The sequence below is a fragment of the Amycolatopsis sp. NPDC114484 genome (genome assembly GCF_055633755.1).
In genome coordinates this window covers 56,845-111,994 of sequence record NZ_JBVKDQ010000012.1, presented here as the reverse complement: position 1 = coordinate 111,994, position 55,150 = coordinate 56,845, and the positions used below count along the sequence as shown (strand labels likewise).

General features: G+C 70.5%; 56 protein-coding genes (2 of these 56 running past the window's edge). 23 read left to right on the top strand and 33 right to left on the bottom strand.

The window, feature by feature from the left end:
• Positions 1-115, top strand: the 3' end of a protein-coding gene (locus ACZ7SW_RS27450) for an FAD-dependent monooxygenase (RefSeq protein ID WP_470233235.1). It extends 1,301 nt beyond the left edge of the window; only the last 115 of its 1,416 coding nucleotides appear in the window; its start codon lies beyond the left edge, outside the window; it ends in the stop codon at positions 113-115.
• Here the strand turns inward: ACZ7SW_RS27450 and ACZ7SW_RS27445 are convergent.
• Genes ACZ7SW_RS27445 through ACZ7SW_RS27435 form a run of 3 tightly spaced genes read right to left on the bottom strand, consistent with a single transcriptional unit; the run spans position 112 to position 4,079 of the window.
• Positions 112-2,205, bottom strand: a complete 2,094-nt coding sequence (locus ACZ7SW_RS27445; protein WP_470233234.1) for an iron ABC transporter permease — start codon at positions 2,203-2,205, stop codon at positions 112-114. The two genes, ACZ7SW_RS27450 and ACZ7SW_RS27445, sit on opposite strands and share 4 nt — an antisense overlap.
• A 4-nt stretch (positions 2,206-2,209) precedes the next feature.
• Positions 2,210-3,220, bottom strand: a complete 1,011-nt coding sequence (locus ACZ7SW_RS27440) for an ABC transporter substrate-binding protein (protein WP_470233233.1) — start codon at positions 3,218-3,220, stop codon at positions 2,210-2,212.
• A gap of 28 nt (positions 3,221-3,248) precedes the next feature.
• On the bottom strand, positions 3,249-4,079 hold the full coding sequence (locus ACZ7SW_RS27435; RefSeq protein ID WP_470233232.1) for an ABC transporter ATP-binding protein: 831 nt from the start codon (positions 4,077-4,079) through the stop codon (positions 3,249-3,251).
• Positions 4,080-4,267: 188 nt separating this feature from the next.
• Between ACZ7SW_RS27435 and ACZ7SW_RS27430 the strand changes: the two genes are divergently transcribed.
• Together ACZ7SW_RS27430 and ACZ7SW_RS27425 are read left to right on the top strand one after the other, a co-directional pair.
• Positions 4,268-5,617 carry an aminotransferase class I/II-fold pyridoxal phosphate-dependent enzyme gene (locus ACZ7SW_RS27430; protein ID WP_470233231.1) on the top strand — a complete coding sequence of 450 codons (1,350 nt, stop codon included), beginning with the start codon at positions 4,268-4,270 and terminating at the stop codon, positions 5,615-5,617.
• Positions 5,614-6,309 (top strand): GNAT family N-acetyltransferase, encoded by a 696-nt coding sequence (locus tag ACZ7SW_RS27425; protein WP_470233230.1) that lies wholly within the window; start codon positions 5,614-5,616, stop codon positions 6,307-6,309. The genes ACZ7SW_RS27430 and ACZ7SW_RS27425 overlap by 4 nt, the downstream gene beginning before the upstream one ends.
• 1 nt (position 6,310) lies before the next feature.
• On the opposite strand, the gene ACZ7SW_RS27420 is transcribed toward ACZ7SW_RS27425, so the two are convergent.
• The 5 genes from ACZ7SW_RS27420 to ACZ7SW_RS27400 form a co-directional block, all read right to left on the bottom strand.
• Positions 6,311-6,703 carry a VOC family protein gene (locus ACZ7SW_RS27420; protein ID WP_470233229.1) on the bottom strand — a complete coding sequence of 131 codons (393 nt, stop codon included), beginning with the start codon at positions 6,701-6,703 and terminating at the stop codon, positions 6,311-6,313.
• Between the two features lie 47 nt (positions 6,704-6,750).
• Complete coding sequence (locus ACZ7SW_RS27415; protein WP_470233228.1) at positions 6,751-7,740, bottom strand: transporter substrate-binding domain-containing protein; 990 nt, start codon at positions 7,738-7,740, stop codon at positions 6,751-6,753.
• The gene (locus ACZ7SW_RS27410) at positions 7,737-8,522 is read right to left on the bottom strand and encodes an amino acid ABC transporter ATP-binding protein (RefSeq protein WP_470233227.1); all 786 of its coding nucleotides are present in this window, start codon (positions 8,520-8,522) and stop codon (positions 7,737-7,739) included. The genes ACZ7SW_RS27415 and ACZ7SW_RS27410 overlap by 4 nt, the downstream gene beginning before the upstream one ends.
• Positions 8,519-9,493 carry an amino acid ABC transporter permease gene (locus tag ACZ7SW_RS27405; RefSeq protein WP_470233226.1) on the bottom strand — a complete coding sequence of 325 codons (975 nt, stop codon included), beginning with the start codon at positions 9,491-9,493 and terminating at the stop codon, positions 8,519-8,521. The genes ACZ7SW_RS27410 and ACZ7SW_RS27405 overlap by 4 nt, the downstream gene beginning before the upstream one ends.
• A 151-nt stretch (positions 9,494-9,644) precedes the next feature.
• Positions 9,645-10,880, bottom strand: a complete 1,236-nt coding sequence (locus ACZ7SW_RS27400) for an FAD-binding protein (protein WP_470233225.1) — start codon at positions 10,878-10,880, stop codon at positions 9,645-9,647.
• Positions 10,881-10,945: 65 nt separating this feature from the next.
• Here ACZ7SW_RS27400 and ACZ7SW_RS27395 point away from each other — a divergent pair, with 65 nt between their 5' ends.
• Entirely contained in the window at positions 10,946-11,803 is an 858-nt protein-coding gene (locus ACZ7SW_RS27395) for an NAD(+)/NADH kinase (protein ID WP_470233224.1), read from the top strand.
• A 68-nt stretch (positions 11,804-11,871) separates the two neighbouring features.
• Here the strand turns inward: ACZ7SW_RS27395 and ACZ7SW_RS27390 are convergent, their stop codons facing one another.
• Positions 11,872-12,303: a hypothetical protein gene (locus ACZ7SW_RS27390; protein WP_470233223.1), complete on the bottom strand. Its 432-nt coding sequence runs from the start codon at positions 12,301-12,303 to the stop codon at positions 11,872-11,874.
• Here ACZ7SW_RS27390 and ACZ7SW_RS27385 point away from each other — a divergent pair.
• The 5 genes from ACZ7SW_RS27385 (at position 12,287) to ACZ7SW_RS27365 (ending at position 16,596) form a co-directional block, all read left to right on the top strand.
• Positions 12,287-12,607 (top strand): VldE C-terminal domain-containing protein, encoded by a 321-nt coding sequence (locus ACZ7SW_RS27385; protein ID WP_470233222.1) that lies wholly within the window; start codon positions 12,287-12,289, stop codon positions 12,605-12,607. The two genes, ACZ7SW_RS27390 and ACZ7SW_RS27385, sit on opposite strands and share 17 nt — an antisense overlap.
• 109 nt (positions 12,608-12,716) lie before the next feature.
• Positions 12,717-14,030: a M14 family zinc carboxypeptidase gene (locus tag ACZ7SW_RS27380; protein ID WP_470233221.1), complete on the top strand. Its 1,314-nt coding sequence runs from the start codon at positions 12,717-12,719 to the stop codon at positions 14,028-14,030.
• A gap of 56 nt (positions 14,031-14,086) precedes the next feature.
• A complete protein-coding gene (locus tag ACZ7SW_RS27375) occupies positions 14,087-14,641 on the top strand; it encodes an SMI1/KNR4 family protein (RefSeq protein ID WP_470233220.1) in 555 nt (184 codons plus the stop codon).
• A gap of 141 nt (positions 14,642-14,782) precedes the next feature.
• A complete protein-coding gene (locus tag ACZ7SW_RS27370) occupies positions 14,783-16,141 on the top strand; it encodes an MFS transporter (protein ID WP_470233219.1) in 1,359 nt (452 codons plus the stop codon).
• Positions 16,138-16,596, top strand: a complete 459-nt coding sequence (locus tag ACZ7SW_RS27365; protein WP_009076720.1) for a MarR family winged helix-turn-helix transcriptional regulator — start codon at positions 16,138-16,140, stop codon at positions 16,594-16,596. The genes ACZ7SW_RS27370 and ACZ7SW_RS27365 overlap by 4 nt, the downstream gene beginning before the upstream one ends.
• Before the next feature lie 206 nt (positions 16,597-16,802).
• On the opposite strand, the gene ACZ7SW_RS27360 is transcribed toward ACZ7SW_RS27365, so the two are convergent.
• The 4 genes from ACZ7SW_RS27360 to ACZ7SW_RS27345 are packed head-to-tail and all read right to left on the bottom strand — an operon-like array spanning position 16,803 to position 21,802.
• Positions 16,803-17,660: an LLM class flavin-dependent oxidoreductase gene (locus ACZ7SW_RS27360; RefSeq protein WP_470233218.1), complete on the bottom strand. Its 858-nt coding sequence runs from the start codon at positions 17,658-17,660 to the stop codon at positions 16,803-16,805.
• A gap of 31 nt (positions 17,661-17,691) precedes the next feature.
• A complete protein-coding gene (locus tag ACZ7SW_RS27355) occupies positions 17,692-19,284 on the bottom strand; it encodes an amidohydrolase (RefSeq protein WP_470233217.1) in 1,593 nt (530 codons plus the stop codon).
• Entirely contained in the window at positions 19,281-20,345 is a 1,065-nt protein-coding gene (locus tag ACZ7SW_RS27350) for a C45 family autoproteolytic acyltransferase/hydolase (RefSeq protein ID WP_470233216.1), read from the bottom strand. Before ACZ7SW_RS27350 ends, ACZ7SW_RS27355 begins: the two co-directional genes overlap by 4 nt.
• A 20-nt stretch (positions 20,346-20,365) precedes the next feature.
• Positions 20,366-21,802, bottom strand: a complete 1,437-nt coding sequence (locus ACZ7SW_RS27345; RefSeq protein WP_470233215.1) for a purine-cytosine permease family protein — start codon at positions 21,800-21,802, stop codon at positions 20,366-20,368.
• 118 nt (positions 21,803-21,920) lie between these two features.
• On the opposite strand from ACZ7SW_RS27345, the gene ACZ7SW_RS27340 reads away from it, so the two are divergent.
• Positions 21,921-22,943 carry a LacI family DNA-binding transcriptional regulator gene (locus ACZ7SW_RS27340; protein ID WP_470233214.1) on the top strand — a complete coding sequence of 341 codons (1,023 nt, stop codon included), beginning with the start codon at positions 21,921-21,923 and terminating at the stop codon, positions 22,941-22,943.
• 20 nt (positions 22,944-22,963) lie between these two features.
• On the opposite strand, the gene ACZ7SW_RS27335 is transcribed toward ACZ7SW_RS27340, so the two are convergent.
• Positions 22,964-23,392, bottom strand: coding sequence for a DoxX family protein (locus tag ACZ7SW_RS27335; protein ID WP_470233213.1), 429 nt, complete (start codon positions 23,390-23,392; stop codon positions 22,964-22,966).
• Between the two features lie 389 nt (positions 23,393-23,781).
• The gene (locus ACZ7SW_RS27330; RefSeq protein WP_470233212.1) at positions 23,782-24,699 is read right to left on the bottom strand and encodes an NADP-dependent oxidoreductase; all 918 of its coding nucleotides are present in this window, start codon (positions 24,697-24,699) and stop codon (positions 23,782-23,784) included.
• 84 nt (positions 24,700-24,783) lie between these two features.
• Here ACZ7SW_RS27330 and ACZ7SW_RS27325 point away from each other — a divergent pair, with 84 nt between their 5' ends.
• A complete protein-coding gene (locus ACZ7SW_RS27325) occupies positions 24,784-25,353 on the top strand; it encodes a TetR/AcrR family transcriptional regulator (protein ID WP_470233211.1) in 570 nt (189 codons plus the stop codon).
• A gap of 29 nt (positions 25,354-25,382) precedes the next feature.
• Here the strand turns inward: ACZ7SW_RS27325 and ACZ7SW_RS27320 are convergent, their stop codons facing one another.
• On the bottom strand, positions 25,383-25,955 hold the full coding sequence (locus tag ACZ7SW_RS27320) for a TetR/AcrR family transcriptional regulator (RefSeq protein ID WP_470233210.1): 573 nt from the start codon (positions 25,953-25,955) through the stop codon (positions 25,383-25,385).
• Positions 25,956-26,022: 67 nt separating this feature from the next.
• Here ACZ7SW_RS27320 and ACZ7SW_RS27315 point away from each other — a divergent pair, with 67 nt between their 5' ends.
• On the top strand, positions 26,023-26,883 hold the full coding sequence (locus tag ACZ7SW_RS27315) for an SDR family NAD(P)-dependent oxidoreductase (RefSeq protein ID WP_470233209.1): 861 nt from the start codon (positions 26,023-26,025) through the stop codon (positions 26,881-26,883).
• Here the strand turns inward: ACZ7SW_RS27315 and ACZ7SW_RS27310 are convergent.
• From ACZ7SW_RS27310 to ACZ7SW_RS27290, 5 genes are all read right to left on the bottom strand, one after another.
• Positions 26,876-27,898: an NADPH:quinone reductase gene (locus ACZ7SW_RS27310; protein ID WP_470233208.1), complete on the bottom strand. Its 1,023-nt coding sequence runs from the start codon at positions 27,896-27,898 to the stop codon at positions 26,876-26,878. The two genes, ACZ7SW_RS27315 and ACZ7SW_RS27310, sit on opposite strands and share 8 nt — an antisense overlap.
• 46 nt (positions 27,899-27,944) lie before the next feature.
• Complete coding sequence (locus ACZ7SW_RS27305) at positions 27,945-28,763, bottom strand: LLM class flavin-dependent oxidoreductase (RefSeq protein WP_470233207.1); 819 nt, start codon at positions 28,761-28,763, stop codon at positions 27,945-27,947.
• A gap of 57 nt (positions 28,764-28,820) precedes the next feature.
• Positions 28,821-29,648 (bottom strand): peptidoglycan-binding protein, encoded by an 828-nt coding sequence (locus ACZ7SW_RS27300; protein WP_470233206.1) that lies wholly within the window; start codon positions 29,646-29,648, stop codon positions 28,821-28,823.
• 79 nt (positions 29,649-29,727) lie between these two features.
• Positions 29,728-30,036 (bottom strand): cupin domain-containing protein, encoded by a 309-nt coding sequence (locus tag ACZ7SW_RS27295; protein ID WP_470233205.1) that lies wholly within the window; start codon positions 30,034-30,036, stop codon positions 29,728-29,730.
• Between the two features lie 31 nt (positions 30,037-30,067).
• Positions 30,068-30,406 carry a HEAT repeat domain-containing protein gene (locus ACZ7SW_RS27290; RefSeq protein WP_470233204.1) on the bottom strand — a complete coding sequence of 113 codons (339 nt, stop codon included), beginning with the start codon at positions 30,404-30,406 and terminating at the stop codon, positions 30,068-30,070.
• Positions 30,407-30,538: 132 nt separating this feature from the next.
• Here ACZ7SW_RS27290 and ACZ7SW_RS27285 point away from each other — a divergent pair, with 132 nt between their 5' ends.
• Positions 30,539-33,685 carry a GH92 family glycosyl hydrolase gene (locus ACZ7SW_RS27285; RefSeq protein ID WP_470233203.1) on the top strand — a complete coding sequence of 1,049 codons (3,147 nt, stop codon included), beginning with the start codon at positions 30,539-30,541 and terminating at the stop codon, positions 33,683-33,685.
• A 104-nt stretch (positions 33,686-33,789) separates the two neighbouring features.
• On the top strand, positions 33,790-35,049 hold the full coding sequence (locus ACZ7SW_RS27280) for a Bcr/CflA family multidrug efflux MFS transporter (RefSeq protein WP_470233202.1): 1,260 nt from the start codon (positions 33,790-33,792) through the stop codon (positions 35,047-35,049).
• 63 nt (positions 35,050-35,112) lie between these two features.
• Here ACZ7SW_RS27280 and lexA read toward each other — a convergent pair whose 3' ends face one another.
• The 8 genes from lexA to bla form a co-directional block, all read right to left on the bottom strand.
• The gene (lexA, locus tag ACZ7SW_RS27275; RefSeq protein ID WP_470233201.1) at positions 35,113-35,766 is read right to left on the bottom strand and encodes a transcriptional repressor LexA; all 654 of its coding nucleotides are present in this window, start codon (positions 35,764-35,766) and stop codon (positions 35,113-35,115) included.
• A 771-nt stretch (positions 35,767-36,537) separates the two neighbouring features.
• Positions 36,538-36,993 (bottom strand): MarR family winged helix-turn-helix transcriptional regulator, encoded by a 456-nt coding sequence (locus ACZ7SW_RS27270; RefSeq protein ID WP_470233200.1) that lies wholly within the window; start codon positions 36,991-36,993, stop codon positions 36,538-36,540.
• 32 nt (positions 36,994-37,025) lie between these two features.
• Positions 37,026-37,388: a VOC family protein gene (locus ACZ7SW_RS27265; protein ID WP_470233199.1), complete on the bottom strand. Its 363-nt coding sequence runs from the start codon at positions 37,386-37,388 to the stop codon at positions 37,026-37,028.
• 63 nt (positions 37,389-37,451) lie between these two features.
• Entirely contained in the window at positions 37,452-38,177 is a 726-nt protein-coding gene (locus ACZ7SW_RS27260) for a maleate cis-trans isomerase family protein (RefSeq protein WP_470233198.1), read from the bottom strand.
• 40 nt (positions 38,178-38,217) lie between these two features.
• Positions 38,218-38,940 carry a hypothetical protein gene (locus ACZ7SW_RS27255; protein ID WP_470233197.1) on the bottom strand — a complete coding sequence of 241 codons (723 nt, stop codon included), beginning with the start codon at positions 38,938-38,940 and terminating at the stop codon, positions 38,218-38,220.
• A 138-nt stretch (positions 38,941-39,078) separates the two neighbouring features.
• Positions 39,079-39,831 (bottom strand): hypothetical protein, encoded by a 753-nt coding sequence (locus ACZ7SW_RS27250; RefSeq protein ID WP_470233196.1) that lies wholly within the window; start codon positions 39,829-39,831, stop codon positions 39,079-39,081.
• Between the two features lie 136 nt (positions 39,832-39,967).
• The gene (locus ACZ7SW_RS27245; RefSeq protein ID WP_470233195.1) at positions 39,968-40,489 is read right to left on the bottom strand and encodes a D-alanyl-D-alanine carboxypeptidase family protein; all 522 of its coding nucleotides are present in this window, start codon (positions 40,487-40,489) and stop codon (positions 39,968-39,970) included.
• Positions 40,486-41,373, bottom strand: coding sequence for a class A beta-lactamase (bla, locus tag ACZ7SW_RS27240; protein ID WP_470233194.1), 888 nt, complete (start codon positions 41,371-41,373; stop codon positions 40,486-40,488). The genes ACZ7SW_RS27245 and bla overlap by 4 nt, the downstream gene beginning before the upstream one ends.
• A 104-nt stretch (positions 41,374-41,477) precedes the next feature.
• On the opposite strand from bla, the gene ACZ7SW_RS27235 reads away from it, so the two are divergent.
• Both ACZ7SW_RS27235 and ACZ7SW_RS27230 read left to right on the top strand, forming a co-directional pair.
• Positions 41,478-42,362, top strand: coding sequence for a LysR family transcriptional regulator (locus tag ACZ7SW_RS27235; protein WP_470233388.1), 885 nt, complete (start codon positions 41,478-41,480; stop codon positions 42,360-42,362).
• A gap of 4 nt (positions 42,363-42,366) precedes the next feature.
• A complete protein-coding gene (locus ACZ7SW_RS27230) occupies positions 42,367-43,272 on the top strand; it encodes a serine hydrolase (RefSeq protein ID WP_470233193.1) in 906 nt (301 codons plus the stop codon).
• Positions 43,273-43,632: 360 nt separating this feature from the next.
• Here the strand turns inward: ACZ7SW_RS27230 and ACZ7SW_RS27225 are convergent, their stop codons facing one another.
• The gene (locus ACZ7SW_RS27225) at positions 43,633-44,601 is read right to left on the bottom strand and encodes an SEFIR domain-containing protein (protein WP_470233192.1); all 969 of its coding nucleotides are present in this window, start codon (positions 44,599-44,601) and stop codon (positions 43,633-43,635) included.
• Positions 44,602-44,791: 190 nt separating this feature from the next.
• On the opposite strand from ACZ7SW_RS27225, the gene ACZ7SW_RS27220 reads away from it, so the two are divergent.
• The 4 genes from ACZ7SW_RS27220 (at position 44,792) to ACZ7SW_RS27205 (ending at position 50,891) form a co-directional block, all read left to right on the top strand.
• Positions 44,792-45,367 (top strand): TIR domain-containing protein, encoded by a 576-nt coding sequence (locus ACZ7SW_RS27220; protein ID WP_470233191.1) that lies wholly within the window; start codon positions 44,792-44,794, stop codon positions 45,365-45,367.
• A gap of 4 nt (positions 45,368-45,371) precedes the next feature.
• On the top strand, positions 45,372-46,979 hold the full coding sequence (locus ACZ7SW_RS27215) for a KGGVGR-motif variant AAA ATPase (RefSeq protein ID WP_470233190.1): 1,608 nt from the start codon (positions 45,372-45,374) through the stop codon (positions 46,977-46,979).
• A gap of 64 nt (positions 46,980-47,043) precedes the next feature.
• Positions 47,044-47,670, top strand: a complete 627-nt coding sequence (locus ACZ7SW_RS27210) for a hypothetical protein (RefSeq protein WP_470233189.1) — start codon at positions 47,044-47,046, stop codon at positions 47,668-47,670.
• Positions 47,667-50,891: an ATP-binding protein gene (locus tag ACZ7SW_RS27205; RefSeq protein WP_470233188.1), complete on the top strand. Its 3,225-nt coding sequence runs from the start codon at positions 47,667-47,669 to the stop codon at positions 50,889-50,891. The genes ACZ7SW_RS27210 and ACZ7SW_RS27205 overlap by 4 nt, the downstream gene beginning before the upstream one ends.
• Before the next feature lie 47 nt (positions 50,892-50,938).
• Here ACZ7SW_RS27205 and ACZ7SW_RS27200 read toward each other — a convergent pair whose 3' ends face one another.
• Positions 50,939-51,646 (bottom strand): S1 family peptidase, encoded by a 708-nt coding sequence (locus ACZ7SW_RS27200; protein ID WP_470233187.1) that lies wholly within the window; start codon positions 51,644-51,646, stop codon positions 50,939-50,941.
• A 261-nt stretch (positions 51,647-51,907) separates the two neighbouring features.
• Here ACZ7SW_RS27200 and ACZ7SW_RS27195 point away from each other — a divergent pair, with 261 nt between their 5' ends.
• The gene (locus ACZ7SW_RS27195) at positions 51,908-52,324 is read left to right on the top strand and encodes an STAS domain-containing protein (protein ID WP_470233186.1); all 417 of its coding nucleotides are present in this window, start codon (positions 51,908-51,910) and stop codon (positions 52,322-52,324) included.
• Positions 52,325-52,439: 115 nt separating this feature from the next.
• Here the strand turns inward: ACZ7SW_RS27195 and ACZ7SW_RS27190 are convergent, their stop codons facing one another.
• Positions 52,440-53,090: a sigma-70 family RNA polymerase sigma factor gene (locus tag ACZ7SW_RS27190; protein WP_470233185.1), complete on the bottom strand. Its 651-nt coding sequence runs from the start codon at positions 53,088-53,090 to the stop codon at positions 52,440-52,442.
• Between the two features lie 290 nt (positions 53,091-53,380).
• Positions 53,381-54,340, bottom strand: coding sequence for a hypothetical protein (locus ACZ7SW_RS27185; protein WP_470233184.1), 960 nt, complete (start codon positions 54,338-54,340; stop codon positions 53,381-53,383).
• Positions 54,341-54,838: 498 nt separating this feature from the next.
• On the opposite strand from ACZ7SW_RS27185, the gene ACZ7SW_RS27180 reads away from it, so the two are divergent.
• The gene (locus tag ACZ7SW_RS27180) at positions 54,839-54,985 is read left to right on the top strand and encodes a hypothetical protein (protein WP_470233183.1); all 147 of its coding nucleotides are present in this window, start codon (positions 54,839-54,841) and stop codon (positions 54,983-54,985) included.
• 62 nt (positions 54,986-55,047) lie between these two features.
• A protein-coding gene (locus tag ACZ7SW_RS27175) for an ATP-binding protein (protein WP_470233182.1) crosses the window boundary here: on the top strand, positions 55,048-55,150 show its beginning. 2,075 nt of this gene lie beyond the right edge of the window; only the first 103 of its 2,178 coding nucleotides appear in the window; its start codon is at positions 55,048-55,050; the stop codon falls past the right edge of the window.

Below are 55,150 nucleotides of genomic sequence, written 5' to 3'. Positions count from 1 at the left end.
CGAGGTGGTGCCGGTGACGAACACCGAATCGTTCCTGGTGCGCCCGGACGGGGTCATCGCCTGGGCCGGGGGAGAAGCCGAGTTGAAGATCGCGCTGGACACCTGGTTCGGCTAGGCGTTCGCGCGGCTCCGCCACAGCAGCCAGCCGAAATACGGTGCCCCGATCAGCGCGGTCACCAGGCCTGCCGCGATCTGGGTCGGTGCGAGGACCGTGCGTCCCACCGTGTCCGCGACGCACACCAGCACCGCGCCGAGCGCGGCAGCCACCGGCAGGGATCGCGAGTGCTGGGAACCCACCAACGCCCGCGCGGCGTGCGGGGCGACGAGGCCCACGAAACCCAGCGCGCCCACAGCGCACGCGGCTGCGGCGGTGAGCACCGCGGCGAGCGCGGCGAACGCGAGGCGAGACCGGTCCAGCGGGACGCCGAGCACGCGCGGCACGTCCTCGCCGAGCGAGACCAGGTCGAGCGTGCGCGCGCTGGACAGGGCGATCGGCAGTGCGACGACCAGGCACAACAGCACCGGCAGGACCTGGCTGAACTCCCGGCCGTAGGTCGACCCGGCGAGCCAAGTGAGCGCGAGGTGCGCGTTCCACGGCGAGGTGAGCACCACGACGAGCGTCGTGATCGCCTGCGCGCCCGCGCTGACGCCGATGCCGACCAGCACCAGCCGGTCCGACGACAGCCCCCGCCCGGTCGAACCGCGGCCGGTGGCGAGCCAGTGCACGAGGGCGAACGTCGCGAACGCGGCGACGGTCGCCGCGCCCATCGTCGGCCAGATTCCGATGCCGGGCACCAAAAGCACGACGCTGATCGCGCCGACGCTCGCGCCGGGCGTCACGCCGAGCAGGCTCGGTTCGGCCAGCGGGTTGCGGCAGATCGCCTGCACCAGCGAGCCCGCGACGGCCAGCGCCGCCCCGCCGAGCAGTGCGGCGAGCATCCGCGGCCAGCGCAGGTCGAGCGCGAAGGACACCTCGGTGCCGGACACCCCGCGCAGCCAGTTCAGAACGTCGCCGAGCAGCACGATCCGGTCGCCCAGCAGGAGCGCGGCGATTACCGCGCCGACGAGCGCGACCGCCAGCACGACGCCGGTCCCGGCTACCCAGCGGCGGGAGCGGACGGTGCCGTGCGTCCCGCGCGCGGACGGTGTTCCGGAGGGTTGCCGTCGTGCCAGCCAGACGAGCACGGTCGCGCCGGCGAGGGTCGTCACGACACCGGTCGGCACCGAAACCGCTTTGTCCGCCGGGACGAGTGCCCGCAGCAGGACGTCGGCGGCCACGACGACCAGCGCCCCGGTCAGCCCGGCGAGCGGCAGCAACAGCGGATGTTTGCCGAGCCCGGGCACCCGGTTCGCCAGCAGCCGGGCGATCACCGGCGCGCACAGGCCGACGAACCCGATCGGCCCGGCGACGGTCACCGCGACCGCCGAAAGCAGCACCGCCACGACGACGGCGAAAGTGCGGGTACGGCGCACGTCGATGCCCAGCACGCGCGCGTGGTCGTCGCCGAGGCCGAGCACGTCGAGCCGGTGCGCGAGCAGGAGCGTGGCCAGGACGCCGATCGCGATCACCGGCGCGGCGAGGGAAACCTGCCGCAGTCCGGATTGGACAGTCGTGCCGCTGCCCCAGCCGTACAGGCCCGCGGTCCGCTCCTGGAACAACATCAGCAGCACCGACGTGAGCGCGGTCAGCGCCAGTGCGATCGCGGACCCGGCGAGCACGAGCCGGGCCGCTCCGCCGCTGCTGCTGCGAGCGACGAGCAGTACCAGCCCGGCAGCCGCGAGGCCGCCGATGAAAGCGACGATTCCGTTGACATAGAAGGGAAGCGAGATCCCGAAAGCCGCGACGCCGACCACCGAAACATAAGCACCGGCGTTGACCGCGAGCGTGTCCGGCGAGGTGAGCGGGTTCCGCGCCACCGATTGCAGTACGCAGCCCGCGAATCCGAGCGCCAGCCCCACCAGCAGCGCCGCGGCCAGCCGGGGGAGCCGGCTGGCCACGAGCACTGCCACCGCCTGGCTGCGCGCGTCGTCGTCCGTGCCAGGGAAAACTGCGCGCAGAAGTTCGCCGAGCCCGACGTGCGACGTGCCTTGCAGCAGGTGCACGGCGGACAGGACGAGCAGCGCGACGATTCCGCTGAGGAAGACGACGGACGCCGTGAGCCTCGGTACGCGCGGCCGGGCGGGTGCGGGGGCTGGTGCGGTCATCGGATCAGCGCGTCAGAGCGCCGGTGAGCGCGTCCACGTAGGCGATCGCCGACTTGGGGCCGCCGAACATCCAGATGCCGTCCGGGATCCGGTGCAGCTTCCCGGCCTTGACGAACGGTAGCTGCTTCCACACCGCGTTGCCCGCGAGGTCCTGGGTGAAGACGTCGGATTCGGCGGCGTTGGCGGCGTAGACGAAGGACGTGGCCGGATCGGTGATCTTGGTCAGGCCCTCGACGTCGGTGGGGGCGAGGCCGTAGACCTTGTCGCCCTCGCCGGTCCATTGGTTCGAGGCGCCGAGCTGGTCGGCGACGCTGCCGAGGAACGAGCCCTTCGTGTACATCCGGACGGTGACCGTGCCGGAGGTCGAGTAGCCGTCGGTCATGACGAACTTGGCCCCGGACTTGCCCGCGTCGGCCAGCTTCTTCTTGCCCTCGGAGACCTTGGTGTCGAATTCGGCGAGCAGCTTGCGGCCCTGCTCCTGCGTCCCGGTGGCCTCGGACAGCGTGGTCACGGTCTTGCGCAGATAGCCGATCGGGTCGGCCGAATCGGAACCGCGCAGCGTGAGCACCTTCGCCTGCTTCGAGAGCTGCGCGATGACGTTCTCCGGCAGGTCCGTGGTGGTGACCACGAGATCCGGGTGCAGCGCGGCGATCGCGTCGAGGCTCGGCTCGCCGCGGGTGCCGACGTCCGGAGTGGACGCCGCGAGCGGCATCACCTTGTCGTAAGTGTTGTAGCCCTTGACGTCCGCCGCGCCGATCGGCTTCACGCCCAGCGCCAGCAGGTTCTCGGTGAGGCCCCATTCCAGCGACACGATCTTGGCGGCGGGCGCGGGCAGGTCGACCTTGCCGCGCTCGTCGGTCAGGTGGACCGGACCGGACGGCTTCGCGGCGGCGGGCGCGTCCCCGGCGGCGGGGGCCTCGGTGGTGCCGCACGCGGCGAGCGCGACCGTGGCGAGCACGGCCGCCGCGGTCGTCAGGACCGTCCTGCGGGCAGGACGGGAGAACACACTGGACACGGGGTTTTCCTTTGAACTCGGGGACGGGTCAAGCTGAGCGGACCGGGCGCGGCCGGGAGGTGTGCCGTCCGACCGGGCGCGTGCGGACGTGCCCCTCGTCGTCGACGTGGACGTCGATGCGCAGGCCGTAGACGTCGCTGAGCAGTTCGGCGCTCAGCACGTCGGCCGGGCGGCCGGTCGCGCGGACGGAGCCGCGGCACAGCAGCACCACCTCGTCGGCGACGGCGGCGGCCTGGTCGAGGTCGTGCAGCACGACGCCGACCGCGACGCCGTGCTCGTCGGCGAGGTCGCGGACGAGGTCCAGCGTTTCGATCTGGTAGCGCAGGTCGAGGAAGGTGGTCGGCTCGTCGAGCAGGACGACGCCGGTGTCCTGGGCGAAGCAGGTGGCCAGCCAGACACGCTGCAGTTCGCCGCCGGACAGCTCGTCCACCGGGCGCTCGGCCATCCCGTCGACGCCGGTGTGCCGCATGGCGCGCTCGACCAGCTCCGGTCCCTCGGGGTCGCCGGAGCCGAAGCGGCCGCGGTAGGGGTGACGGCCGTAGGAGACGACGTCGCGCACGCGCACGCCGCCGGGCGTGGGCCGCGACTGGGTCAGCAGCGTGACGTGGCGGGCGAATTCCTTGGGGGACAAGGCGAGCGCGTCCTGTCCGGCCAGGGTGACGTCGCCCGCGGTCAGCGGGTGCAGCCGGGCGAGCGAGCGCAGGAGCGTCGACTTGCCGGAGCCGTTGGGCCCGACCAGGACGGTGACCGCGCCCGCGCGCAGGACGATCTCGGCGTCCTGGACCACCGGCTCGGCGCCGTAGCCGAGCGCGAGCCCGGTGCCGGCGAGCGCCGGTGCTTCCGGCCAGGAGTGACTCATGAAGGTTAGCCTAACCTGATCGAGTGAAATTCCGAAAGCGGGCACAGCGGCGGTGTCGGACGTCACGGGCGTTTTGTACCGGGCGGGCCCGCCAGGATGTGAAACGCCTTTGCCGCGTGCCGTCGCCGCTCTAGCTTCTGATCGGGTCAGAGGTTTTCGGATTTCCGGGTGACGAGGGGAGCCGGTGCGTGGCCACGGGCGAACTCGCGACGACGACGCTGCCGGTCGGGGCAGGCTGGCTCGGGTCCCGCATCGGCGAGCGCACGGCGCGGGGCGTGGCCGGCACGGTGTCCGGCCTGATCCGCGAAGGGGAGGTGCCGCCCGGCACGAGGCTGCCCACCGTGCGGGCGCTGGCCGCCGAGCTTTCGGTGAGCCCCACGACGATCGCCGAGGCGTGGTCGCAGCTGCGCGCGGCCGGGTTGATCGGCACGGGCAGGCGGCGCGGCACGATAGTGCTGGAACCGCCGTCGAGCCCGCCGCCGGAGCGGGCGTTTTCCGGCTGGCAGACGGTCGATCTGGAACACGGCCTGCCGGATCCGGGACTGCTGCCGCCGCTGGAGGACGCCGTCGCGGCGGGTGTCCACACGGAACGGTTCGGCGGTCCGGTCAAGAACTCGATCACGCCGCAGTTGCGCGCCGCGGTGAAGCCGACGTGGCCGTTCGCCGCCGAATCGTGGACGGTCGCGGCCGGCGGGCAGGACGGGATGGCGCTCGCCTGCCAGGCGGTCGCGCGGCCGGGCGACGTGCTCGCGCTGGAAGCGCCGACCACGCCGTGGCTGCGCGAATTGCTGCGCCGGTCGCGGATTCACGTGGTGCCGGTGCGGTGCGACGAGAACGGGCCGCTGCCGTCCTCGCTGGCGGCGGCGCTGGAGCACCGCCCGGTCGCGTTCGTCTACCAGCCGCGCGCGCAGTCGCCGCTCGGGCATTCCGTTCCGGCGGACCGGCTCGCGGAACTCGCCGCCGTACTGTCCGAAGAGGACACCACGGTGATCGAGGACGACGATTTCGGGCCGTTGGCTTCGGCCCCGTCGTTGAGCCTCGGCACGCACCTGCCCGGCCGGGTATTGCTGGTGCGGTCGTATTGCACGGCGTTCGGGCTTGAATTGCGCAGTTGCGTGATCGGTGGTTCGGCGGTGCTGGTGGAGCGGGTGCGGCAGCAGCGCGGGCCGGGTTCGGTGTGGTCGAGCCGGATCCTTCAGGACGCGCAGGCTTTTCTGCTGACCGACCCCGGCAGCGCGGAACTGCTGAACCGGGCCCGGCACCGGTACGCGCAGCGGCGGTCGGCGCTGACGGAAGCGTTGCGGGAGCACGGGATTGCGGTGCGGGCTCGGGACGGGCTGACGTTGTGGGTGCCGGTGCCGGAGGAGTCGCGGACGTTGATGACGCTGGCGGCTAACGGGGTTTCCGCCGGGTCGGGTACTCGCGCGGGCAATCCGGGGACCCCGCATATCCGGATAGCGACCGGGCAGTTGCCGGATGATCCGGCGTTGGTGGCCGACCTGGCGCGGATGATCGCCCGGGCCGCTCGGCGGCCTTGATGTCTGTTTTGGACAACGCCGCTTGGGCGTCGCTGACTGGTCCGCACGCTGGGTTCGCGGAGCGGGTCGGGCAAGCCGTGCGCTACCCGGTCGATGTTTCGGTCTTTCTGGCAGTGCCCGACGAGCCGTCCGAAGGGGTGTGGGACGACATCGCCGCGCTCGCCGGTCCGGGTGCGGTGGTGCCGGTTCTCGCCCAGGCGGGGCCGCCCCCGCCGGATTGGGAGCCGCTGGAGAAGATGGCCGGGGTCCAGCTGGTGGACGCCGGGGTCGATGCCGCGCCCGATCCGGAGGCGGTCCGGCTGACGATCGCGGACGTGCCGGAGATGCTCGATCTGGTCGCCCGCACGAAGCCCGGCCCGTTCTTGCCGCGCACTGTTCTGCTCGGGACGTATCTCGGCATCCGGCACCATGGCGCGCTCGTCGCGATGGCGGGGGAGCGGCTGCACCCGCCGGGGTGGACGGAGATCAGCGCGGTGTGCACGGATCCGGCTTATCGCGATCGGGGTCTCGCCGGGCGGTTGGTGCGTGCGGTGGCCGCCGGGATCCGGGACCGGGGCGAGACGCCGTTCATGCACGCGGCGGCGGCGAATGCGAACGCGATCCGGCGGTACGAGGGGATGGGGTTTCGGCTGCGGCGGAGGAATTCGTTCGGCCGGGTGCGCATTCCGGAGGACTGGCGGGCGGCGGCTTGACTCAGCTTCCGGTCCCGGTCCGGTAGTGCTCTCCTTGCTGGGGCAGGGCAAGACAGAACGGGTGCCCGGCGGGGTCCGCGTAGACGCGGAACAACGGCGCGCGGTCCACTGGCCGCGCGCCCAGCGCCATGATCTGGCGCTCCGCCTCGTCGAGGTCGGCCACCTCGACATCGAGGCGCATCTGCTGCGGGTTGCGCGGGTTCGGCCAGGCCGGAGGGAGATAGCCGGCGACCTGCTGGAAACCGATGCGCGGTTCGCGGCCGGACGCCGCGCCGATCGACACCCAGCCCTCCTCGTCTTCGACCCGGTGCGTGTCCAGCAAGGCCTCGTAGAACGCAGCGAGGTTCCGCGGCTCCGGGCAATCGACGACCAGGGCGAGCCAGTGTCCGATCATCTGCCCAGTCTGGCAGGTCTCCGGCGGGCCGGAGACCTGCCACGCGTTCAGGAATCGCTCAACGGCAGGCCCGGCGGATTGACGTCCGCCTTCTTCACCGCTTCGTTCTCCAACCCGTACGCGGCGAGCCATTTGGCGTACTGGCCGTGCTGGATCAGGTAGTCGATCGCGGCGGCCACCGGCTTCACGAGACCACTGTCCTTTTTGGTCGTCGCGGCGATCAGCCCCTGCAAACTGGCCCCGGCCCCGGAATACTTGCCCGCGCCGCGGGTCGGGTTCGGAGTCTTCGCGGTCTGCGCGGCGTGGTAGGCGATGCCCGGGTTCGGCGCGAAGTACGCGTCGATCCGGCCGGACGCCAGCGCCAGATAAGTACTGTTCTTGTCCGCGAAATTGCGTACGTCGAGTTTCTTGCCCTCGGCGGTCAGCTTCCGCTGCCATTCCCGGAGGATTTTCTCCTGGTTGGTCCCGCTGTCGACGGCGACGGTCTTCCCTGCCAGGCTCTCGTAATTCCCGTCGAAGGCCCACGTGTTCGCGCGGTTCGTCTCGAAACCGAGGTTGTCCTCGCGGTAGGCGGCGAAGTCGAAGCCTTGCTGTTTGCGCTGTTCGGTCACCGTGATGTTCGAGAACCCGGCGTCGAACTGGCCGCTTTGCAGGCGTACGAACAGGTTCTGCCACGACGCGTTCTGCACGTCCGGCTCCAGCCCGAGCACCGCGGCGACGAGACGGCCGAGGTCGGGTTCGGCTCCGGTGAGGGTGCGCTGGTCGGTGCCGACGTAGGCCAGCGGCGGGAATCCCGACGGCAGCGCGCCGACGCCGATCGTCAGCTTGCCCCGGTCGAGAAACTTCTTCGGCAGTTGCGCGCGGATCTCGGCGACGACGGGCACGGTCAGCGAAACCGGGTGCGCGTCCGCGGTGTTCGCGGCGACGGAAACGGTGTGCGGGCCGTTCGCGCTGGTCGACGCCTGGGTGCTGCCGCCGCACGCGCCGGCGAGCAGCGCGATCGCGGCGAGGACGGGCAGGATCGTGCGGGTTTTCATGCGTGCTCCGGGGTTTCGAGGCGGGCGACCTTCCCGAGGAAGGCTCGGGTCCGGTCGTGGCTGGGGCGGTCGAGGACAGCCGACGGCGGTCCTTCTTCGATGACGCGGCCTTCGTCGAGGAAGACGACGTGGTCGGCGATCTCGCGGGCGAAGCCGATCTCGTGCGTCACCACGATCATCGTCGTGCCGGAGCGGGCCAGCTCCCGGATCACTGCCAGCACTTCGCCGACCAGTTCCGGGTCGAGCGCGGACGTCGGTTCGTCGAGCAGGATCAGCCGCGGTTCGAGCGCGAGCGCCCTCGCGATGGCGACCCGCTGCTGCTGACCTCCGGACAGTTGCCGCGGGTACGCCCCGGCCCTGTCTTCAAGGCCCACGCGGGCAAGCAATTCCTTCGCCCGCGTCTCCGCTTCGCCGCGGGCCAGCCGTTGCGTGACGATCGGCGCCTCCACGATGTTGTCGAGGATCGTGAGGTGCGGGAAGAGGTTGAAATTCTGGAATACAAAACCGATCCGGGAACGCTGGCGAAGAATCGCGCGCTCGCTCAGCTCCTTGAACCGGTCGCCGTGCACGCGCACGCCGACGAGTTCGCCGTCGATGCTGACGTAGCCGCTGTCAAGGCGTTCCAGATGGTTGATCGTCCGCAGCAAAGTCGATTTCCCGGAACCGGACGGCCCCAGCACCACAGTCACCTGTCCGCCAGGCGCGGTCAGGTCGATTCCGTCCAGCACCCGGATTCCGTCGTATGTCTTGACCGCACTGCGAACGCGGACCTCGGCGCTCATCGGGCCACCCCCAGCGTGCGCAACCGGGCGCGGAACCGCTGGAACGGCGTCGGCGGAACGGTGCGCAGTGCGCCACGGGAAAAGAAGCGCTCGACGTAATACTGGAGCACTGACAGGACGCTGGTGAGGATGATGTACCAGACCGTGCCGACGAGCAGCAGCGGAATGATCTGTCCGCTGTTGGTGCTGGCCTGGGTTTCGACCACGCCGAACAGTTCGAGCAGCGACGTGATGTAGACGACCGAAGTGCCTTTGAGCAGGCCGATCAGCTGGTTCGCGTAGGCGGGCACGATCGCGCGGGTGGCCTGCGGCAGGATGATCCGCCGGTATTGCCGGGATCGCGGAAGCCCGAGCGCGGCCGCCGCTTCGAGCTGGCCCTGGTCCACCGAAAGCACGCCAGCGCGCACGATTTCCGCGGCGTACGCGGCTTCGTTCAAGCTCAGGCCGAGCACTGCGACGACGAAGAAACTCAGCACGTCGGTGGCGCTGAAGCTGAAAAACGACGGGCCGAACGGGATTCCGAGGCTGAGCGTGCTGTACAGCGCGGTCACGTTGGCGAGGAACAGCAGCAGCACGATCAGCGGGATCGAGCGGAAGATCCACACGTACGCCCACGAAACCGCTTGGAGCAGCGGGTTTTTCGACAGCCGCAGCAAGGCGAGCACGATCCCGCCGACGAGCCCGAACACCGCGGCGAGGCCGGTCAGCTCAAGGGTGAGCAGCAACCCGTCGAGGATCACCGGGCGGAAGAACCAATAGCCGAAGACGTCCCACTGGAACACCGGATTGGTGATCAGGGCATGCGCCAATTGGGCGAGCAGCACGAGCACGACCGCCGCGGCCACCCAGCGGCCAGGACGGCGCAACGGGGCGACTTTCTTCGCGGCCAGCTCGCGCAGCCGCGGTTCACCGGGCGGTTCGGGACCTGCGGACGGCACCGGCACGGCGCGCAGCGTCGGAGGAGAACTCACAGTGGCTCCTGGGGATCGCGGAGAGGGCGATCGCCACTGTGACCCGCGGGGTTCCCGGCTGTCGAGCGTCCTCTTGGGACTCCCACATGGTGAGCGCGGTGGTACGGAGGGAGGTTTTGTACCGGCTTTGTTACTGACTGTCCACTGTGGACTATCGAAGCAGATGCCGCTCCAGGAACGGGTTCCGGAACTTGCCCGCCGGGTCCAGTTCGGCCGCCAGCTTCCGGAACTGCCGCACCCCGGGGTGATCCAGGTCCAACGCCGCGCCGTGGAACAGCTTCCCCCAATGGGCACGAACTCCGAAGGGAGCCAGCTTCTCCTCGATCAACGGCAGCACGGCTTCCACCTCCGGCTGGCGCTGCTGCCAGGTGAAATGCATCGCCACCCGATCGCCGCCATACGCGGGACTCAGCCAGAGTTCGTCACCGGCGACGGTGCGGATTTCCGACACCACCAGCAGCGGTGCGATCCGGTCGCCGATGCTACGCAACGCTTCGAACGCGGCAGCCGCGTGCGCGCGCGGCACGAAGTACTCGCTCTGCAATTCCGTGCCGACGCTCGGCGCGAATTCCAGCCGGAAATGCGGCAGCCGGTCGTACCACGGTCCGGGAACTCCGCCTTGCACCGTGGTGTTTTCCGCCGAGATTCCCGCTGCGTGGGCGGGGTGGCGCGGACCGTCGGCGGGGAGTGCGCCGAACAGCTCATCGGGGATCTCGGCCGGGACGCGGTTCTTCAGCAGGACTTGGTCGACGACGTCGCGCGCCCAGTTCGTGAACAGGCTGACGCTGTAGCCCGCCGCTTGGATTTCGTCGAAGTGGTTCAGCGCGGCGGACCACGGGAGAGCGTCGAAAACGTCTTGGCGCACCGAGAAAGCCGGCTCCAGATCGAGAGTGAGCCGGGTGAGGACGCCGAGCGCGCCGACGTTCACCACTACGCCGGGGAACTCGGCGTCGGCGAGGGAGAAGGTGCGCAGGGAGCCGTCCGCGGTGAGGAGTTCGACTGCGGACACCGCTGAGGCCAGGCCGGGCAGTCGCTCTCCGGAGCCGTGGGTGCCGGTCGCGACGCTGCCGGCCACGGTGATGTGCGGGAGTGACGCCAGGTTGGCCAGGGCGTACCCGGCCTCGTGCACTCGCGCGACCACGTCGCCGTAGCGGGTCGCGCCGCCGATGGTGAGCGTCTCGGCGGTGATTTCCGGTGCGATGGCGACCGCGGAGAGATCCAGTTGGACGCCGTCCGGGCTGTCGGCGACCGTGTTGAAGCTGTGCCTGCTGCCGAGCGCCTTGACCCGGGCCGCGCCGGCGACGAGTTCCCGCGCTTCGGAAAGGGTGCGCGGGGCGAGGATCTCGCGGGCGCGGTAGGTGAGATTGCCAGCCCAGTTTTCGATCACGAACGCCGAGCCTAACCGGCCCCGGCGCGGCAGACTGGGGACAGGCCGAGGCGAGGAGACCCGACATGCGTTCCGCTGGACTCGTGCTGCACCCGCGCCGCGACTCGAAAGCCGCGGTCGACGCGGTGCTGGACTGGGCCGCCGGACGCGGGATCGAGATCCTCGGCATCGTGGACGAGATCGCCAGGGTCGATTGTTCGGCGACCGGTGTCCAGCCCGCTGAACTGGGCAAACGGTCGGATCTGGTGGTCAGTCTCGGCGGCGACGGCACCATGCTGCGCGCGATGCGGCTCGCCGACGGGCAGCACGCGCCGGTGCTCGGCGTCAACCTCGGGAAGCTCGGTTTTCTCGCCGAGGTCGACGTCCCGGACCTGCCGCTGGCGCTGTCCGCCATCGACCGGGAGGAATTCACCGTCGAACCCCGGATAGCGGTGGACGCGCGGTTCGGCGGCCGGATCGAGACCGCGTTCAACGACGTCGCGGTCGTGCGCGTGCCCGGCGATGGGAGCGCCGTGGTCGCGGTGCTGGTGAACGGCGAACAGTTCGTGAGCTACGCGGCGGACGCGGTGGTGGTCGCGACGCCGACCGGGTCCACCGCGTACAGCTTCTCCGCCGGTGGGCCGATCACGAGCCCGGCTGTCGAAGCGCTGCTGGTCACGCCCGCCGCGCCGCATTCGGCGTACAGCCGCGGCGTCGTGCTGTCCGTGCACGACACGGTGACGCTGGAGGTGCTGCCGTCGAGCGGGCGGCTCGCGGTGGAGGTCGACGGCCAGGTCGCGGGTTACGTCGGGCCCGGCGAAAGGATCGACCTGCACGCCCGGCCGAACGCGGCCCGCGTCGTCCGGCTCGGCATGACGACGTTCTACCAGCGCGCCCGGCGCAAGCTGCGGCTCAGTGATTCGGCGGAGATTCCGCTGTCCTGAGCAGGTCGCGCGTTCGCCTGGTAGTCGGGCGCTGACCTGCGGTGTCCTCGTTCGCGCTGTGCCTGCCGTCACTTGTCGGTGACATCGCCGTGTCCTGTTCGTAATGTCGTGGCGGCTTGGCGGACCCGAACGAGGAGATGGTGGTGCGAGGTGTCCGGTAGACATCGGGACGGATCGAAGTCGTGGCGGTTGCCGGCCGCGGCGGGCGTGCTGGCCGTCGGCGCGCTGGCGGTGCCGGTGTGGCTGACCGCCAGTTCGGTCGAACCGCAGCAGTTCCCGGCCGCGGCCGCGGAGATGCACGCGTTCAGCGCGCCACGGGCGTCGAGCAGCGTTCCGTCCGCCACCTCGACTCCGCCCACGACCTCTTCCAGCGCCGCCCCGACGACGTCTTCGTCTTCGCCGGCCGGCAAAACGACCTCGAGCACTCCGGAAACCCCGGCGGCGAAAGCGTGTTCGTCCACATTGGCCGGTACGCAGCCCGCGGTGGCCCAGGTGGGCAACTACCTCAAGGAGAAGTTCTCGGTGGATACGGTCGGCGGCCGGGCCGGACGGTCCGGAGCGAGCGACCATCCGGCCGGTCTCGCGCTGGACTTCATGGTCGACACGAAGACCGGAAACGCTTTGGCCGCTTATGTTCTCGAGCACCAGAGCGAGTTCGGCGCGAAGTACGTGATCTGGCAGCAGCGCTACAACGACGGCGGCGGCTGGTCGGCGATGGAGGACCGCGGCGGCGAGACCGCGAACCATTACGACCACGTCCACGTTTCGTTCGAGCGCGGGGCGAAGGTTTCGGTCACCTGCTGACACCCGACTTTCGGAGGTGGGCCGGATTCGTCCCGGAGAGCACACTGTGCGCGGCCGATTGGTCACCGTCCGCACGGGGTGACCTTCCTTCGCTGCGTGAGGAGCTCCGATGGCGGGCAAGTTCTCGATCCGGCTCACTCTCAGCGTCGTCGGAGTGCTGGTCGCACTCGGCGGCACTACTACCGCCACCGCCGCGGCCGCGCCGGACGATCCGGTTTCGTGGCGCGTACCCGCTACGCCCGCGCAGGCCGCTGACCTGGCCCACGTCGGGTTCGACGTCGCCGGGACCAGCCCGGGCGTGGCTTACGTGATCGGGAACCAGGCGGTCGCCGGGCAGTTGCGAGACCGGGGCTACGCACCGGAATTCTTCGACACTGTCTACAAAGGAGTAACGACGCGCGCCGCCGGCGACACCTTCTACGGCGGTTACCGGACGGTTCCGGCGCAGGAAGCGCACCTCGCGAAAGTCGCGGCCGCGCACCCGGATCTGGCGACCGAGTACACGCTCGGCCAGTCGTGGCGCAAGACCCAGGGCGCGGGCGGCCATGACATCAACGCGATCTGCCTGACGAAGAAGCAGGACGGCGACTGCACGCTGTCCACGAAATCGCCGAAGCCGAAATTCGTGCTGATGGCGCAGATCCACGCCCGGGAAATCTCCACCGGAGAGGTCGCCTGGCGCTGGATCGACTACCTCGCCGACGGCTACGGCACCGACGCCACCGCGAAGTCCATTTTGGACACCACTGAGGTGTGGGTGGTGCCGATCTCGAACCCGGACGGAGTCGACATCGTCGCCTCCGGCGGGAATTCGCCGAAACTGCAGCGCAAGAACGCGGACACCAGCAACGGCAACTGCGGCGGCACGAACAACGGCGTCGACCTGAACCGCAACTCGACCTTCCGCTGGGGCGCGGACTCGAACTCGCCGTGCGCGGAGACCTACCAGGGGCCGAGCGCCGGTTCGGAACCCGAAGTCCAGGCACTGGAAAAGCTTTTCCGCTCGATCTACCCGGAACAGCGCGGCAGCGACGACAACGACCCGGCCCCCGACACCGCTCGCGGCACGATGATCACGTTGCACAGCTACGGAAACGACATCATCGTTCCGTGGGGCTTCACCTCCGACCCCGCGCCGAACGACGCCGCGCTGCGCAAGCTCGGCGCGAAGTTCAGCGATTCGAACGGCTACCTGGTGGGGACCAACACGGAAACCGTGGGCTACTCGACGAGCGGCACGACGGACGACTTCGCCTACGGTGCGCTGGGGGTGGCGAGCTACACGTTCGAGATGGGCGGGCAGGGCGGCAGCTGCGGCGGCTTCTTGCCGAGGTATTCGTGCGTGGACAGCACATTCTGGCCGAAGAACAAGGGCGCGCTGATCACGGCGGCCCAGTCTGCGGCGGCTCCGTATCAGCAGTGAGTGCGGCGCGGTGCGCCCGGGCGTGTGACGCCTGGGCGCACCGTAGCGTGTCTGGAGTGGACTACTTGCAGTGGCGCGACGACATGCGCCAAGCGATCGAACGTTACATGCTCCGGATGCAGGCCGTCTTCAGAAGTGCCCAGCTCGAGCCGGACACGGTGACGGACGAGGTCGATTCGGCCGCGCTGCGGAAAGCCGAGGAGGCCGATCCGCCGCTGCCGCGGGCGCTGCTTGAGCTGTACGGGTCCATCAGGGAAGCCAGTTTCGAGCACCTGCACAACGCTTACTTCATTCACTCCCTCGCCTGGGTGCTGGACAGCCTGCACCGCAGCGACACTCCCGCCTGGGCGCCCGAAGTCACCGATGAGCGGCTCGCCGTCTTCGCCTCGGACGGCGGCGGGCGCCTGTTCGCGGTCGGATACCGCAGCGGGACCGTGTTCAGGCTTCCGGTCGGCGGCGTGGCCGACCAGGTCTACGACGGCTCGATCGACTCCATCGGGCCGGGGGAGATCGCGAAGGACATCCCGGATTTCCTGACCCGGCTTCTGGGCCTCGCGCGAGCCTTCGGCGACGAGCCGGACGAGGACGACGAGGAATACGACGTCATGTGAGGTGCGGTAACCCTCGGTTAACTCGGTGGGCGACCTATCTCACCTTGCCGCTCAGGTAAACGTCACCATACCGCCGTTTTCATATGTACGTACACCCCGTACAGTAGTTCTGTAGCAGAACTAATAGAGCGGGAGGCGGCAGTGACGATCGGCCTGGAGCGGGCCCGGCCCGCGGTCGTGCGGGACCATCCGAACGCTGGGTGGTTCGCCGTCGGCGCGGTGTGTTTCGGGGCGTTCATGGGGCAGCTCGACGCCAGCATCGTCACGCTCGCCTTTCCCGCGCTGCAGCACGAGTACGGGGCTCCGCTGGCCGCCGTCCAGTGGGTTTCGCTGGCGTATTTGCTCGCGCTGGTGGGATTGCTGGCCGCGGTCGGGCGGATCGCCGACGCGGTCGGCCGGAAGCTCACCTACGTGCAGGGGTTCGGCGTGTTCACCGTCGCGTCCGTCGCGTGCGGGCTCGCGCCGACGCTCGGCTGGCTGGTCGCGTTCCGGGTGGTGCAGGCGATCGGCGCGGCGATGTTGCAGGCCAACAGTGTCGCGCTGGTGGTGCGCAGCGTGCGCGAGGACCGGGCACGGGCCGCGCTCGGCGTGCAGGCGGCGGCGCAGGCGCTGGGGCTCGCGCTCGGGCCCGCGGTGGGCGGCCTGCTGGTCGACACCGTCGGCTGGCGGTGGGTCTTCCTGGTCAACGCGCCGGTCGGCCTCGCCGGGCTGATCGCCGGGCGGTATCTCCTGCCGCGCACTCGCGAGCGCACGCCGCTGGGCCGCTTCGACGGGGCGGGGGTCGGGTTGCTGGCGACCGCGTCGACGGCGTTGCTGCTGGTGATTTCCGGGGTGTCCGGGCTGGAGATGCCGGGGTGGCTGCTCGTCGCGCTGGCCGCGGCGGCGGTTTGCGCGGCGATCGGGTTCGTGCTGCGGGAAAAGGCGGCGAGCAGCCCGGTGCTGCAGCTGTCGGTGTTGCGGCCGCCGGTGGTGTCGCTGGGGCTGGCCGGGGCGTTGTGCGGATATCTCGTGTTGTTCGGGCCGCTGACGTTGCTGCCGCAGGTGCTCGGCACGGCGGGCGGGACCGGTGCGGTGCTGACCTGCCTTCCCGCCGGGTTCGCGGTCGCGGCGGTGCTGGCCGACCGGGTGCTGCCGAAGCGGCTCGGTTCCCGCGGGCGCACTGTGCTGGGCGCGCTCGTCGCGGCCGCGGGATGCGCGGCGCTGGGGCCGGCGTCCGCTCCGTGGGAGGTGGGCGTGTCGCTGGTGGTGGCCGGGCTCGGTCTGGGAGTGTTCATTCCAGCCAACAACTCGGCTGTCATGAGCGCGATCCCGGCGCGGATGTCGGCCACCGGAGGAGGACTGGTGAACATGGCGCGCGGACTGGGGACGGCGCTGGGCGTTGCGCTCGTGACACTGTGCCTGCACACCGGCGGGGAAACGGCCGCGCTGGCGGTGCTGGCCGGGGCCGGCGTCCTGGCCGCGGCGACCGGGCTGGCGGCACGCCCGGAGCAGGCCCGGTGACCGCGCCTGAACCCGCGCTCGCCGATGTCGTCGCGCGGCTGCGGCGAGCCATGCGGCGGGCCGCGCGCACTGCTGACCCGGACAACACGTTGTCGGTGGCACAGCTGGAATTGTTGTCGTGCCTCTTCGAGAATCCCGGTGCGCGGCCGAGCCGGATCGCGCAGTTGCTGAAGCTCGCGCCGAATTCGGTCACCACGATGGTCACCGGGCTGCGTTCGCGGGACCTGGTCACCCGCACCAGCGGCGGCGACGACCGGCGGACGGTGGCGCTCGAACTCACCGACACCGGCCGGGCCGCGGTCGAGCGGTGGCAGGGGCACAACGCGGCGATCTTGGCCGCGGCGCTGGACGGGGTGCATCCGGCGTGGCGGCATTTGATCGCGGCGGCGGTGCCCGCGTTGAACGAGCTGGTGGGGGCGATCGACGCGTTGGCGGAGTCGGGACAGGCGCACTGAACCGGCGGGTTTTCGCGCCAACGGTGATCAGCTATCCGCGACGGCGCTGCCCGCGTTGAGCGAAGCGGCAGGGCCCGTCAGCGCGTTGGCGGAGGCGCGGTCAAGTCGCACGGATTCGGCAGGCTTCCCCGCCGGATGGGCTGCGGGACGGTTGACTATCGCGCCGAATGAGCCGCAGCCCGACCCGGTCAATCGCTGTAGCGGGCCTAAAACACAGGCGGTCCGGCCTCAACCCGCCGCAGCACGGGCTCCAGCTTGTCCTCCTCCGCACTTCCGAACGGCAAACTCTCCTCCCACCACGTAACCCCAGCCTCCGCCAGCGGCTCGACGACACTGCGCGCCCGAGCCGGGTCAGCGGGGCTCGTCCCGCCGAGCACCACGTCGAACGGTGCGTCGGTTTCCCGCTGGCCGCGGATGTAGGCGACCATGTCCCGCACCTCCGCCACCTCCGGCACACCCATGGCGCCGGCGGATTCGAAGATCGGCACCACGCCGTCCCAGCGAGCCGCGCGGCGCATCGGGCGGCGGTTGGGCCACCGGCCCGCCACCCAGACCGGCGGGCGGGGGCGCTGCACCGGCGCGGGAAGCAGAGTCACGTCGCGGGCGGTGAAGTTCTTGCCGGAGAACGTCACTGGCTCGCCGGTCCAGAACCGGGTGATCAGGTCGATGCCCTCGTCCAGTTTCTCGGCGACCGTTCTCGGGTCGGCGGATTCGCCGAAGTCGCCGAACTCCGCCTCCAGCGGCGCGCCGAGCCCGACGCCGAGGACCACCCGGCCGCCGGAGAGGTGGTCCAAAGTGGACACCACGCGGGCGAGCTGCTGCGGGCGGCGGCGCGCGACGGGCGTGACCATGGGGCCGAGCTTGATCCTGCTGGTGGCGAGTGCGGCGGCGGTGAGCAGGATCCACGGATCGCCGAACCGGCGGCCGGGCCGTTTGTCCAGCACCACGTGGTCCCAGACGAACAGGCCGTCCCAGCCCGCCTCTTCCGCGGCCGACGCGACCTTGGCCACCGCGCGCGGGTCGGCGAAGTCGCCGAAGTTCGGGATGCAGACCGAGAAGCGCATGCCACAACCCTGCCCAGCCCCGGCGGACGCGTCAAACGGACTTGCCCGCCACGAAAGTCTGCCGCACCTTCGCCCGTAGCAGAGCATCCGGCGCTTCGGCGAACGGATCGACGTCCAGCACAACGAAATCCGCTGCCAAACCCGGCGCGAGCTGGCCGGTCAGACCGTCCCATCGGCACGCATACGCGGCGTCGCGGGTGCCGTGCGCGAGGGCTTCGGCCAGGGGCAGGGCGTATTCCGGCAGGTTGGGTTCCAGCTGAGGGTTCAGCGCGGACCGGCGGGTCGTCGCGATGTACATGTTCGGCAGCGGCGGATGCGGCGCGGTCGGGGCGTCGGAGCCGAACGCGAGGACCGCGCCGGCGGAGGTGATCTCCGGCCACGGGAAGCCGCGCCGCACGCGGTCGTCGCCGAGTTTCGCGCGCCAGTTCTCCTGGATCGCCGGGTCGGCGTGCACCGGCTGCATCGACGCGACGGCACCGAGCTTGGCCAGCCGCTTGATGTTTTCCGCGGTCACGGTCTCCAGATGTTCGAGCCGATGCCGCCGGTCGCGCGGTCCGTTCACCTCGATCGCGTGTTCCAGCGCCGACAGCGCGATGTCCGAGGCCTCGTCGCCGATGGCGTGCATCGCGACCTGCAGGCCCGCCGCGTCCGCCGCCGCGACGACCGGGGCCAGCGCTTCCGGCGGCCACAACGGTCCGGGGTGGCTGCCGTCGGCGAACGGCTTTTTCATGGCCGCGGTACAGGTATCGATGACTCCGTCGACCATCAGCTTGATTCCGGCCACTCGCAGCCACGGTCCGGACAGGCGCGCGCTCAACTCGGCCGCGCGCTCGACCTGCCGCAGATCGTCCCGGGTGTTTCCGGTGCGCTCGATCAGCCAATGTCCGGCGACGCGCATCGGAAGCCGTCCGTTTTCGAGAGCTCGTTCCAGGGTGGCGAGATCGGCCTCGGTGAGCGCCATGTCGACCGCGGTCGTGACGCCGTCCGCGAGATACTGCGCGAACGCTGCTTTCAGGGCGCGGTCGCGGTCGGCGTCGCTGGTCTGGTCGTCGAGGAAGTGCCGCATCAGTTGCAGCGCAGCGGTTTCGTACAGCATCCCGTCCGGCTCGCCGGTCTCGTCGCGTCCGATGCGCCCGTCGAGCGGGTCGGGCGTGTCGCGGTCGATGCCCAGCTCGCGCAGGGCGGCGCTGTTGACCCACGCGGAGTGGACGTCGTTCGCGGCGAGGTAGACCGGCCGGTCCGGGAGCACCGCGTCGATCAGCTTCCGGTGCGGCGCTTGGCCGCCGAGTGCGTCGAAAAGCCAGCTGCGGCCGAGGATTCGCGGTGCCGTCGGATTGTCCGCCGCGGCGCGCGCGAGCCGGTGCTGGAGGTCTTCGGGGGAGGTCGCGGAGAACAGGTCCACTTGCTCCAGTGCTTCGCCCGTGGACACCAGATGTGTATGCGCGTCAACGAAACCAGGCAGCACGAAGGCGCCGCCCAGCTCGACCACCTCAGCCTCGATCCGGTCGGCCTCCGCGGTGCTGCCTACGTATTCGATGGTCTCGCCGCGCACGACCATGGATTCCGCCCATCCGGACGTGCTCGCGGTGAAGATCCGGCCGCCGCGGTAGTGCACCGGGGTCATCGGGCCACCACCGTCTCCGCCGCGGCGAACGTGCGCCAGCCGGCCAAGGTGTTCGGGCTGCCCGCGTGCACCCGCACGGTCCGGGCGGCCGGTTCGAGCAGCACCGTGGCCAACGTCGCCCATCGGTCGCCGAACGCGGCGTCCGCATCCGGGACACAGCACAGTTTCGGTTCGCCCGGCCCGGAACGGAGGACGGCGACGAGGTCGACGGCATGGATGGGAGTCGGGTAGTCCTGCAGCCGGGCGGTCACCAGTGCGTGCCGCAGCTGGGAATCCGGTTCGAACAGCCCGCGTTTCTCGCGGGCGGCGGCGCGGGGGTCGAGGAAGTGGTTGGTGTGCAACAGAAAACCTGCTTCGGGGTCGAGGGTGGTCACTCCGGCCGGGCTCAGCTCGGCGCAGACCGCTGAGCCGGGATCGAGCAGAGTGAAGGCTCCGGACGTGCGGATCGGGGCGGTTCGCAGCAGGTCGAGTGCTTCGGCGACGCTGCCTGCCTCGCCGAGGACAGCCGCGGCCAGCACGTGGACCGGGATGCCGGCGGCGGAATCGTCTTGGTGGCCGAGGATATTGAAGAACAGGCCGAGACCTGCGCTGTTGACGCCGATCTTGCCGAGGATGCCGTGTTCGGTGATCCCGGCGAAGGCGTGCCGCGTGCCGCGTACTTCCTGGGTGTGCCAGCAGCCGGACAGTTCGGTGTGCCAGTCCCAGGTTTGGACGCCGAACGGAGAGCCGGAGCCTGGAACGCGCACGAGGGTTGAGCATTCCGGCTGGGTGCGCGGTTCGGCGGTGATGATCTCGGTCCGTCCGTTGAGCGCCGCCGCCTGCCACAGCTCGATCCCGGCGCCTGCGGCGATGCCGGTGATTTCGTCGGCGTAGCGGCTCCGCCAAGCGGCGACGTTGTCCAGCAACCGGAGCGCGTCGGTCCGGATCCGCTGTTCCGGGATGCCGAGGTTGGCGAACCAGCGCAGATACAGCTCCAGTGCGTCGGTGAGGCCAGTGCGCAGCTGGGTGCCGCGGGAAACGCCGCGGGCGTGCGGGTCGGAATCGTTGACGAGCAGGTGCATTCTGTTCCTTGCGATCAGGGTCAGGCGGCGTCGCGAGGGCGGCCGGTGAGCAGGTAGACGGCGGCGGCGATGAGCATTCCGGCTGGCAGTGAGAGGTCGATCCCGCCGGCCGCGCTCGCCACGAATCCGGTGTACATGCCGGGAACGGCGAGACAGCAGGCGGAAGCGGTCGCGCCGAGGACGAGGGCGGCGATTCCCGGCCAGTGCACGCCGCCGACATACCAGAACGGGCCGCCGCGGCGTTCGTCGGCGAGCGCGTGGCCGTCGTAGCGGTTGCGGCGCAGCAGGAGGTCGGTCACGTAGATCGCCATCATCGGGCCGAGCACGACGACCATCAGCTGCATCATGTCGTTGACTGCCTTGAGGAAATCCGATACGAGCAAGGCGTACAGGGTGAGCAGCACCCCGGCGGTGCCGTCCAGCAGGACGCTGCGGGAACGGCGCAGGCGGACGCCGATCGCCTGCAGCGCGAGGCCGGAACTGTAGACGGTCATCGCGTTGTTGGCGATCGCGCCGAGGATCACCGCGATCAGGAAGATCGGGGTGAACCACGACGGCAGAACGGATTCCAGCGCGGTTTGCGGGTCGCTCATGTCCAAAGTGGTCGCGGCGAACGCGCCGAGCGCGGTGAACGCGACGCTCGGCAGGAAGGCCCCGGCAGCGGTCCAGGCGGCGACGGCGAACGGTTTGGTGTCGCGCGGCAGATACCGCGCGAAGTCCGCACTGTTGTTGTAGGACAACGAAGCGGACGCGACCAGAGCCACGCCGCCGGCCAGTGCCGCCCACAGCGCGACTCCGTGCAGCGGCGTCGCGGGCTGGTAGCTCCACGCGGTGTGCGGGATCAGGAAACCGGCCAGCAGCAGGAAAACCGCGATCGTCACGATGGCCAGCGGCAGGTAGAGTCGGACGATCACGGAGTGGCCGTAGACGCTGATCACCAGCGTCGCCGCGGCGATCGCGACGATCACGAGGACCTTGCCCAGGGTGTTCAGCTCGATGCCGAGCCGCGAGCACAGGCTGAACGCGGTCACCGATGCCGCCGACCAGCTCAATGCGACGTAGCAGACCGAAACGAGCCAGCCGTTCAGCCCGATCACGAAGCGGTTGCCGCGCGTGCCGAACATCGCCCGCATGATGACCTCGCTCGGCGCGCCCGCCGCCGGGCCGCTGACCGCGACGAGGCCGACCAGCACCCAGCACAGGTTGCCCACGACGATCACCGCGAGCGCCTGCGGCAGGCTCAGCCCGCTGAGCACCAGCGCGCCGCCGACCACCAAACTGAGGTAGCTGACGCTAGGCGCGGCCCACACCCCGAACAGGTCGCGGGCCCGGCCGTGCCGCTCGTCGTCGCCGATGACGTCGATGCCGTGGGCTTCCACCCGGGGGCCGCGCCCGGAGCGGGCCGGGGGCGGCGCGGACGTGCCGGGCGACGCGGGCGGGGTGGCGGGAGCGGTCATGGCGAACCTCCGGACCGGGGAAGTGACCCGGGCCACGGTAAGGACCCAAATCGATTTGGGCAACGGTCGGTTCTCGGCCGGTGCCAAAACGATTTGGAGCAGGTTAGGATTGTGCGCCATGGCCGGGAAAAGAACGCGGGCGACCATCAAGGACGTCGCCCGCCGCGCCGGGGTTTCGGCGACCACCGTGTCGCACGCCTTCAGCGGGAACGGGACTGTCGCGCCCGGCACCGCGGAACAGGTGCGGGAGGCGGCGCGCGAGCTGGGCTACCGGCCGGACGCGATCGCGCGCGGGCTGCGCTCGAGCCGGCTCGGGGTGCTCGGGCTGGTGGTGCGGCCGCTCGATCCGCTGGACACCGCGTTCCTCGAAGGCGTCGACTACTTCCTGCGGTTCGCCGGGTCCGCCGCGCTGGCCGCGGTGGAGCGCGGGTACGGGCTGATGCTGGTGCCCGATCCGGCGCGCGCCGACGCTTCGGCGGTGGGGCTCGCCTGCGACGGATTCCTGATCACCGAACCGGTCGAGAACGATCCGCTGATCACCATGCTGACGCGGGATTGCGTGCCGTTCCTCGGCGTCGGCCGGGATCCGCTGCGCCCGCCGTCGGAGGATTACCTCGACCTCGCCACGAAACAGGTCGTCACCGAGGTGCTCGACCACCTGGCCGCGGCGGGCGGGAAACGGGTCGCGGTGGTGCTGGGCGCCGACCCCAACGAATGGAACCGGGACGCCGAAAGCGCTTACCTGGCTTGGGCTTCCGCTCGCGGGCAGCGGCCGCTCGTGGTATCCCGCGCGGAGGTCGCCGGCGAGGCGGGAGGAGTTTCGGCGGGGGAAGAGTTGTTCGGGCTGGCCTCGCCGCCGGACGCGGTGTACTGCCAGACCGGACGGCACGCGGCGGGGGTGCTGGCCGCTGCGCGGGCGCGAGGGCTCGCGGTGCCGGGGGACGTGCTCATCGCGGGCGGTTCGGATTCGGAGCAGACCCGGTCGTCGGTTCCGCCGATCACTTCAGTGGACTTGCGTCCAGTGCAATTGGCGCGCACCGCCGTCGCGGTGCTCGCCGATCGCATTGAGGGAGTTGAAAAACCGCTTGCCCCCGGGCCGGCGGAGTACGAGCTGGTCGTGCGCGGGTCGACCCGGAGGTAAGCGGCTGCTTTCGTGCCGTGTCAGGCGTGCGGGACCGCTCCGACGCGCGATTCGCGCGGCCGCATCGCCGTGAGCGCTCCGCTGAGCGCGAGCCGGCCGGGGCCGGTGAACGCGAGCAGGAGCAGCGCCCAGCAGAACATCGCGGCCGCTTCGCCGCCGTTCTCGATGGGGAAAAGCCCTTGTGACACATGGACGGAGAAGTAGGCGTACGCCATCGACCCGGATCCGATCAGCGCCGCGATCCGGGTGGCGACGCCGAGCAGGACGAGTGCGCCCGCGACGAGCTGGATGAGCGCGGCCCACCAGCCCGGCCAGGAGCCCACCGGCGCCGCGCCGTGCGCGCCGAGCACTCCGAACAGCGATTTCACGCCGTGGCAGGCGAAAAGGAACCCGACGACGATGCGGAACAAACCGAGCGCGTAATCCTGTGCCGCGTCCAGCCGGTGCATGATGCCTCCACATAGGACGACTCAGGCGGACGGCGACGTCCGTTCGGACGCCAGGACCAGTCCGCAGAGTGGTCCAGACCTTTCCTGGACCGGTGTCAGGTATACCGGTGACCGGAGTCTCGGCGATACCTGCGAAAGTCAGGTTTCGCCTGATTCACGGGGTGTGGTAACGCGCGGGGAACGGGGTGGCGTCCGGTTCGGGGAAGGGGCGGGTCCGTTGGGAGCAACGGGGTTTCCGGCGTCTGCCGGACGGGGCCGCGCCGGACGGGACGAGGCCGCGGCGCGCGGATTCCTCGGCGGGCAAAGCGGTTCGGGGCCCGGGTCGCGGGGAGCGGCGGCGAAAATCAGGTCCGGACCTGATTTTCGGATTCGGCGCTCCTTTTACCGGTTCACAGCGTGATGACGATCTTGCCGTGGACGTGCCGCCCGGCTTGCATCGTCACGGCCTCGCGGATCTGCCCGACGGGGAAGGTCGCCGCGATCGGCACGGTGAGTTCGCCGGAACGGATCGCGTCGGTGATCCGTTCGAGGGCACCGGATTCCGCATCGAACGCACCCGTCGCGCGTACGTCCGGCAGGGCCGGGCCGTCGGCGACGGTGGAGATCCGCTCGGGCGCGACGCCGAGTTCGAGCGCGGTCTCGGCCGTCTCCCTGCAGAACAGGTCGGTCGCCGCCGTGATCCCTTCGGGCACCAAGGCTCGCACCCGGGTCGAGAGACCGAGACCGTACGCCACGGGTTCGGCGCCTAGTTCGCGCAGGAAGCCGAACGTGCGCTCGGAGGCGGTGCCGAGCACCCGGGCGCCCGCGAGTTTCGCCAGTTGCACGGCGAAGATGCCCACGCCGCCCGCCGCTCCGCCGATCAGGACGGTGTCCCCGGCGCGGAGCCCGATCGCGGCGAGCGCGGCGGAGGCCGTCAGCCCGGCTACCGGAAGCGTGCTCGCCACCTCGTCGCTGATGCCCTCCGGAGTGCGCCACAGCGTCGAGGCGGGAGTCTTGACCGTTACGAAATCGGCGACGGACCGTCCGATCGCGCCCCCGAAAACCCGGTCGCCCACGGTGAATCCGGCGGCTTCGGCTCCTGCCTCGTCGACCACGCCGGCGAAGTCGCTGCCGAACCCGGCGGGCAGGGAGATGCCGAACCGCGCCGCCATCTCCGGCTGGGCGGCGATCTGCCAATCCATCGGATTCAGCCCGGCGGCGGCGACCCGGACGCGCACCTCGTCCGGTCCGGCGTGCGGTTCGGGCACGTCCTGCAGTTCGAGTACTTCGAGACCGCCGAACCGCGGATAACGGACAGCTCTGCTCATCGGTGACTTCTCCTCGGCCAGTGATGGGACTTGGTCTCATCAACCGTACCCGACTGACGGGACCAAGTCCCGTAGACTTCTCCCATGGCTCGCTGGCAACCCGACGCACCAGGGCGGCTCGCCGCCGCGGCTCTCGACCTGTTCGAGGAGCGCGGCTACGAGAACACGACCGTGATCGAGATCGCGGAACGCGCGGGCCTCACCAAGAGCACGTTCTTCCGGTACTTCCCGGACAAGCGCGAGGTCCTCTTCGGGGAAAGCGCGCTGACCGGCCTGCTCGTCGAGGCGATCGCCGCGGCACCGCTCGCGGCCGGGCCGCTCGAAGCGGTGGCGCAGGCCCTGGACGTGCTCGGCCGGGAGGTCTTCACGGTCGATCGGCGTGAGTTCAGCGCCCGGCGCCAGGCCGTGCTGGGCGCCAATCCGGAATTGGGGGAGCGCGAGGCGCGGAAGAGGATCGGTCTCGCCGACTCGATGATCGAGGCTCTCGAACGCCGCGGCGTCCCTGGCCGGACCGCGCGGGTGGCGGCGAAACTGGGCGCGCTCGCCTGGGCGATCGCCCACGAGCAGTGGATCGCCACGAGCGGCGGCGAGGAGTTCGGCTCGCTGGTGCGGCAGGTGCTCGCCGAGGTGCGCGAGGTCAGCGCTGCCTGCTGAGGGTCGGCGAACGCCAGGGACGCCTCAACTCAGGATCGCGTCGGCCATCCGGATTCCAGCAGCGCGAACACCGACGCCAGTGCGGCGGCGGGATCCGGCGCGGTGCCGGTGAGATCCGGGATCTCCAGCACGAACCGGGCCAGTGCCCGCACCGCTGGATCGTCCGGGGGCAGGCCGCTCTCGTCGGCCAGCGCCGCGGTCAGGTCGGGTTCGCAGGAATGCCACAGCCTCCGCGCGTACTCGCGCAGGGCGGGCGTGTGCACGATCAGGTCGCGTTTCGGGGCGTGTTCGGCCGGGATGTCCGTCGAGTACGGGCCGCGGGCGGCGAAGAATCGGTGCAGGGCGGCGAGAATCGGCTCGTCCCGATCGCGGACCGCGGCGACGATTCCGGCGCGGCGCTGCGAGCCGTCGTCGAAGATCAGGGCGTCTTTGCCGTCCGGGACGTGCGCGAAGAGGGTCGCGACGGAGATGTCGGCCTCCTCGGCGATCTGCGCGACGGTCACCCCGTCGTAGCCGTGCTCCAGGAACAGCCGCAGCGCGACCTCGTCCAGCCTGCGCCGGGTTTCGAGCTTGCGGCGTTCGCGCCGTCCGGTGTTGACCACGACCCCCACTGTACCTAAATCTGAAGTGGGTTTAAAGTTGGAATCACTTCAGGTTTAGGAGGGTGTCATGACGGTGCTGGTGACCGGGGGCAATGCCGGGATCGGCTACTTCGTCGCGGAGCAGCTGGCCGAGGCGGGAGTGGAAGTGGTGCTCGGCAGCCGGGACGCGGCGAAGGCGGAGGTCGCGTTGAAAGTCCTTCGCGAGAGGGTGCCGGGGGCTCGGGTGTCTTGGGCGCGGCTGGACCTCGCCGATTTGGCCTCGGTGAAGAAGGTCGAGGTCGGGGAACTCGACGCGGTCGTGCTGAACGCGGGGGTGTATCTCGACGGGCCGGAGCGGCGGGAGACCAAGGACGGGCACGAGATGACGTTCGGGGTCAACCACCTCGGGCATTTCGCGCTGACTGCGGCGCTTCGGGACCGGTTGAAGCCGGGCGCGAGGATTGTGACCACCGGGAGTTTCGCGGCGAAATCAGCGAAGCTCGATTTCGACGATCTGCAGAGCACTCGTGACTACCAGCCGAAAACTGCGTATGAACGGTCGAAGCTCGCGCAAACCCTCTTCGCGCTGGAGCTGGATCGGCGGTTGCGGGCGTCGGGCAGCGGCAGGCTGAGTGTCGTCGCGCATCCTGGCGGGGCACTGGACAGTCTGACCCCGGACCGGCCGCCGCTGCATGTGCGGAGCACGAAGCAGAAGCTGAGCCTCGCGCGAATCGCCTTGCAGGGCAAGGACGGCGGCGCGCGGCCAGCGGTGCGGGCGGCGGTCGGTCCGGATGTCCACAGTGGTCAGATCTGGGGACCGCGCGTGTTCGGCCTCAAGGGACGGCCCTGTCCGGAGCCGGTGCGCGGGCCGTACGCGGACGCCGAAGCCGCCGCCCGGTTGTGGGCGGCGAGCGTGGAGCTGACCGGGGTCGAGCCGGTGCTCAGCTGACGTCGATCAGCACCTTGCCGGTGACGCCCTTCTCCGACGCCTCGTGCGCGCGAGCGGTTTCCGCCAGCGGGAACCGGTGCACGGGCAGGCCGTGCTCGGGCCCGAGCCGGAGTCCGCCGCCGGCCAGTGCGGCGTTCAGGTCTTCCGCACCGGCGCGCAGCCGGTCGAATCCGACGGTGTAGAGGACCAGGAATTGGTAGCGGCTGTTGAGGAAAACGTTCTGTCCAAAGTCGACAGTCACGGTCCCGGTGCCGCGGTCGTCGCCGTAGGCCGCGACCACCCCGCGCGGGCGGAGCACCGCGGCGTGCAGGGGAGCGTTCACGCCGACGGCGACCTCGACGATCACGTCGACCCCGTCCGGCGCGATGTCCCGAATCGCCGCGGCGGCGTCCCCTTCGGTGTACCGCACCACATGCTGCGCACCGGCGGCGCGCGCGAGAGCAGCCTTGTCCTCGGTGCTGACGGTGGCGATCACGGTCGCTCCGGCCCAGCGCGCCAGCTGGATCGCGGCGTTGCCGACCGCACCCGCGCCGCCGCTGACCAGAACAGTCTTGCCGGCCAACGCATTCGGTGCCAGCCGCTGCGGTCCGTCCTCCGCGACGGTGAGCGCGCGGTGCGCGGTGAGCGCCGGGATCGCGAAAGCGGCACCTTCGTCGAAACCGACCTCGTCGGGGAGCGGGACGAGCCGGTCCGCCGGAAGCACGGTGTACTCCTGCGCGGTCCCGGACGTCGGCGAGTGCGCGGCGGCCAGCAGCAGCCACACCCGGTCGCCCACGGAGAATCCGTCCACCCCGGCGCCGATCGCGTCCACGACGCCGGCCCCGTCCTGGTTGGGCACGGACAACTCCGCCTCGGCGCCGAAGCGGGAGCCGGAGCGCGCCTTCCAGTCGGTCGGGTTCACCGCGGACACGGCGATCCGCACGCGCACCTCGCCCGGCCCCGGCTCGGGCACGGCGAGTTCGGACAACGTCAGCACTTCCGGGCCGCCGAACTGGCGGTAGGTCACAGCTTTCACCCTCGGTGCAATTCACCGGCGGGCGCGGCTATTCCCGGCGCGCGGGTCAGCGCCCGCCGAGCCGCGCGACCACCGGGGCGAAATCCTCGAGGAAAGCGCCGTTCACGCTGAAATACGACACCCCGAGTTCCTCGCGCCGCCGCTGCAGCTCCTCGGCCATCGCGGCCGGGCCGCCGCGCAGCAGGGTGAGGGAATCGTGCTCGACGAGGGTCTCGAGGTCGTGCCCGATGAAGCCGCGGATCCACGGCGGGATTTCTTCGCCGACGACGAAAATGTTCATCGCCAGCTCGACCTCCCGGCCGCCGGCCGCGGCCCGGATCTCGGCGGCGTATCCCGCGGTTTCCGCCCGGCTGGCGAGGACGCTGTGGGCGAGGGTGACGACATCCGCGCGTTCACCCGCCAGCCGCCGGGCTTTCGGCCCGCCCGCGGCGACCATCACCGGCGTGTGCGCGTCGCCGTCGAGGCGGCGCAGGTGCGAGATCGTGTCCGACACCTGGGCCAGCCGCTCCGGGCCGGTGCCGTACGGCAGGCCCAGCTCGGCGGCGGCTTCGCGCATCGGCGGGATCCCGGTGCCGATCCCCATCTCGAACCGGCGGTCGGTGAGCACGCTGAGGCTGTGCGCCTCCCACGCGGCCGCGCGCGGCGTGCGCAGCGGGCTGGCGAAGACGAACGTCCCGACCCGCAGTTCGGTCGTCACCGCCGCCGCGACGGCCAGCGCCGCGGTCGGGGTCGGGAGGTGCAGATTGTCCGGCGACAGCAGGGTCGAATATCCGAGATCCTCGGCACGGCGCGCGGTTTCCCGCCATTTCGCACCGCCCTCTTGTGCTGCCGCGACGACCCCGAACCGAAATGTTTTTCCCGCCATGGCACCAGAAAACCACGGCCGCCGCACTCGCGCCAGCAAATGCGGCGGCCGGGTGAGTCAGCCGCGCTGGTACTGCTCCCAGGTCAGCTTCGGGTTGACCGCGGGGCCGTCGTCCTTGCCGTGGTCGGCGAGGCCGTTCTGCCCGAGGTAGTAGGCGCCGACCTGGTGCTGCGCGCCCGAGGACAGGTCCGGGTCGTTCACCGCGATCGCGTGGATGTGGTAGCCCCAGTCGCCCTGCGAGGGAGTGCGCACCCAGGCCGCGAACCCGACTTTCCGGAGGTCCTTGGCGAATTCGACGCGGGTGGCCGAGGACATGTCCGCCACCGAGACGTCGAAAGCGCCGCCGCCGTCGTGCGTCCCGGCCGACGCGCCGACGCCGCCCGGGTTGTACGAACCCTGGGTGAGGCCGACTTGCTTGCCGAACAGCTTCTCCGCCCCCTGGAGCATCGCCTTGGTGCGAGTGTTCAGCGTGACGCCGTGATATGTCACGTGGCTGCCCGCGGATACCACATTGGACACGCTGTACTGGCCGGCGCCGAGCTTCTCCAGCGAAGTCTTGCCCGGCAGGCCGGACGCGTCGATTCCGGTGTAGCCCAGGGACTTCTGGTACTTCGAGTAGGCGTCGATCGTGGTGGTGCCGAAGTAGCCGTCGACGTACTTGGCGTCCAGCAGTCCCTTGCCCTGCAACGCCTTCTCGACCAGCAGGACGCTGTCGTGCGCGCCCGGCGTCTGCGTGCTGTCGGCGCGCTGCGGGTCGATCTGGGCCGCCAGCAGCACGGCTTCCATGTTCGCCGACGGCAGCGCCGCGGCTACGCCCGGAGCGGCGACGGCGACCGTGGCCGCCGCCGCGGCCCCGGCGGTGAGCACTGCGAGTTTCCTGAGCATCCGTGTCCTCCCGGTCCTGGTCGGTCCGGGCCGAGCATCGCCGAGCGGGATACACGGGACGTACAAATGCGGCCTGACCTCACTCCAGCCACTCGGTGACGAACCGGTCGTTCTCGTGGATGTGCACGGCCTCGTACGGTCCGGGACCGAGCGAAACGAACTTGTGCGGCGTGTCCGCCGGCGCGACGAGCACGTCCCCGGCGGTGCCTTCGCGCTGCTCGGCGCCGATGGTGAACAACGCGCGCCCGCGCTGGATGACGAAGGTTTCGGGGTAAGGATGCCGGTGCAGCCGCGGCCCGGTGCCGGGCTCGGTGGCGTATTCGCGGATGACGGAGACGCTGGAGCCGACCTCGTAGCCCTCGACGTCCCGGGTGGCGGGTTCTGTCATGTCCGTCGACGTTAGCCCGCGTTTCGCGATTCTACGAGATCGTGCCGTTGGCCCGGGCGCGCCAGAGTTCAGCCCGCGCCTCTCGGGTGTTCAGGCGGGTCAGCCCGATGACTGCCCAGTCGCGCAGCAACTCGTCTGTGCTGTGGAGCTGGGCCGCGAGCACCGGCAGCGCTTCGGGTGATTCGGCCGTCCCGATCAGCTCCAGCAGCCAGCTGCGCAGGCCGCGGTGCTCGTGTTCGGCCTCGAACTCCTCGAGCAACGCGGGGAGGTACTCGGCGGCGCGGTCGCGCAGCAAGCCGAAGCCGTCCTCGGCGCGTTGCGGATCGCGGCTGCGCATCATGCGCATTGCCGCGTCGAAGCCCTTCGCCATGGTTCGGAGGGTATCCAGAATTGCCGCCGGTCGGATGTCTGTCCGCGCAAAACCGGCCAGATCTCTGTCATCCGGTTGACCTCGCAGCCCGCCAGCCGGAAAGGTCGGACAACACGAGGTCTGGGAGGTGCCGTGCGGTACTCAGTCGTGGCAGCGTTGGTGACGGCGGCGGTCGTCGGAGCGGGAACCGTCGCGGCGGCCGCGCCGCAGGCGCCGCTCACAAGCGATCCGGCGGCGTACGCCGATCCGCTCGTCGGCACCGGGCGCGGCGGCACCTCGGTCGGCGAGATCAACAACTTCCCCGGGCCGGCCGCGCCGTTCGGGATGATGCAGTTCTCGCCGGACACCGACGGGTCCTACGCCGGCTACCAGTACCACAGCGACAAGATCCGCGGCTTCAGCCTCGACCACGCGTCGGTCGGCTGCAACGCGTTCGGCGACGTCCCGATTCTGCCGGTCACCGGCGACGTCGGAGCGAAGCCGTGGGATCGCGTCGAACGCTTCACTCACGACGGGGAGCAGGCTGAGCCCGGCTATTACGCCGTCACCTTTCCGGATTCGGGCGTCCGTACCGAGCTGACGGCGACCACTCGCACGGGGTTGGCGGCGTTCGCCTTCCCGGCGGGGCAGAACGCGCAGGTGCTCGTGAAGGGCGGCGCGAGCCTGGCGGGCAACTCCGCGGCCGGGCTGCGGATCACCGGCGACCGCGAGGTCAGCGGGCAGGCGACGACCGGCCACTTCTGCGGCAAAGCGAACAAGTACACCGTCTACTACGACATCACCTTCGACCGTCCGTTCACCGCGCACGGCACCTGGGACGGAAAGACCGTCCAGCCGGGCAGCGACCAGGTCGACGCGCCGAAAGCCGGGGCGTACCTGACCTTCGGCGACGCGGGCGTGGTCCACGCGAAGGTGTCCATGTCCTATGTGGACGTTCAGGGCGCGAAGGCGAACATGGCGGCCGAGGCTCCCGGCTGGGACTTTTCCGCGATGCGCCAGAAGACGAGGGACGCCTGGCGCGACGCGCTCGGCCGGATTCGCGTGGCGGGCAAGGACTCCGCGCAGCTCAAGACGTTCTACACCGCGCTCTACCACAGCCTGATGCACCCCAACACGTTCAACGACGTGGACGGCCGCTACATCGGTTTCGACGACCAGATCCGCACGCTTCCGGCCGGGCACTCGCAATATGCCAACTTCTCCGACTGGGATACCTATCGCTCGCTCGCGCCCTTGCACGGCATGCTGTTCCCGAAGGAAGCCAGCGACATGGCGCAGTCGCTGACCAACGACGCGGTCCAGGGCGGCTGGTGGCCGCGCTGGCCGATGGCCAACGGCTACACCGGGCAGATGACCGGCGACAGCTCGGTCGCGCTGCTGTCCAGCCTCTACGCCTTCGGCGCGCGCGACTTCGACGTCAAGACCGCGCTGAAGTACCTGGTCAAGGGCGCGACGTCGGTGGACGAAACGCCGGGCGCGTACCAGGAGCGGAGGGGGATCGCGGACTACCTCGCCCGCGGCTACCTGCCGAACAACGACGCCTCCCGCGGCGACCACGCGCGCGTCGGGGCCTCGATCACGCTGGAATGGGCGATCGACGACTTCGCCATCGCGCAGTTCGCGGGCGCGATCGGCGACCGCGGCGTGGCCCGCGACTTCGCGAAACGCGGCCAGAACTGGCAGCACCTGTTCAACCCGGCCACCGGCTACCTCCAGCCGCGCGGCCAGGACGGACGGTTCCCGGACGGCCCGGCGTACCAGCCGCCCGCGCCCGGCACCTTCGGCCAGGACGGCTTCGACGAGGGCAACGCCGCGCAGTACACCTGGCTCGTGCCGCAGAACACGGCCGGGCTGGTGACCGCGATGGGCGGGCCGGCCGCGGTGTCCGCGCGGCTCGACACGTTCTTCCAGAAGCTCAACGTCGGCCCGAACGAGCCGTACATGTGGGCGGGCAACGAGCCCGACTTCGGCGTGCCGTGGCTGTACAACCACGTCGGCCAGCCGTGGAAGACACAGGAGGTGGTGCGCCGGATCGCGACCACGCTGTTCAGCGCGACGCCGGACGGCGAGCCCGGCAACGACGACCTCGGCGCCCAATCGTCCTGGTACGTCTGGGCCGCGCTGGGGCTGTATCCGTCGACCCCGGGCACGCCGGATCTCACCGTGCACAGCCCGCTGTTCGAGCGCGCGGTGCTGACGCTGCCGGGCGGTCGCACCCTTGACCTCCGTGCGCCTGGTGCGTCGACGACCACGCAGTACGTCCACGGCCTGTCCTTGAACGGGCGCCGGTGGGATCGGACGTCGTTGCCGCAGGACCTCGCGCGCAACGGTGGGCGGCTCGACTTCGCGCTGTCCGCGCAGCCGGACCGGAACTGGGCGGCGAACACGCAGCCACCGTCCTATCGGGACGGTGAAGAGCCGTACGTCGCCTCGGTGGCCAACCAGGTCACCGTCGAACCGGGTGGTTCCGGCACCGTCGCGGTGAACGGCCAGCGGCTCGGCGGGCATCTGCGCTCGGTGAACATCGCGACCTCGGCGCCGGCCGGGATCACCGTGTCCGGCCAGCGTTCGGTGTGGCTCGACGATCGCACCGGAAGCGGGAAAACCGAACTGACCGTCACGGCTGCGGCGGGAACGAAGGCCGGTTACTACGAAGTGCCCGTAACGTTGCGCGGAGCCGGACATTCGGTTTCCTCCTCGATAATTGTGTTGGTCGCGCCGAAGGGAAGCCTGGCCGGCGCCTTCGGCAATGTCGGGATTTCCGATGACGGCGACGGCGGTTCGGCGAATTTCGACGGCGCCGGAAACAGCTATTCGCGGAAAGCGCTGGCGGACGCCGGTCTCGCTCCGGGTTCGATCGGACACGCAGCGGGTACGACGTTCGTCTGGCCCGCCGCGCCGTCCGGTCGTCCGGACAACGCGGTGCCGTCCGGGCAGAAGCTCGAGCTGGGTGGAACTTCAGCGAGCCGCCTGCTTTTCGTCGGCTCGGCGGCGAACGGCGACCACCGGGGGAGCGCGACCGTCGCGTTCACCGACGGCACGACCGCGACCGCCGATCTTTCGTTCGGTGACTGGGTGTTGCCGGGCGGAAATACCGAACCAGTGTTCGGCAATACGCTCGTGGCCCGCACCGCGCACCGGAATCAGCCCGGCGGCCAGGGAATCGGCGCCTCGGTTTACGCCACCGCGCCGCTGGAAATCCCCGCCGGCAAGAAGATCGCGACGGTGACGCTCCCGGCCGATCCGGACCTCCACGTTTTCGCTCTCGGCCTCGGGTGAGTTTGTCAAGCGGGATTCCCAGGGTGTGATCTGTTCGCGGGTTCCGGAATTTCTCGGCCGTCTTCTTCGTAGGTGCCCAAGTGCTCACGACGAAGGGGAGTGGCGTGAACGAAACACGCGAAGCGCGCGGCGCCGGGAGCCAGCTGAAGCTGGTGCTCGTGCTGGGCGTTCTGGTGGCACTGGGGCCGCTGTCCATCGACATGTATCTGCCGGCCCTGCCGGACATCACCCGCGAACTGTCGACGACGGAGTCGACGATCCAGCTGACCCTCACCGGAACGGTGCTGGGGCTCGGGCTCGGCCAGCTGATCGCCGGCCCGCTTTCGGACGCGATGGGGCGGCGGATCCCGCTCGTCGCCGGAAGCGCGATCCACGTGCTCGCGTCGCTGCTGTGCCTGGTGGCCCCGACGGTCGAGCTGCTGAGCGCGGCGCGCGTGCTGCAGGGGCTGGGCGCCTCGGCGGGCGCGGTGCTGGCGCTGGCCGTGGTGCGCGACCTCTACACCGATCGCGCCGCGGCGAAACTGCTGTCCAAGCTCATCCTGGTGATGGGCGTTTCCCCGGTGCTGGCCCCGACGCTCGGCAGCGCGCTGCTGGCGTGGACGCACTGGCGCGGGGTCTTCGTGGTGCTCGCCGCGATCGGGCTGGCGAGCGGGATCGCGGCGGCGCTCGCGCTGCCGGAGACGTTGCCGCCCGCGCGGCGGCAGCCGTTCCGGTTCCGGGCGACCGTGCGGTCCTACCGGAACCTGTTCACCGACCGCTCGTTCGTCGGGCTGGTGCTGGTGGCCGGGTTCGCGATGGCCGGGCTGTTCGCGTTCGTCAGCGGCGGGTCGTTCGTGTTCCAGCAGCAGTACGGGCTGGACCAGCAGCAGTTCGGCCTGATGTTCGGGGCGAGCGCGGTGTGGCTGATCGCCGCGACGCAGGTCAACGCCCGGCTGATGAACCGGTTCGAACCGCACCAGGTGCTGCTCGTGGCGAGCCTCGCCGCGGCGGCCTCGGCGGCGGTGCTGCTGGTGACCGCGCTGACCGGATTCGGCGGCATGTTCGGCGTCGCGGTGCCGGTGTGGGCGGTGCTGTTCTTCGCCGGGCTGATCCTGCCGAACGCGCCCGCGGTCGCGCTCGACGCGCACGGGGACAACGCCGGGACGGCCGCGTCGCTGCTGGGCGCGGTGCAGTTCGGCGTCGGCGCGGCGGTCTCGCCGGTGGTCGGCCTGCTGGGCAACAACGCGGCCGCGATGGCCACGGTGATGTTCGGCGGGCTGGTGGTGTCCGGACTGGTGCTGTGGCTCGTCGCGCGGCCGTGGCAGGGCCGGGCGGCCGAGCGGGACGAACTGGTCGACGCCCGGGTTCCGGTGGCCGTCGACTGACTCCGCTGTCCGTGAGGGGAACCCTGAGGGAATCAGATTCCCTCAGGGTTCCCCTCACGGACTTCACATGCTGCGGAGCACCGAGACGACCACGCCGAGCACCGTGGCCCGATCGCCGTCGATCACCTCGTAGGCCGGGTTGCGGGGCTCGAGGTAGACGTGCCCGTCGCGGCGGCGGTAGACCTTCACCGTCGCCTCCTCGTCGATCATCGCGGCGACGATCTGGCCCGAATGCGCCTCGTGCTGCTGCTTCACCACCACGATGTCGCCGTCGCAGATCGCCGCGTCGACCATCGAATCGCCGCGCACGCGAAGCCCGAAAACGGTGCCGCGGCCGGTGAGCCCGCGCGGGAGCCGCAGGACGTCGTCCACGTGCTCCTGCGCGGAGATCGGCGTGCCCGCCGCGATGTCGCCGACCACCGGCACCGGCACGGAGTCGCCGCCGTCGCGCGAGGGGACGTCGCCGAGGAAGGCGCGCACGTCGATCGGCCGCGACATGGTGGAGCTGCGGCGCAGGAAACCCTTGTCCTCCAGCGCGGCGAGATGCTTCGACACCGAGGACGTCGACCGCAATCCGACCGCTTCGCCGATCTCGCGCGTGCTCGGCGAATACCCGTGCTGGCCCACCCAGTCCCGGATGGTGGCGAGGATGTGCTGCTGCCGCTCGGGCAGGGCCGAAGCGTCGAGGTGGTCGAAGATGTCGTCGTAGGCGGTCACGGGCCGATCGTAGAGGGCGTCCGGGCCGGTCGCGGGGGCTGGGGGCCGTCGTGCCCGCGGTTGCTCCACTGTGGACGGTGGAGGCGCTTGGTAAAGTGTTCCCTCCGGAGGGTGACGGAGGGAACCGGGGATGACTCAGCCGGTGGTGCGTCCGAAGGCGACGGGGATCGGCATCGCGGTGGCGGTGTTGCTCGCGCTGCTGGAGATTTACGCCGTTCGCGGGGGGATCTGGCCGATCGGCACTATCGTGGGCGGCGGAAGCGATGCCGGCGTCCACGATTACCTGTTCGCGATGACCGCGGTGCTGGCGATCGTGGTGCTCGCCGGCGTGGCGATGATTTTCGCGCGGCGGCAATCGGCCGGCCGGATTCTGCTCTGGGGCGCGCCGGTGCAGTTGCTGTGCGCGCTCGTCCTGGTGATCTTTACCCATTCCTGGGAAGAGAGCGTCGCGTTCGGCGTGATGACTGTCCTCGCGGTGGTGCTGTGGCTGCCCGCGGTGTCGGCGAAGGCGGCTCCGCCGGTGGGATACGGAATGCCTTACGGGGCACCGGTTCCAGGGACGCCGCAGTATCCGGGGCCGGTTCCGATGAGGCAGCAGTACCCGGGACCGCAGTATCCGCAGCCCGGCCCGGTTCCGCCGCAATATCCGCAGCAGTACAGCGCTCCAGGCACGCCGCAGCCGTACCCGCGGCAACCGTCTTATCCGCAGCAGCCGATGCCGGGGCGATGGCCCGCTTCCGGCCCGCCGCAGCAGGGTGGCCGGGCCAGTGATCACTGCCCGGCGAAGTGCCGCTGCTCGTCGGTGACCTCGGCGAGCACCCGCTTGAACTCCGCGTACCCGCTCCGCCCGAGCCGCTGGGCGTGCCGGTCCTCGATCCCGGCGAGAATGCGGGCCGAGGCCCCGATCATGGCCTGTCCGCGCTCGGTCGGGCAGACGAGTTTCGCGCGCCGGTCGGCCGGGTCGGGGCGGCGTTCGACGTAGCCGAGCGTTTCGAGTTCGTCGACCATCGTGCCGATGACCTGCTTGCGCCGTCCGGACAACCGGGACAGTTCGGTCGCGCGCGCCCCGTCCGGGCCGAGGTAGGCGAGCACCGCACCGTGGCGCGGGCTCAAATCGCCGAAACCTTCGGCGGCCAGCGCGGTGAACAGCTCCCGTTGCACCGCGAACAGCAACCGCCCGGCGAGCATCCCGAGATCGGGACGGGCGGGCACTCGGGACTCGGGCACGGCGAAGATCGTAGCCCTTGGCCGGACGCGGGTCAGGACCGCCGGGGCACGACGCAGAATTCGTTGTCTTCAGGGTCTTTCAGCACGATCCAATGGTCGTTTTCCGGATCTTCCACGACTTTCGCGCCGAGCGTCACGAGGCGGGCCACCTCGTCGCGCTGTTCCACCGTGTCCGGCGCGATGTCCAGGTGCAGCCGGTTCTTGCCGGTCTTCCCCTCGGGCACCGGCTGGAACAGCAGCGACGGCCGGTCCGGCGCTTTCAGCTCGACGTAGACGAGTCCGTGGCTGTCCGGCCACTTCTCGGCGGGCGGATAGCCCAGCGCTTCCCGCCAGAACTCGGCGAGCGCCTCGGCGTCGCGGCAGTCGACAGTGACGGCGATCAGGTGGCTGCTCATGATCGGCGGATACCCGCGATCAGGCGCCGTTATCCACGGGTGTTCGGCAGTCCACAGTGGACCTCAGTGCGGGTGGGAGAGCAGGGTGCCGAGACCGGGTCCGGCGGCCGGGCGGCCGAGCAGGGTGAGGCAGTGCCAGAGCGTCACTTGGGTGGCCGTCAGCACGGGTTTGCCCGCGCGGTTTTCGAGTTCGGCGAGCAGCGGCGCGGTGTGCAGGGCGGTTTCGGGGACCAGGACGGCTTGGGCGTCCGGGGAAGCGGCGGAGTCGACGAGCTCGCGGATTCGGTCGCTGTCCCAGGACGCCAGGTCGCGGTCCGAACCGGCGTCGGCCGACACGGCGTGCACGGTGGCGATGTCTTCCTCGGCGAGGAAAGCCGCGAACGCGTCGGTGATGTCGGGCGCGTACACCGAGGCGAGCGCGACCCGCTCCAAGCCGAGCCGGTGCGCGGCCGCGAGGAACGCCAGTGACGTGCTGCTCGCCGGGACACCCAGTGTCTCCGTCAGCGCGTCGGTCTGCCTCTTGGCCACGGCGACGCCGTCGATGAAACTGCAGCTCGTGCACGCCCAGCTGACCACGCGCGGGGACGTCGTGAAGGTCGCCGCAGCTCGGACCAGCCGGTGTGGTTCGCTCAGCTCGCGCACCGCGGTCTGGACGTCTTCCCGCCCGACCTTGCGCCGGGCCCAGGGCACGTAGGCGAACTCCACGCCTGGCCGGGCGTCCAGGCATCCGGCCAGGGCGGTGAAGTCGTCTTCGGCGCAATCGCGGGTGGGATACAGCAGACCGATCATCTCGGGCAGTGTCGCACCCGTTCGCTTCGGCGGCAGAACTTCAGGAGCCGGAGTAGATCTCCGCGGCGGGCGGGGCCTTGGCCGGGACGGGCTCGTCCCAGCCGGTGAACTCCATCGTCCCTTGGTCCTGGGACTCGTACCGCAGCAGCCGGTGCGATCCGGTTCGCAGGAAAATCGTTCTGCCGCCGTTCCGGTACCGCGTCGCCGGGGCGCCCGCCACGTCGGCGGGTTCGCCCGCGGAGTAGCCGGGCTGGTCGAGGTCGTCGGCCATGGCGCCGACGAAGGCGTCGAGGTCCAGGAAGGCCTTGAACTTCTCGCCGAGCCCGCGGATCATCGGGGAGTCCGTCGCCACCCACTTGCCGTCCAGCGGCGAGCGGGCTCCGGCGGGCCGCCCGGCCAGCTTGGCCATGCCGCGGGTGAACTTGATCCAGATCTTGTCGCCGACGCGGACGATCGGCACCGCCGCGCCGTCCTGTTCGATCGAGCCGCTCACGCTGTCGCGGTTGAACTGCATGTCGAACTTCGTCGGGCCGTCGCTGCCTTTGACGTGGACCGCGGCCGCGGTCTTCATCTCGTTCGCGACGGTGTCGCCGACGGTCGCGGCGTCGAGCGGCGCGGCCGAAGAACTCGCAGCCGGGCTGGGGGCGGCGGGCGGTTGCGCGGCGCTTCCGCCGGAGCCGGAGCAGGAGGTGCACACGAGCGCGGCGGCGACTGCGAGGGTGCCGTAGCGCAGGAAGAGGTGGTTCGGGACCGGGCGAATCATGCGTTTTCCGTTCGGGACGGGCCCGGGACACCCCCGGGCGCATCCGCTTATCGCCTGGCCCGGTGGTCCGTTACGGCTTGTCCGTCTCTGTCATGGATCCGTGACCACTTGGTCCACAGTGGACGAGAGACCGTCCGATCAGGAGCCGGGGCCGGAGTAGATCTCCGCGGCGGGCGGGGCCTTGGCCGGGACGGGCTGGTCCCAGCCGGTGAACTCCATCGTGCCTTCCGACGGGGATTCGAGGCGCAGCAAGCGGTGCGTGCCGGCTGCCTCGAGGAAGATCGTCCTGCTGCCGTTGCGGTACCGCAACGCCGGAGTGCCCGCGACGTCGGCGGGTTCGCCCGCGGAGTAGCCGGTCTTGTCGACGTCGTCGGCCATGGAGCCGATGAAGACGTCGAAGTCCAGGAACAGCTTGAACACCTCGCCGAGGCCCTGGCCGAGCTGGGAGTCGAGCGAGACCCACTTGTCGTTCACCATCGCGGCGGCCTCGGCGGGCAGGCGGGCCTCCTTGGTCAGCGACTTGCTGAACCGCATCCAGACCTTGTCGCCGACGCGCAGCACCGGGACCTCGACGCCGTCCTTCTCGATCGAGCCGCTCACGCTGTCGCGGTTGAACTGCATGTCGACCTTCATCTTGCCGTCTTCGCTCTTCGAGCCCTTGACGTGGACCGCGGTCGCCTTCTTCATCGCGGCCTTGACGGTGTCGCCGACTGTCGCGGCGTCGAGCGGCGCGGCGGACGGCGCGGCCGACGAACTCGCGGCCGCGACGGCGGCGGCTGGCGGCGGCGCGGCGTTCCCGCCGGAGCCGGAACAGGCGGTGCACGCGAGCGCGGCGGCGGCCGCGACAGCGCCGTAGCGCAGGAAGAGACGGTTCGAGACCGGGCGAATCATGCGTTTTCCGTTCGGGACAGGCCCAGGACACCCCCGGGCACATCCGCTTATCGCCCGGTCCGGAGGTTCGTTACGGCTTGCCCGATTTCGTCACATATCAGTGACTCCGGCCTGGTCCACAGTGGACGAACCGGCCTCAGCTGGCGGCGCGGGTGGTGGCGTAGCCGGGATGCGGCAGGCGCTGCGGTCGGCCGTTCGGGTGGTACTCGAAGTGCCACCATTCGTTGTCGTACACGCGATACAGGCCGAACCGTCCACCGTGGACCTCGAGCCACTGCGCGCCTTCGTAAGGCCGCACGTCGAGCGCGACGCCCTGCACGTGCTGCGATTGCGCGGGCGGGAGCGTCAGATGCAGGGCGAGTTCGTGCGAACCGGCGCGCTGTACTTCGGCGTGGAACAGGTCGGCCTGGGTGGCGGCGTCGCGGTGGCCGGAGGTCAGGCCGAGCAGGATTCCGTGCCGCCACAAGGCTTCGGTCCGCGCCGCGGTGAACGCGGCGTACGTGCCGGGCGTGAGCCCGGCGAGGTTTTCGGCCGGATAGCGGGCCCCCAGCGCCCACTGGCACGCGACGTGCCGCGCCCGGCCCCGCGCGACCACCCACGCGACCGGCACGAAAAGCACCGCGAGCACGTGGGTGACCACTCGGTAGATTCCAGTCACTGCAAGGCCTTCACGACCGCGGCGGCGGCCCGCGCGATCAGTTTGTCGTCGGTCTTGGCGTCTTTCTTCGCGTGGTCGGACAGCACGGCGAGCACGATCGGGGCCCGGTGCGGCGGCCACACCACGGCGATGTCGTCGCGCGTGGCGTAATCGGCGGACCCGGTCTTGTCCGCGACCTGCCAGTCCGCGGGCACGCCGGCGCGGATCACGTTCGCGCCGGTGGTGTTGGCGCGCATGATCTTGGCGAGCACGGCCTGCTTGTCCGCCGGGAGTCCCGAGTCGAGCGCGACGGCGCGCAGGTCCTTGGCCCAGACTCGCGGGGTGGTCGTGTCCCGGACGTCACCAGGGCTCGTCTCGTTGAGAGCGGGCTCGATGCGGTCCACGTGGGTGACCGTATCCCCCAGCCGGCGAAGCTCCGCGGCCAGCCCGGCGGGACCTCCGATTTCGCGGAACATGAGGTTATCCGCAGTGTTGTCACTGTAACGCAGCGCAGCGTCGAGGACGCTCTGTAGCGACATCTGCTCCCCGATGTGCTTCTCCGTAATCGGGGAGTTGGGCACGAGATCGCTTTGCCGAATCGTGACCGTCCGGTTCAGATCGTCCCCTCGGTGCAGGATGGCTGCCGCGTTGAACACCTTGTGCGTCGATGCGTAGGCGAAGCGTTCGTCGGCGTGATAAGCGACCTCGCGGCCGTCGCCGGTGTCGATCGCGTAGACGCCGAGCCGGGCGTCGAAAGCCTTTTCCAGCGCGGCGAAATCCGGCTGGACGACGGTCTTGGCCGCGGCGGGCGAGGCGGGCGGCGCGGTGGCGACCGGTGGTGCTGGTGCGGCGCACGAGGCTAGCGCGACCAATGCGAACGAGGCCAGGGTCAGCCTGCGGAACACGGGGTTCTCCCTCCGAAGTCGATCAACTCCCCGAAGCGTGCCCCGGGCCGGTTCATGCGGGCCAAGACACTTTTGTGCGAGACGATGCGTATCTGGCATAAGCTCTGGTCGTGGACTTGGTCGGCTGCTGCAAAGCGTTCGTGAGCGTGACCGAAGCGGGGAGCTTCACCGGCGGCGCGGCGGTCGCGCGGATCCCGCAGCCGGTGGCGAGCCGCCGGATCGCCGCGCTCGAGCGGCACCTGGGGGAGCGGCTGTTCGACCGGTCGACGCGCCGGGCGCGGCTCACGCCGTTCGGCCGGGACCTGCTGCCGTCCGCGCAACGCCTGGTCCGGCTCGCCGAGGCGATGGAACACGACGCTCAGCGCGCGCGCCGGCGGCCGTTGCGGCTGGCGGTCCCGGACACCTCGACCACTCGCGACCTCGCCGAACTCGAGGCGCAGGCGCGGACGGTGGAGGTGTTCCTGGAGTTCCGGGTCGCCGGGCCGGCGGAACGGGCCGAGCTGGTGCGGACGCAGGAGGTCCGGGCCGCGCTCGTCGCGGTGCCGCCGGAGGACGGGGTGTGGACAGTGCCGCTCGGGCTGGCCAGCGAGGCCGAGCCGGACGAAGCCGTGGTGCATCTGGAAACCCTGCGCGCGGGCCGGGCGGCCGGTGCGCGCCGCCGGGTGTGGGTGCAGCCGGAGGACGACGTGCCGCATGTGCGCGACCGGGTGTTCCGCGCGCGGGACGCGGCCGGGCTGCTGCCCGCGCAGGTGGAGGTCGCGGCGACGCTGACGACGGCCGCGGCGAGCGTGATCGGGTCGGCGGATCTGCTGCTGTGCTCGGCGGACCAGGCTCGGGAGCTGGGGCTGGCGTGGCGTCCGGCGGGCGGCGTCCGGCTCGCGCGCGGATACGACGTGGCGGCCGGGCTGGGCGACGACGTCGACCGGGTGCGGACGCCGCTGCGCGCGGCGATCGCCCGCTGTCTCGGCGCGAGCGTTGCGGCAGACTGACGCCGTGAACACTGAGGCGCTGCTGGCGCGGCTGCGGGACGAACTCGACGAAGGCGGCCTGCGCGGTTCGTTCCTCGTCCGCGATCTCGGGTCCGGCCGCGAGATCGGGATCGAGCCCGATCTGGAGTTCGCGACCGCGTCGCTGGTCAAGGTCCCGCTCGTGGCGGTGACGCAGGACCGGATCCGGCGCGGCGAACTGGACGGCGCGCAGTCGGTGGAGATCGAACCCGACCGCATCGACACCGCCGGGCCGACCGGGCTGTCGCGCTTCCGCCATCCGGCGCGGGTGGCGGTGGCCGACCTGATGTACCTGGCTTCCTCGATCAGCGACAGCGCCGCCGCCGACGAACTGTTCGCGCTCACCTCGCCCGCGGAGGTCACCCGGACGGTGCGCGAGTGGGGCATCACCGGCATCTCGGTGCGGCATTCGGTGCGGGAGCTGAGCGATACGCCGGTGGAACGGTTCGCCGCGGCCGACGTGCATCTCGCGCATTCGCTCGCCATCGGCGCGGTGACCGAGGGACAGGGGCATCCGGTGCGGCAGCTGGACGTTTCGCGGGCGAGTTCCGGTTCGGCCCGCGCGTTCGCCGACCTGCTGACCGCGCTGTGGACGCCGTCGAAGATCGACCCGGACGTGTCCGCGCGGGTGCGCGAGCTGATGGGCGACAACCTGCTGCGGCAACGGCTCGCGCCGGATTTCGCGTCGGATTCGGCCAAGTGGTCCTCGAAAACCGGGACATTGCTGAACTTGCGGCACGAGATCGGCGTGGTGGAGCATTCGGACGGTCAGTCGTTCGCGGTCGCCGCGCTCACCGAATCCCGGGTGCCCGCGGCGATTCAGCCGGAGGCGGAGATTTTGATGGCGCGGGTCGCGCGGGCGTTGCGGGACCATCTGCGGGCTCGCGGCTGAGCGGGCGGCCGGATCCGCCCTCGCGGCGAATCCGGCCGGTTCCGCGTCAGGCCAGGCCCAGCAGCGTGAGGATGAGAACGATTCCGTGCGTCTGCATTCCGCCACCTCCCTCCCGGATCCAGGCACGGAAAATCCCGGCCGCGAAATAGCGTTGTTTCGCGGCTTAACGGATTTCCGTGATTCTCGGCGAACCGCCCGGAACGAGCGGCGTGCACCCAGAATGCGATCCGGGAACGAGGGCGGACAAGGGGTTTCCTGTTTCCTCGGCGAGCAGGAAACGCTGCTGTTGAGCGTCCGTGAGGGGAACCCCGAGGGACTCTGATTCCCTCCGGGTTCCCCTCACGGACTCGGCCCGGGCGGCTAGCGCAGGGTGGGATTTCCCCAGGCCAGCGCGGCCGGGCGGGTCGTGCGGGCGGCCGGGCCCGCCGGGGAGACGCCCGCGGCGGGACGGCGGATCTCCAGGCGCAGCCGCCGGACGCCGGTGACGTCGAGTTCGGTGTGCCGCGGGCTGCCGAACGCGGAATGGTCGAGGTGGCGGATTTCCCCGTCGAGCCGGACGCAGAACAGGCCGGTCTGGAAAGCCGCGTCCTCGGCGTCGTCGAGCACGCCGGCGACCGCGGTGAAATGCGCGTAGGAACCGCCGAGGTCGATTTCCGCGAACGCCCACGCGCCGGAAGTCGGTCCGGCCGTGCGGAAAACGACGCTGTGCTCGTAACCGATCCCGTCGATCCGCGCCGGGCCGGTCGCGATGTCCGCGCTCTTCTCGCGCCAGGGCAGCTCGGTCGCCAGGACCGGTCCGGCCGCGGAATCCGGTGTCCCGCGCCATGTCCCGCGCACCGGGCGTTCGTTCTGGCTGCGTCCGGTGATCGCGGAGAGCAGCCCGGCCACGCCGTCGTCGGTGAATTCCGAAATCCGGAAATGCGTGGTGGAATACGGGGTGAGAAACGCCGGGATGTCCTCGACGGAAGCGCCCGGCAGCACCACCGGCAGGATGCGGCTGGTCTCGCGCTCCAGGTCGCGGGTGAGCGCGTCGCGCATGATCCGCGCTTCGAACTGGGAGCCGCGGCCCTCGTCGAAGGGGGCCTCGCCGTCCGCGCGCCGCCGGTAGTTCGGCGAGGCGACCACCAGCACGAAATCGGCGGCGCGGATGTTCCGGATCGCCCAGGCCGACCAGTCGAGCCGGGAGGCGTCGTCCCATTGGTCCAGGCGGACGTCGAGCCCGAGCCGGGCGCGGAGGAAGGTGGCGAAGGTCCCGACCTGCCGGTAGTGCTCGGCGGCGGTGTCGTGGGCGTAGCTGATGAAGATCCGGGGTGCGGTCGGGGCGGACATCGGGCTCCTCGAATTCCGGCGGCGGCGACCGGTCCAGTTTCGGGTCCGGCGCGGGGCCCGGCGGGCGGGCGCGGGTTTTCGGCCACAAAGTGTCCAGAATCTGTCCCTTGTCCGGGCGCGCGCCAAAGGTATCGTCGGGGGCCGAGGTCGGATCGCCAGGACGCGGAAATCGACGGGGAGCGCTGCCCAGGTGTACCACTATGACGTTTTCATCAGTTATCTGCGAACCGCCGATCCGATCGCCCGGTGGGTGCGCAACCATTTCCAGCCGCGGTTGCGCGAACTGCTCGACGGAAACCTCGACCGGGAGGTCCGGGTGTTCTTCGACGGCTCGGTCCGGGTCGGCGACCGGTGGCCGGACGAACTGCGCAACGCTTTGCAGCGCACCAGGATTCTCGTCCCGGTCGCGTCCGGGCAGTACTTCTACAACGAATGGTGCCTCGCCGAATGGGCGTCGATGGCGCACCGGGAGAAACTCGCCGGCGGCGAACGCCCGGCCACGCTGATCTACCCGGTGATCTACGCCGATTCGAAGAATTTCCCGCCGTTCGCCCATCAGCGCCGGTGGCAGAACCTGACCGACTGGAACCATCCGTACGAGCATTTCCAGGTTTCACCCAAGTACATCGGTTTCCACGACAAAATGAACGAGATCGCCGAGGAAGTGGAGGAATTGATCAGCGCGGCTCCGCCGTGGCGCTCGGACTGGCCGGTGCTCACCCCGGTGCCGGACGACCCGCCGACCTCCCGCGTCCCGAAGTTCTGAACCGATGACCGGCACCGTGATCACGTTCTACTCGTTCAAGGGCGGCGTCGGCCGCAGTTTCGCGCTGGCCAACATCGCCGTGCTGCTGGCGCGCTGGGGCCATCGCGTGCTGTGCGTCGACTGGGACCTCGAAGCGCCCGGCCTGACCGACTACTTCCGCCCGATGCTGGACCGCGAACCGGACGGCGGCGTGGTGGACCTCGTGGCCGACTTCCGGGCCGGAACCGTCCAGCCGGACCGGCACATCCTCCGGCTGGCCGCGGGCGACAACACGCCGGGGACCCTGGATTTCCTCGCCGCCGGCCGCGAGGGTCTCGACTATCCCGCGCAGGTGCAGGGAATCGACTGGGAAAGCCTGTACGACGACCGCTTCGGCGCGTATCTCGAAAAGTGCCGGGAGCACTGGACCTCCAGCTACGACTACGTTCTCCTCGACAGCCGCACCGGGATCTCCGACGTCGGCGGCATTTGCGCGGCGCACCTGCCGGACCGGCTGGTCGTCCTCTACACCGCGAACCGGCAAAGCGTCCGCGGCGCGGTCGACATCGCGAAACGGGCCAACGTCGCCCGCAACGCCCTGCCGTATGACCGTCCGCAGCTGCCGGTGCTGCCGGTGCTCTCGCGGTTCGACACGCGCGAGGAGTACGACCGCTCGGAGAAGTGGCGGAAGTTCTGCGTCGAGGAGACCGAAAGCCTGTTCGAACCCTGGCTGGACCAGGACGTCCCGCCGGAAACGATGGCTCGGCACCTGACCCTGCCGTACGTGTCGTATTGGACTTTCGGCGAGCAGCTTCCGGTGCTGCACGAGGAAAGTCCCGGCGCGGACCAGGTCGGCTTCGCGCTCGAAACGGTCGCCGCGGTGATCGCGCATTCCTTCGACCGCACGGAGTTGCTGGAGGAGAACCGGGACGCTTACGTGGCCGCGGTGCGTCCGCAGAAGAACGATTTCGCTTACGACATCCAGGTGAGCATGCCGCGCTCGAACCTGACGGCCTCCCGGGCGGTGGCGGAAGAGCTCGAAAAACTCGGGATCCAGGTAGGGAAATCGCTGTCCGGCGACCGGTCCCGGCTCGGCCGCGCGGAAGCCGAGGCCCAGCACCTGTGCCTGGTGATCGACGGCAAGGCGAGCCGGTGGCAGTCCGCGGAGGCGGAGCTGTTCCTGCACCGCACGCTGGGCCACGACCGCAAGCTGATCCTGGTGCTCACCGAGGGCACCGACCCCCGCGACCTGTCCGGCTACCTGGGCAGCGTGCGGTATCTGCGGCTCGGCCCGGCGACCGGACCGGCGAGGGTCGCGCGCAGCCTTGCCGACGAGATCGGTGCAGGCCGGACCCTGGTCGACACCGGCCAATCCGACGTGGTTTCCCTGCTGCGCCAAGCCGAGCACGCCCTGCTGCGGCCGGGACTGTGGGACCTCGTCGGCGACCTCGCCGGCGAAATGCCGGCCGCGGTCGGAGCCGGGGACAGCGTGCGCGCGCAGGAACTCGGCGCGGACCTGGCCGTGCTGCTGCGCTGGCGGCGCGACGACGACGGCGCGGTGCCGCCGCCGCAATGGGTCCGCGACGCCTTGGCTTGGGCCCAGCGAGTGCTCGACGTGCGGGTGAACGGCTAGACCCGCTCGACCCCAGAACGCCCGCCCGCGCCCGCGGCCGGGATGCCCCGAGGAAGGACGGCGGATGCACGAAAGACTGAGCCACAAGCAGTCCGCGGCGATGTTCGCGCTGATGGTGCACGGCCGGGAGATGTCGAACCCGGAGCTGCGCAAGACCGCGGGCTTCGCGCTCGACGGGAGGGACCGGCTGAAGCTCAACCAAAAGTACGTCAGCAGCAAGAAATCCGGCCGCGCGTTCGTGCACCAGCTCACCGACGACGGCTGGGAATGGTGCGAGGAGGAACTCGCCGCGCTGTCCCCGCCGCAACCGGTGCGGAGCACGTTGACCGTGGTCGCTTACCTGGCGCTGCACGGCTTTTTCGAGTATCTGCGGTTGCACAAGGTTTCCCTGAAGGAGGTGTTCGCGGGCAGCGACGCGCCGCAGGCGGCTGATCTGGAGGAGCTGATCCGCACGGCGTACCGGAAACTCGCCCGCTCTCCCCGGGACTGGGTCGGCCTGGCGGATCTGCGGCCGTTGCTGGGCGACGCGGCGGTCGCCGAGGTCGACGCGGTGCTCAAACAGCTGAGCCGTACCGGACAGGCGCATCTGGTGCCCGAGTCCAACCGCAAGGCGCTCACCGCCGAGGACAAGGAAGCGGCCGTGCGCATTGGCGGTGAGGACAATCATCTGCTCTCCATCGAGGTGTCATGATCGAACACCTGGCGGTATTGGCGACCCTGCGGTTCGACTGGGCGGACACGCCTGACCACGTGTGGCGGGATTCCCCGTACCACGTGGACGGTCTGCACCCGGACGTGATGGCCGCGATCGACGTCGGCATCCGCGACGCCGCGGCGTCCGACGGGCCGAGCCCCATCGGACTGGTCATGCAGGGCATGAAAGGGGTCGGCAAAACCCATCTGCTCGGCATGGTGCGGCGGGCGGCGCACCGGGCGGGCGGCTACTTCTTCCTCGACGATCTCACCGCGGGCGACGCGTTCTGGGAGGACACCGCCGACGCGCTGCGCCGCGGCTTGCTGCGCTCGGACGATTCGGCGGAGCCGCAGGCGCGCAGCTTCGTGCGCCGGGTGTGCGAGCGCGGCGACGTGCCGTGGGAAAGCACTTCGGCGCTGATCAGCGGACGCGGACTGAGCCGGTCGCACGTCGACGCGTTCCTGATCGGACTGCGGAAACTGGACCGGCAGGTCGCGGTCGAATGCGCGGACACCGCCCGCGCGCTGGTGCTGTACGCCGCCGAAGACCTGACACAGAACGAGGTCGGCGACGATTACCTCGGCCGCTTCGAGGAATCGAGATCCGGGGCCCGGCGCAAGTGGGGGATCAGGGCGAAGCCGAAATCCGCCTCGGACCAGGTGCACGACATCACCCGGCTGCTCGCGCTCACCGGGCCGGTCGTGATCGGCGTCGACCAGCTCGACACGTTGCTGGCCGTTTCCGATCTGCAGGCGAAGGAGGTCGGCCGCCGCGAGGACAACAACCTGCTCGTCGCCCAGATCGCCGACGGGCTGATGGAACTGCGCGAGATCACCCGGCGGACGCTCACCGTGCTCGCCTGCCTGCCCGCGACCTGGCAGCAGATCAAGGGGAAAGCCGCGGACACGGTGCCCGACCGGTTCCGGGAAACGCTCACGCTCGGCCGGGTGCTGGACGCCGAGGTCGGCAGGCAGCTGGTGGAGCGGCGGCTGGGGTTCGCTTACGCGGCAATGGATTTCACCCCGCCGCACCAGACCTGGCCGGTGGCGGCCGCGGCCTTCGAGGGGCCGTGGGAGGAGAACACGCCGCGGGAGATCCTCAAGCGGATCGGTTCGCACATCGACGCCTGCGTGCGAGCGGAACGGGTGCAGGAGCTGACGACGTTCAATCCGGACACACCCGCGGTGCTGCCGGCGCGCCCGGAGCCGAAACCCGACCGCTTCACCGAACTCGACGCGTGGTTCGAGCAACTCCGCTCGGACGCGGATCCGTCGGCGCTGCTCGACCACAAGGTCGAGGACGAGGTGATGCCCCGGCTGCTGTCGGCCGCCCTGCGCGGCTGGATCACTGAGGTCGGCGACGACGAGATGGAATGGGACACCCGCGTCAGCGAGAACGAACTCCACGCCTGGCTCACGCACACCCTCGACGAGGCCTCGGATCTCGAAGAGCACTGGGCGTTCCGCGCGATCTCGGCGAAGAACCCGATCGCCGTGCTCAGCCGTTTCCGGAAGGCCCGGTCGGCGGCGGGATTGCGGGCCGGCGCGGGGAACCGGCATCTGGTGCTGATCCGGAACTCCTCGTGGTCCAAAGGGGAGAAGACCCAAGCCGAGCTGAGGGCGTTCGAAGCCGCGGGCGGGAAGCGGCTCAAGATGTCCGAAGCGGACGTCCGCACGTTCTGGGCGCTGGACGAGATGTTCGTCAAGGGCGGCCCGGACGTCCACGAGTGGCTCATCGACCGCAGGCCGGCCCGGCGTTCGCAGCTGCTGTCCGGAGTCCTGCCCGACGCCGCACCTCGCCCGCATGGCGCCGCGCAGGCGACCGAGCCCCCGGTGACCCAGCGACCCCCGAACCCGGCACCCCAACCGTCCCTCTTCCCCCAACCCGCCCCCTCACCGGTGCAGACCCCGCGAGCGCACCGCACCGGAAGCGCCCAAGCCCCCCGTTCCGACGGAACCCACCCGCCCCCGGACGGAACCCTCGCCCTCGGCACCGAAACCGGCTCCGGCAAGCCCGTCCGCATCGAACTCTCCGCTCTGCGCAAGCACGCCGCGGTCTTCGCCGGTTCGGGATCGGGAAAAACCGTGCTGCTGCGCCGGATCATCGAGGAATGCGCCCTGCTCGGCGTGTCGTCCATCGTGCTGGATCCGAACAACGACCTCGCCCGCCTCGGCGACGCGTGGCCGAGCCCGCCGAGCGGCTGGGGGCCCGAAGACGCCCAGCTCGCCGAGCGCTATCTCGAAGGCACCGACGTCGTCGTGTGGACGCCGGGCCGTGCCACCGGGCGTCCGCTGGGATTCGAGCCGCTGCCGGATTTCGCCGGGGTGCTCGACGACGAGGACGAGTTCTCCGCGGCGGTGGAGGTGGCGGTGGCGGCCCTCGCGCCGCAGGCCCGGCTCACCGGCAGCACCGCGAAGGCCGACCTCGGCTCGGCCGTGCTGCGGCAGGCGGTCGTGCACCACGCCCGCACCGGCTCCCGGAGCCTGCCGGAGCTGATCGACGTCCTCGGAGATCTTCCCGAGGGCGTCACGAATCTCAACGGCGGCAGGAAAATCGCCGCCGAGGTCGCGGAGCTGCTCAAGGCCGCGATGGTGAACGATCCGCTGTTCGCCGGGACCGGGACACCGGTGGATCCGGCGGTGCTGCTCGCTCCGGCGGACGGCAAGCGGGCGCGGATCTCGGTGATCAGCTTCGCCGGGTTGCCGTCCGAGGCCCAGCGGCAGAGTTTCGTGAACCAGCTGCAGATGGAGCTGTTCGCGTGGATCAAGCGGAATCCGGCGGGGGACCGGCCTCTGGGGGCGCTGTTCGTGATGGACGAGGCGCAGACGCTCGCGGCGTCGGGCTCGCTCACCGCGAGCACGCGCAGCACGATCGTGCTGGCCGCGCAGGCCCGGAAGTACGGGCTGGGGCTGCTGTTCGCGACGCAGGCGCCGAAGGGCCTGCACAACCAGATCGCCGGCAACGCGATGACGCAGTTCTTCGGGCGGCTCAACAGCCCGGCGCAGATCGCCGCGGCGAACGAGATGGCGCGGGCGAAGGGGAGCCCGGTGGCGGACATCTCGCGGCTGGAGCGGGCCCAGTTCTACGTGTCCGGCGAGGCGTTCGGGTTCCGGCGGGTGTCGACGCCGCTGTGCCTGAGCCACCACCCGGCGAGCCCGCTGCGCCTCGACGAGGTGCTCGCGCGGGCCAGGAACGGGGAGGGAGGAGGGGAGGGGTGAAACAGCGGCCCGGGCCGGGGATCCGTCCGGGCCCGGGCCGCTGCGGATCAGACGCCCGCGACCGACTGGATCCAGTCGCGGTACTGGGTGACGTTGATGTAGGCGGTGTAGGACTGGCGGTCGCTGGTGGAGGCGACGCCGACCTGCTTGCCGTTGGCGTACATCGGGCCGCCCGAGTCGCCGCCGGCGGTGATGCCGTCGCCGCGGTTCGCGCACACCGACACGCCGGCCGCGCCGTCCGGGCAGTCGACCGAGGTGACCTGGACGTTCGCCACCTTCAGCACCTGCGACTGGCAGTTGATCTCCGGCTGGTCGGTGCAGGTCGCGCCCCAGCCGTAGACCTGGGCGGTGTCGCCGACGTTGACGTCGCCCGCGGCGCCGAGCGGCGCGTACTCGGTCTGCACCTTCTGGTCGATCTGGACCAGCGAGATGTCGGCGTCGGGGGAGTCGTGCACCGAGGTCGCGGAGACCTCGGTGCCCTGGGTCTGGTCGAGGCTGCCGACGTGGAAGGTGATCTGCTTGCCGCCGGCGCCCTGGGTGCAGTGGCGGGCGGTGAGGATCCAGTCGGGCGCGATGATCGTGGCCGAGCAGAGTTCCTGGCCGCCGGCGAACATGCGGGCGGCGGCGTGCAGGGAGTCGGCGGTGCTGCCGTCGATGATGGCGGGCTGGGCGGGAGCGGCCGCGGCCGGCGAGGCCGCGGCGACGGCGGCGAAGGCCAAGCCGGACAGGACTGCGGCGGTACGCGCGATTCGCACTGGTGATCATCTCCGGTGGGGTACGGGGAGTGAGTGGTCAGGTACTGACCCACCGTCGTGAATGTCGGTAAATGACGGAACCCGCCGAAGGTCGGGCTGACACAGTTCCCGACTTTCGTCGTAGGACAAGCGGACCAGCCCGGGTTCTCGGGGCGCGGACGTGGACTGTGATCGCGGTCACCGTGCCCCGAGGTCCAGAATGGTGTCGGGTGGACGAGCGGGCGCGACGGGCCCCGCCTGGACAGGGAGCGCAGCACGCGGATGGAAGCCGGCTCACAGGGATCGGCACGGCTGAAGTCGTCGTACCGCTACGACGACCTCGACGTGCTCACGCTGCTGCTGGCGGGGGAACTCGACGCCGGCACCGCGCTGGTGGTGGTGCGCGCGGTGACGTTCGCGCTGGCGAAGCGCCCGATGGCGCTGGTGCTGGACCTGACCGGGCTGACGGAGCTGAGCGACGCGGGCGTCCACGTCCTGCGGGCCGCCCAGGACCGCGCGGCCGCCGAGGGCGTGGTGCTGCGGCTGCTCGCGCACCCCTCCGGGGAGGCGGGCCGCCGGCTCGCCGAGACCGGGATGACCGGCGTGTTCGACATCTATCCGGACCGCACGGCGGTCCGCGTGGAGACCGACCGGATCGCGTTCCTGCGCCGGATGAAACGGCGTCTCGACGCGGGCTGAGCCGGTCCGGATCCGGGCGTTTCGGGCCTGCCCGAAGCGGCCAGGTGGCCCGAGCGGGTGAACTTCGGAGGTTTTTTCGCGAGTGGTCCGGACCACTGCGGGCGATGTTGCGAGTTCACGCGAGCAGCGCGTCGGCCAGCCCCTGCTCCTGGATCGACTCCCGCAGCTTCGCCAGCGCGCGGCATTGCGTCACCCGGACGTTGCCCGGCGAGATCCCCAGCGCCTTCGCCGTTTCGGCCGACGTCAGCCCGACGACCACGCGCATCGTCAGGATTTCCTGTTGCAGCTTCGGCATCCCGGCCAGCAGCCTGCCCAGCGAGGCGCCGAGGTCGGCGGTCAGCGTGTGCGATTCCGGGCCCTCGCGCAGATCCGGGTTCTCCGGGACGTCGGACACCGGCCGCGAGCGGTCCCGCGACACCGCGCGGAAAGCGTCGGCCACCTTGTTCGCCGCGATCGCGCGCACCAGGTGCAGGAACGATCCGCCGCGGTCCTCGTAGCCCGCGACCGCCTGCAGGACCGCGATGCACACTTCCTGCGCGACGTCGTCGGCCGACAGGTACGACAGGTCGCGTCCGCCGATGCGGGCGCGGCAGTAGCGCGCGATCACCGGTTTCAGCAGCGCCAGCAGTTCCGGAGCCGCGCCGGGAACGCCGTCGCGGGCCGCGCGGACCACGGTCTCCAGGCGCTGCGCCAGCCCGGACGGGCGCGGCAGCGCGGCGAGCGGGACGTAGCCTTCGGCCGGTTCGGGCACGGTGGCGGTGGGCATAGGGGTCGGTCCTTTCCTACGGGCGGCCGCGGTGGTCTCGCCCGTTCGATCCGGGAGTCGGCGGTCCGGTCCCGGATGTTGCGTCCGCGCGGGTGTTGTCCAGCTTCTGTCCGTTGCGCGGCAACGAGTTCCGCGCGGACCTGGACAGATCTTGGACAGCTTCGCCCCGCCGGTAGCGCGTTCCGGCGCGGCGGCGATCCCGGTGCGGTCGGAGAGTCGTCCCGATCGGGAAGGGGAATCGCGATGATCACGCACTGACCGCGGCCGCGGGCCCGGCCGGCGGACGAGGTTCAGCCGGCCGGGTCCCACCGGATGCCGTAGGCGAAACCGGGCGCGAGATGGTCGAACCGCAGGTGCACCTCGCCCGACCCGTCCGGGCTCACCACGTCTCCGCGTGCGCCCAGATCGCGTGCGTCGTCCTGGAACACGCGGTCCAGCCGCACGATTTCGGTCGGCGGCGCGGCCGGGAAGCGCACGTGCAGGTCGAACCGGTCGACCGGATGCCGCGGCACGCAGACGTAGTGCGGATGCCGGAATTCCGCGCGGAACCGCAGCGCGAGGTCGTGCGTTTTCCCGCGCGGCAGCGGATCGGCCAGGTGCAGCGCCAGCCCGACCCGGTCGTTCGACTCCATCGCGCGGCGCACGAGCGTGCCGCCGTGGAAGACGTCGACGTCCAGATCGCTTTCCCGCACCGGCCCGGAGGTCGCGGACGTGGTGGTGAGGGTGAGCGCGAGGTCCAGTTCGTCGATCTCGTCGGCGTCGGCCACGATCCGCCGGAACTCGAACACCTCGGGCCGATCCTGGTCCAGGGCAAGGGAGACGCGCAGCAGTTCGGTGTGCCAGCTGCCGTCGGGCACAGGTCTTCCGCCTCCCTCGCGCGGGCCGGCGAGCGCGAGGTGCGCCACGTGCTCGATGCCCTCGTCGATGCGCCGCCGGATCGTGCGGTCGTCGCGGTCCAGTTCGCGCGCGGCCCAGTGCACCCGCTCCTGGTAGAACGGCTTGCGCGCCGGTTCGTGCATCGCGAACGCCGCGAGCACGGCGATCCGGAGGTCGTCCGGGAGCGTCTTGGCCAGCGGCTCCAGCACGTGCGCGAGCCGGTCGCGGATCTCGACGTTTTCCGCGTTGTCGGGAATCCCGCACACCTCGCGCAGGACCGGGCCGACCCGAATCCCGAGCGGAGTGGTGAATACGCCGCGCCCCTTGCGGAGCACTTTCAATTCCGCGACCAAGTCCGCCGCGTTCGGTTCCACCCGTTCCTCCCTCGCGTCTCCCCGCCCGCAGCCACTGTTCCGCAATGCGGGCGGGGATGTCCAGCCTTGCCCGGCATCGGCGCACGGACTGTGACCGGAATGATTTCCCATTCCCGCGTCCGGCTGGTGCTTTCGGGTTTATCCGCGCCGGAAATTCGCTCGGATGGCGCCTTCCCGAAACGGCGGGTGACTGCTCCCTATCAGCGGCGGGAGGTTTGTCCCCGTTGCTGGCGGCCGGTCAGCTGGCGCGGTTTTCGATCTCGCGAGCCGCGCCGGCGGCGGGCTTGGGTCTAGCCTGCCCGCAGGCTCCCGGCTTGCCGAAGCCGAATATGCCTTTCGCCCCCGTCCCGGCGGTAATTCGCCGCCGGTGTTGCCTCGTGTTCCCCGTTCACGCGATTAAGGCGGAAACAGGAAACTCCTTCCCCGATTGCCGCGTGGTCCCGCATTCTCGGGACAGGCCGCCGATCAGGCGGGCGGAAATCCGCTGAAGGAGCTGCTGTGATGAAGGTCGTCTGTTCGTTTTCTCTGCTGGTGCGGGCCGCGTTGTGGCTGACCGGGGTCGCGCTCGTGTCCGGGGTCGCGCTCGGCCAGCCGGGCGGGCCCGCGCCGGTCGCGCCGCCGGTCTCGGTGCGGACCGCGCCGTGACGAAACCACGGCCCGGCGTGTGCCGGATCGTCATACTGGGGGCGAGAAGAGGGTGGAGGCGGATGACAGCGCGCGCGACGTTCGGGGCGGAACTGCGGCGGCTGCGCGTTTCGGCCGGGCTGTCGCTCACCGATCTGGCCGGGCGGGTGCATTACAGCAAGGGGT

Excerpts from the sequence above, each read along its gene's own strand:
- ACZ7SW_RS27445 (WP_470233234.1), bottom strand. The coding sequence starts at position 2,205 with ATGACCGCACCAGCCCCCGCACCCGCCCGGCCGCGCGTACCGAGGCTC.
- ACZ7SW_RS27435 (WP_470233232.1), bottom strand. The coding sequence starts at position 4,079 with ATGAGTCACTCCTGGCCGGAAGCACCGGCGCTCGCCGGCACCGGGCTC.
- ACZ7SW_RS27420 (WP_470233229.1), bottom strand. The coding sequence starts at position 6,703 with ATGATCGGACACTGGCTCGCCCTGGTCGTCGATTGCCCGGAGCCGCGG.
- ACZ7SW_RS27415 (WP_470233228.1), bottom strand. The coding sequence starts at position 7,740 with ATGAAAACCCGCACGATCCTGCCCGTCCTCGCCGCGATCGCGCTGCTC.
- ACZ7SW_RS27410 (WP_470233227.1), bottom strand. The coding sequence starts at position 8,522 with ATGAGCGCCGAGGTCCGCGTTCGCAGTGCGGTCAAGACATACGACGGA.
- ACZ7SW_RS27395 (WP_470233224.1), top strand. The coding sequence starts at position 10,946 with ATGCGTTCCGCTGGACTCGTGCTGCACCCGCGCCGCGACTCGAAAGCC.
- ACZ7SW_RS27380 (WP_470233221.1), top strand. The coding sequence starts at position 12,717 with ATGGCGGGCAAGTTCTCGATCCGGCTCACTCTCAGCGTCGTCGGAGTG.
- ACZ7SW_RS27360 (WP_470233218.1), bottom strand. The coding sequence starts at position 17,660 with ATGCGCTTCTCGGTCTGCATCCCGAACTTCGGCGACTTCGCCGACCCG.
- ACZ7SW_RS27355 (WP_470233217.1), bottom strand. The coding sequence starts at position 19,284 with ATGACCCCGGTGCACTACCGCGGCGGCCGGATCTTCACCGCGAGCACG.
- ACZ7SW_RS27350 (WP_470233216.1), bottom strand. The coding sequence starts at position 20,345 with ATGCACCTGCTCGTCAACGATTCCGACCCGCACGCCCGCGGCGTTTCC.
- ACZ7SW_RS27345 (WP_470233215.1), bottom strand. The coding sequence starts at position 21,802 with ATGACCGCTCCCGCCACCCCGCCCGCGTCGCCCGGCACGTCCGCGCCG.
- ACZ7SW_RS27340 (WP_470233214.1), top strand. The coding sequence starts at position 21,921 with ATGGCCGGGAAAAGAACGCGGGCGACCATCAAGGACGTCGCCCGCCGC.
- ACZ7SW_RS27335 (WP_470233213.1), bottom strand. The coding sequence starts at position 23,392 with ATGCACCGGCTGGACGCGGCACAGGATTACGCGCTCGGTTTGTTCCGC.
- ACZ7SW_RS27330 (WP_470233212.1), bottom strand. The coding sequence starts at position 24,699 with ATGAGCAGAGCTGTCCGTTATCCGCGGTTCGGCGGTCTCGAAGTACTC.
- ACZ7SW_RS27325 (WP_470233211.1), top strand. The coding sequence starts at position 24,784 with ATGGCTCGCTGGCAACCCGACGCACCAGGGCGGCTCGCCGCCGCGGCT.
- ACZ7SW_RS27315 (WP_470233209.1), top strand. The coding sequence starts at position 26,023 with ATGACGGTGCTGGTGACCGGGGGCAATGCCGGGATCGGCTACTTCGTC.
- ACZ7SW_RS27305 (WP_470233207.1), bottom strand. The coding sequence starts at position 28,763 with ATGGCGGGAAAAACATTTCGGTTCGGGGTCGTCGCGGCAGCACAAGAG.
- ACZ7SW_RS27300 (WP_470233206.1), bottom strand. The coding sequence starts at position 29,648 with ATGCTCAGGAAACTCGCAGTGCTCACCGCCGGGGCCGCGGCGGCGGCC.
- ACZ7SW_RS27295 (WP_470233205.1), bottom strand. The coding sequence starts at position 30,036 with ATGACAGAACCCGCCACCCGGGACGTCGAGGGCTACGAGGTCGGCTCC.
- ACZ7SW_RS27290 (WP_470233204.1), bottom strand. The coding sequence starts at position 30,406 with ATGGCGAAGGGCTTCGACGCGGCAATGCGCATGATGCGCAGCCGCGAT.
- ACZ7SW_RS27265 (WP_470233199.1), bottom strand. The coding sequence starts at position 37,388 with ATGAGCAGCCACCTGATCGCCGTCACTGTCGACTGCCGCGACGCCGAG.
- ACZ7SW_RS27260 (WP_470233198.1), bottom strand. The coding sequence starts at position 38,177 with ATGATCGGTCTGCTGTATCCCACCCGCGATTGCGCCGAAGACGACTTC.
- ACZ7SW_RS27255 (WP_470233197.1), bottom strand. The coding sequence starts at position 38,940 with ATGATTCGCCCGGTCCCGAACCACCTCTTCCTGCGCTACGGCACCCTC.
- ACZ7SW_RS27250 (WP_470233196.1), bottom strand. The coding sequence starts at position 39,831 with ATGATTCGCCCGGTCTCGAACCGTCTCTTCCTGCGCTACGGCGCTGTC.
- ACZ7SW_RS27225 (WP_470233192.1), bottom strand. The coding sequence starts at position 44,601 with ATGTCCGCCCCGACCGCACCCCGGATCTTCATCAGCTACGCCCACGAC.
- ACZ7SW_RS27215 (WP_470233190.1), top strand. The coding sequence starts at position 45,372 with ATGACCGGCACCGTGATCACGTTCTACTCGTTCAAGGGCGGCGTCGGC.
- ACZ7SW_RS27210 (WP_470233189.1), top strand. The coding sequence starts at position 47,044 with ATGCACGAAAGACTGAGCCACAAGCAGTCCGCGGCGATGTTCGCGCTG.
- ACZ7SW_RS27205 (WP_470233188.1), top strand. The coding sequence starts at position 47,667 with ATGATCGAACACCTGGCGGTATTGGCGACCCTGCGGTTCGACTGGGCG.
- ACZ7SW_RS27195 (WP_470233186.1), top strand. The coding sequence starts at position 51,908 with ATGGAAGCCGGCTCACAGGGATCGGCACGGCTGAAGTCGTCGTACCGC.
- ACZ7SW_RS27190 (WP_470233185.1), bottom strand. The coding sequence starts at position 53,090 with ATGCCCACCGCCACCGTGCCCGAACCGGCCGAAGGCTACGTCCCGCTC.